The organism is Ancylobacter polymorphus, from assembly GCF_022836935.1.
Lineage (GTDB): Bacteria > Pseudomonadota > Alphaproteobacteria > Rhizobiales > Xanthobacteraceae > Ancylobacter > Ancylobacter polymorphus_A.
The window spans coordinates 1,592,864-1,649,763 of the sequence record NZ_CP083239.1 but is presented as its reverse complement, the minus strand read 5'-3'; the positions used below and the strand labels follow the sequence as shown (position 1 = coordinate 1,649,763).

General features: G+C 68.8%; 50 protein-coding genes (2 of these 50 running past the window's edge). 20 read left to right on the top strand and 30 right to left on the bottom strand.

Features of this window, described 5'->3' with window-relative positions; translation table 11 throughout:
- The 5 genes from K9D25_RS07715 to K9D25_RS07695 form a co-directional block, all read left to right on the top strand.
- Positions 1-492 carry the 3' end of a putative urea ABC transporter substrate-binding protein gene (locus K9D25_RS07715; protein WP_244450275.1) on the top strand. It extends 588 nt beyond the left edge of the window, so the window shows 492 of its 1,080 coding nt (coding positions 589-1,080); its start codon lies beyond the left edge, outside the window; it ends in the stop codon at positions 490-492.
- A 258-nt stretch (positions 493-750) separates the two neighbouring features.
- Positions 751-1,569: an ABC transporter permease gene (locus K9D25_RS07710; protein ID WP_244450274.1), complete on the top strand. Its 819-nt coding sequence runs from the start codon at positions 751-753 to the stop codon at positions 1,567-1,569.
- Positions 1,570-2,418 carry an ABC transporter ATP-binding protein gene (locus K9D25_RS07705; protein ID WP_244450273.1) on the top strand — a complete coding sequence of 283 codons (849 nt, stop codon included), beginning with the start codon at positions 1,570-1,572 and terminating at the stop codon, positions 2,416-2,418.
- 4 nt (positions 2,419-2,422) lie between these two features.
- Positions 2,423-3,736 carry an NtaA/DmoA family FMN-dependent monooxygenase gene (locus K9D25_RS07700; RefSeq protein ID WP_244450272.1) on the top strand — a complete coding sequence of 438 codons (1,314 nt, stop codon included), beginning with the start codon at positions 2,423-2,425 and terminating at the stop codon, positions 3,734-3,736.
- A gap of 74 nt (positions 3,737-3,810) precedes the next feature.
- Positions 3,811-4,353, top strand: coding sequence for a flavin reductase (locus tag K9D25_RS07695; RefSeq protein WP_244450271.1), 543 nt, complete (start codon positions 3,811-3,813; stop codon positions 4,351-4,353).
- 20 nt (positions 4,354-4,373) lie between these two features.
- Here the strand turns inward: K9D25_RS07695 and uraD are convergent, their stop codons facing one another.
- Genes uraD through pucL form a run of 5 tightly spaced genes read right to left on the bottom strand, consistent with a single transcriptional unit; the run spans position 4,374 to position 11,048 of the window.
- On the bottom strand, positions 4,374-5,261 hold the full coding sequence (gene uraD, locus K9D25_RS07690; RefSeq protein WP_244450270.1) for a 2-oxo-4-hydroxy-4-carboxy-5-ureidoimidazoline decarboxylase: 888 nt from the start codon (positions 5,259-5,261) through the stop codon (positions 4,374-4,376).
- Positions 5,258-6,622 (bottom strand): guanine deaminase, encoded by a 1,365-nt coding sequence (gene guaD / locus K9D25_RS07685; protein WP_244450269.1) that lies wholly within the window; start codon positions 6,620-6,622, stop codon positions 5,258-5,260. Before guaD ends, uraD begins: the two co-directional genes overlap by 4 nt.
- Positions 6,619-9,345, bottom strand: coding sequence for a molybdopterin-dependent oxidoreductase (locus K9D25_RS07680; RefSeq protein ID WP_244450268.1), 2,727 nt, complete (start codon positions 9,343-9,345; stop codon positions 6,619-6,621). Before K9D25_RS07680 ends, guaD begins: the two co-directional genes overlap by 4 nt.
- Positions 9,342-10,175, bottom strand: a complete 834-nt coding sequence (locus K9D25_RS07675) for an FAD binding domain-containing protein (protein WP_244450267.1) — start codon at positions 10,173-10,175, stop codon at positions 9,342-9,344. Before K9D25_RS07675 ends, K9D25_RS07680 begins: the two co-directional genes overlap by 4 nt.
- A gap of 33 nt (positions 10,176-10,208) precedes the next feature.
- Positions 10,209-11,048, bottom strand: a complete 840-nt coding sequence (gene pucL / locus K9D25_RS07670) for a factor-independent urate hydroxylase (protein WP_244450266.1) — start codon at positions 11,046-11,048, stop codon at positions 10,209-10,211.
- A gap of 203 nt (positions 11,049-11,251) precedes the next feature.
- Here pucL and K9D25_RS07665 point away from each other — a divergent pair, with 203 nt between their 5' ends.
- From K9D25_RS07665 to K9D25_RS07655, 3 genes are all read left to right on the top strand, one after another.
- Positions 11,252-12,061, top strand: a complete 810-nt coding sequence (locus tag K9D25_RS07665; RefSeq protein ID WP_244450265.1) for an SDR family oxidoreductase — start codon at positions 11,252-11,254, stop codon at positions 12,059-12,061.
- A gap of 151 nt (positions 12,062-12,212) precedes the next feature.
- Positions 12,213-12,857, top strand: coding sequence for a TenA family protein (locus tag K9D25_RS07660; RefSeq protein WP_244450264.1), 645 nt, complete (start codon positions 12,213-12,215; stop codon positions 12,855-12,857).
- Positions 12,858-13,263: 406 nt separating this feature from the next.
- The gene (locus K9D25_RS07655) at positions 13,264-13,728 is read left to right on the top strand and encodes a MucR family transcriptional regulator (protein ID WP_244450263.1); all 465 of its coding nucleotides are present in this window, start codon (positions 13,264-13,266) and stop codon (positions 13,726-13,728) included.
- A gap of 130 nt (positions 13,729-13,858) precedes the next feature.
- Here the strand turns inward: K9D25_RS07655 and K9D25_RS07650 are convergent, their stop codons facing one another.
- The 6 genes from K9D25_RS07650 to K9D25_RS07625 all read right to left on the bottom strand — a co-directional run bounded on the left by K9D25_RS07650 (position 13,859) and on the right by K9D25_RS07625 (position 19,845).
- Positions 13,859-14,620: a glutamine amidotransferase gene (locus K9D25_RS07650; RefSeq protein ID WP_244450262.1), complete on the bottom strand. Its 762-nt coding sequence runs from the start codon at positions 14,618-14,620 to the stop codon at positions 13,859-13,861.
- Positions 14,621-14,745: 125 nt separating this feature from the next.
- Positions 14,746-15,207 (bottom strand): TerB family tellurite resistance protein, encoded by a 462-nt coding sequence (locus K9D25_RS07645; RefSeq protein WP_244450261.1) that lies wholly within the window; start codon positions 15,205-15,207, stop codon positions 14,746-14,748.
- A gap of 245 nt (positions 15,208-15,452) precedes the next feature.
- Positions 15,453-16,181 carry a GntR family transcriptional regulator gene (locus K9D25_RS07640; RefSeq protein ID WP_370874165.1) on the bottom strand — a complete coding sequence of 243 codons (729 nt, stop codon included), beginning with the start codon at positions 16,179-16,181 and terminating at the stop codon, positions 15,453-15,455.
- 332 nt (positions 16,182-16,513) lie between these two features.
- Entirely contained in the window at positions 16,514-18,028 is a 1,515-nt protein-coding gene (locus K9D25_RS07635; RefSeq protein ID WP_244450821.1) for a tripartite tricarboxylate transporter permease, read from the bottom strand.
- A gap of 45 nt (positions 18,029-18,073) precedes the next feature.
- On the bottom strand, positions 18,074-18,574 hold the full coding sequence (locus tag K9D25_RS07630; protein ID WP_244450259.1) for a tripartite tricarboxylate transporter TctB family protein: 501 nt from the start codon (positions 18,572-18,574) through the stop codon (positions 18,074-18,076).
- A gap of 260 nt (positions 18,575-18,834) precedes the next feature.
- Complete coding sequence (locus K9D25_RS07625) at positions 18,835-19,845, bottom strand: Bug family tripartite tricarboxylate transporter substrate binding protein (RefSeq protein ID WP_244450258.1); 1,011 nt, start codon at positions 19,843-19,845, stop codon at positions 18,835-18,837.
- Positions 19,846-20,568: 723 nt separating this feature from the next.
- Here K9D25_RS07625 and zwf point away from each other — a divergent pair.
- From zwf to edd, 3 genes are all read left to right on the top strand, one after another.
- Positions 20,569-22,044 carry a glucose-6-phosphate dehydrogenase gene (zwf, locus tag K9D25_RS07620; protein WP_244450257.1) on the top strand — a complete coding sequence of 492 codons (1,476 nt, stop codon included), beginning with the start codon at positions 20,569-20,571 and terminating at the stop codon, positions 22,042-22,044.
- Between the two features lie 235 nt (positions 22,045-22,279).
- Positions 22,280-22,972 (top strand): 6-phosphogluconolactonase, encoded by a 693-nt coding sequence (gene pgl, locus K9D25_RS07615; protein ID WP_244450256.1) that lies wholly within the window; start codon positions 22,280-22,282, stop codon positions 22,970-22,972.
- 90 nt (positions 22,973-23,062) lie between these two features.
- Positions 23,063-24,901 carry a phosphogluconate dehydratase gene (gene edd / locus K9D25_RS07610; RefSeq protein ID WP_244450255.1) on the top strand — a complete coding sequence of 613 codons (1,839 nt, stop codon included), beginning with the start codon at positions 23,063-23,065 and terminating at the stop codon, positions 24,899-24,901.
- 155 nt (positions 24,902-25,056) lie between these two features.
- On the opposite strand, the gene K9D25_RS07605 is transcribed toward edd, so the two are convergent.
- Positions 25,057-26,142: a DUF2125 domain-containing protein gene (locus K9D25_RS07605; protein WP_244450254.1), complete on the bottom strand. Its 1,086-nt coding sequence runs from the start codon at positions 26,140-26,142 to the stop codon at positions 25,057-25,059.
- Between the two features lie 219 nt (positions 26,143-26,361).
- Between K9D25_RS07605 and K9D25_RS07600 the strand changes: the two genes are divergently transcribed.
- The gene (locus K9D25_RS07600) at positions 26,362-26,919 is read left to right on the top strand and encodes a gamma-glutamylcyclotransferase (RefSeq protein ID WP_244450253.1); all 558 of its coding nucleotides are present in this window, start codon (positions 26,362-26,364) and stop codon (positions 26,917-26,919) included.
- Positions 26,920-27,034: 115 nt separating this feature from the next.
- Here the strand turns inward: K9D25_RS07600 and K9D25_RS07595 are convergent, their stop codons facing one another.
- The 4 genes from K9D25_RS07595 to ftsE all read right to left on the bottom strand — a co-directional run bounded on the left by K9D25_RS07595 (position 27,035) and on the right by ftsE (position 29,817).
- Positions 27,035-27,358: a hypothetical protein gene (locus K9D25_RS07595; protein ID WP_244450252.1), complete on the bottom strand. Its 324-nt coding sequence runs from the start codon at positions 27,356-27,358 to the stop codon at positions 27,035-27,037.
- Between the two features lie 89 nt (positions 27,359-27,447).
- On the bottom strand, positions 27,448-28,134 hold the full coding sequence (locus K9D25_RS07590) for a YdcF family protein (protein ID WP_244450820.1): 687 nt from the start codon (positions 28,132-28,134) through the stop codon (positions 27,448-27,450).
- A gap of 14 nt (positions 28,135-28,148) precedes the next feature.
- Positions 28,149-29,165: a cell division protein FtsX gene (locus K9D25_RS07585; RefSeq protein ID WP_347881469.1), complete on the bottom strand. Its 1,017-nt coding sequence runs from the start codon at positions 29,163-29,165 to the stop codon at positions 28,149-28,151.
- Positions 29,158-29,817 (bottom strand): cell division ATP-binding protein FtsE, encoded by a 660-nt coding sequence (gene ftsE, locus K9D25_RS07580; RefSeq protein WP_244450251.1) that lies wholly within the window; start codon positions 29,815-29,817, stop codon positions 29,158-29,160. The genes K9D25_RS07585 and ftsE overlap by 8 nt, the downstream gene beginning before the upstream one ends.
- A gap of 192 nt (positions 29,818-30,009) precedes the next feature.
- On the opposite strand from ftsE, the gene hpt reads away from it, so the two are divergent.
- On the top strand, positions 30,010-30,597 hold the full coding sequence (gene hpt, locus K9D25_RS07575; protein WP_244450250.1) for a hypoxanthine phosphoribosyltransferase: 588 nt from the start codon (positions 30,010-30,012) through the stop codon (positions 30,595-30,597).
- A gap of 154 nt (positions 30,598-30,751) precedes the next feature.
- Here the strand turns inward: hpt and K9D25_RS07570 are convergent, their stop codons facing one another.
- The 10 genes from K9D25_RS07570 to K9D25_RS07525 all read right to left on the bottom strand — a co-directional run bounded on the left by K9D25_RS07570 (position 30,752) and on the right by K9D25_RS07525 (position 44,263).
- The gene (locus K9D25_RS07570; RefSeq protein ID WP_244450249.1) at positions 30,752-33,580 is read right to left on the bottom strand and encodes a TIGR02302 family protein; all 2,829 of its coding nucleotides are present in this window, start codon (positions 33,578-33,580) and stop codon (positions 30,752-30,754) included.
- Between the two features lie 159 nt (positions 33,581-33,739).
- Positions 33,740-35,008 carry a diaminopimelate decarboxylase gene (gene lysA, locus K9D25_RS07565; RefSeq protein ID WP_244450248.1) on the bottom strand — a complete coding sequence of 423 codons (1,269 nt, stop codon included), beginning with the start codon at positions 35,006-35,008 and terminating at the stop codon, positions 33,740-33,742.
- A gap of 13 nt (positions 35,009-35,021) precedes the next feature.
- Entirely contained in the window at positions 35,022-35,231 is a 210-nt protein-coding gene (lptM, locus tag K9D25_RS07560) for an LPS translocon maturation chaperone LptM (protein ID WP_244450247.1), read from the bottom strand.
- A 95-nt stretch (positions 35,232-35,326) separates the two neighbouring features.
- On the bottom strand, positions 35,327-36,145 hold the full coding sequence (locus K9D25_RS07555; protein ID WP_244450246.1) for an exodeoxyribonuclease III: 819 nt from the start codon (positions 36,143-36,145) through the stop codon (positions 35,327-35,329).
- A gap of 149 nt (positions 36,146-36,294) precedes the next feature.
- Positions 36,295-37,005 carry an outer-membrane lipoprotein carrier protein LolA gene (locus K9D25_RS07550; RefSeq protein ID WP_244450245.1) on the bottom strand — a complete coding sequence of 237 codons (711 nt, stop codon included), beginning with the start codon at positions 37,003-37,005 and terminating at the stop codon, positions 36,295-36,297.
- 168 nt (positions 37,006-37,173) lie between these two features.
- The gene (locus K9D25_RS07545) at positions 37,174-39,822 is read right to left on the bottom strand and encodes a DNA translocase FtsK (RefSeq protein WP_244450244.1); all 2,649 of its coding nucleotides are present in this window, start codon (positions 39,820-39,822) and stop codon (positions 37,174-37,176) included.
- A gap of 47 nt (positions 39,823-39,869) precedes the next feature.
- Entirely contained in the window at positions 39,870-41,132 is a 1,263-nt protein-coding gene (locus K9D25_RS07540; RefSeq protein ID WP_244450243.1) for an aminotransferase class I/II-fold pyridoxal phosphate-dependent enzyme, read from the bottom strand.
- Positions 41,133-41,333: 201 nt separating this feature from the next.
- Entirely contained in the window at positions 41,334-42,695 is a 1,362-nt protein-coding gene (locus K9D25_RS07535) for an ammonium transporter (protein WP_244450242.1), read from the bottom strand.
- A gap of 51 nt (positions 42,696-42,746) precedes the next feature.
- Positions 42,747-43,085, bottom strand: coding sequence for a P-II family nitrogen regulator (locus tag K9D25_RS07530; RefSeq protein ID WP_244450241.1), 339 nt, complete (start codon positions 43,083-43,085; stop codon positions 42,747-42,749).
- A 296-nt stretch (positions 43,086-43,381) separates the two neighbouring features.
- Positions 43,382-44,263 (bottom strand): acyl-CoA thioesterase, encoded by an 882-nt coding sequence (locus K9D25_RS07525; RefSeq protein ID WP_244450240.1) that lies wholly within the window; start codon positions 44,261-44,263, stop codon positions 43,382-43,384.
- A 153-nt stretch (positions 44,264-44,416) separates the two neighbouring features.
- On the opposite strand from K9D25_RS07525, the gene K9D25_RS07520 reads away from it, so the two are divergent.
- Positions 44,417-45,664, top strand: coding sequence for a ubiquinone biosynthesis hydroxylase (locus K9D25_RS07520; RefSeq protein WP_244450239.1), 1,248 nt, complete (start codon positions 44,417-44,419; stop codon positions 45,662-45,664).
- A 64-nt stretch (positions 45,665-45,728) separates the two neighbouring features.
- Here K9D25_RS07520 and K9D25_RS07515 read toward each other — a convergent pair whose 3' ends face one another.
- Entirely contained in the window at positions 45,729-45,965 is a 237-nt protein-coding gene (locus tag K9D25_RS07515) for a Trm112 family protein (protein ID WP_244450818.1), read from the bottom strand.
- Positions 45,966-46,072: 107 nt separating this feature from the next.
- Between K9D25_RS07515 and K9D25_RS07510 the strand changes: the two genes are divergently transcribed.
- Positions 46,073-46,747 carry a GntR family transcriptional regulator gene (locus K9D25_RS07510; protein WP_244450238.1) on the top strand — a complete coding sequence of 225 codons (675 nt, stop codon included), beginning with the start codon at positions 46,073-46,075 and terminating at the stop codon, positions 46,745-46,747.
- Between the two features lie 7 nt (positions 46,748-46,754).
- Here the strand turns inward: K9D25_RS07510 and K9D25_RS07505 are convergent, their stop codons facing one another.
- The gene (locus K9D25_RS07505) at positions 46,755-47,558 is read right to left on the bottom strand and encodes a gamma-glutamyl-gamma-aminobutyrate hydrolase family protein (protein ID WP_244450237.1); all 804 of its coding nucleotides are present in this window, start codon (positions 47,556-47,558) and stop codon (positions 46,755-46,757) included.
- Positions 47,559-47,769: 211 nt separating this feature from the next.
- On the opposite strand from K9D25_RS07505, the gene K9D25_RS07500 reads away from it, so the two are divergent.
- The 5 genes from K9D25_RS07500 (at position 47,770) to K9D25_RS07480 (ending at position 52,717) form a co-directional block, all read left to right on the top strand.
- The gene (locus K9D25_RS07500; RefSeq protein ID WP_244450236.1) at positions 47,770-49,185 is read left to right on the top strand and encodes an MBOAT family O-acyltransferase; all 1,416 of its coding nucleotides are present in this window, start codon (positions 47,770-47,772) and stop codon (positions 49,183-49,185) included.
- A gap of 13 nt (positions 49,186-49,198) precedes the next feature.
- On the top strand, positions 49,199-50,320 hold the full coding sequence (locus tag K9D25_RS07495; protein ID WP_244450235.1) for an alginate O-acetyltransferase AlgX-related protein: 1,122 nt from the start codon (positions 49,199-49,201) through the stop codon (positions 50,318-50,320).
- A 93-nt stretch (positions 50,321-50,413) separates the two neighbouring features.
- Positions 50,414-50,947, top strand: coding sequence for a prolyl-tRNA synthetase associated domain-containing protein (locus K9D25_RS07490; RefSeq protein WP_244450234.1), 534 nt, complete (start codon positions 50,414-50,416; stop codon positions 50,945-50,947).
- Positions 50,948-51,034: 87 nt separating this feature from the next.
- Entirely contained in the window at positions 51,035-51,961 is a 927-nt protein-coding gene (gene trxA, locus K9D25_RS07485; RefSeq protein ID WP_244450233.1) for a thioredoxin, read from the top strand.
- Between the two features lie 78 nt (positions 51,962-52,039).
- Positions 52,040-52,717, top strand: a complete 678-nt coding sequence (locus K9D25_RS07480; RefSeq protein ID WP_244450232.1) for an LON peptidase substrate-binding domain-containing protein — start codon at positions 52,040-52,042, stop codon at positions 52,715-52,717.
- A gap of 375 nt (positions 52,718-53,092) precedes the next feature.
- Here the strand turns inward: K9D25_RS07480 and K9D25_RS07475 are convergent, their stop codons facing one another.
- Positions 53,093-56,293 (bottom strand): efflux RND transporter permease subunit, encoded by a 3,201-nt coding sequence (locus K9D25_RS07475; RefSeq protein WP_244450231.1) that lies wholly within the window; start codon positions 56,291-56,293, stop codon positions 53,093-53,095.
- Positions 56,293-56,900, bottom strand: the 3' portion of a protein-coding gene (locus K9D25_RS07470) for an efflux RND transporter periplasmic adaptor subunit (RefSeq protein ID WP_244450230.1). 655 nt of this gene lie beyond the right edge of the window; 608 of the gene's 1,263 nt are visible here — the last part of the coding sequence; the start codon falls outside the window, past its right edge — the gene reads right to left on this strand; the stop codon is at positions 56,293-56,295. Before K9D25_RS07470 ends, K9D25_RS07475 begins: the two co-directional genes overlap by 1 nt.

Here is a 56,900-nt window from a genome sequence, read left to right as displayed (position 1 = left end):
GATATGCTCAAGGTCTCTGGCACCACGAACCTGTTCGACTCGTCCAAGATCCCCGGCGAGATCATGGACGTGTTCATCGGCAACACCGCCACGCTCAAGGACAATCCGGACTTCGCCAAGGCCGTGGTCGGCGCCTGGTACGAGGCGCTCGGCATCCTCAAGGCCGGCGGCGCGGCGGGCGAGGAAATGCGCGCGGTGATGACCAGCGCGATGGGCACGGATGCCGGCGGCCTGCAGGCCCAGCTCGACACTACCCATTTCTTCTACACGCCCCAGGAGGCCGCCAGTTTCCTGCTTTCGCCCGACAACGCCAAGATCTGGAACAACATCCGCACTTTCTGCTTCCAGCAGGGCCTGTTCGGCCAGGGCGCCACCAGCGTCGATTCCATCGGCATCGAAGTCGCCGACGGCACCGTGCTGGGCGACAAGGCCAACATCAAGATGCGTGTCAATGCCAGCTTCACCAAGGACGCCGCTGACGGGAAGCTGTGACCCAGCGGGCGGCGAGTGCGCCGTCGCCTGTGCCCCGGACGAGTTTGCGCACCGCGCAACGATGATCCGGGGTCCAGGGGAGCCCTCGGCGTAGCCGCCGGATCTTCGCAACGTGCCTGATCCACTGCCACCAGCTTTTGCTGAGAGTTTTGCGCTGGGTCCCGGCTCGGCGCTCCGGCTTCGCCTCCGCTGGGCCGGGACACGACAGATAGCCGTCGCGCCCCGCCCATCCCCCGCCCCGTCACGCGGAAGGCCCCCATGCGCCGCATCATCAACTACGCCCCCCGGCCCGGCGTCCGGCTCATCCTCGCCATCCTGCCCTTCATCATTGTGCTGGCGATCTACATGCTGGGCTCGAATGCGCGCCTCGCCGTGGAGCCGGCCGACAAGCTGATGCCCAGCTTCGCCAGCTTCTGGAACACCATGGTGCGCATGGCGACCACGGTGGACAAGGCGACGAACCAGTATCTCCTGTGGTGGGACACCTGGCTCAGCCTGCAGCGCCTGTTCCTCGGCCTCGGCATTTCCGCCGTGCTCGGCCTGGTGCTCGGCATCATTGTCGGCTTCGTGCCCTATCTGCGCGCCACCTTCGAGCCGTTCTTCGCCGCCTTCTCGCTTATCCCGCCGCTGGCGGTGCTGCCGATCCTGTTCATCCTGTTCGGCCTTGGCGAAGCCTCGAAGATTGTGCTGATCGTCTTCGGCATCGCCCCCTTCATCATCCGCGACGTGATGCTGCGGGTCTCCGCCCTGCCGACCGAACAGATCATCAAGGCGCAGACGCTCGGCGCCTCGACCTGGCAGATGATCTCCGGCGTGGTGCTGCCGCAGGTGATGCCGCGCCTCATCGACTCGGTGCGGCTCTCCCTCGGCGCCGCCTGGCTGTTCGTCATCGCGGCGGAAGCCATCACCTCCGAGGGCGGCCTCGGCTACCGCATCTTCCTGGTGCGCCGCTACCTCGCCATGGATGTGATCCTTCCCTACGTCATCTGGATCACCCTCCTCGCCTTCCTCATGGATTACGCGCTGCGCCGCCTCGCCGTCGCCGCCTATCCCTGGGACCAGATAAAGGCGGCCTGAATGACTACCATCACCTTCGAGAATGTCTGGAAGGAATATGACGAGCGGGTCGTGCTCGAACAGGTCAACCTGTCGCTCGACGACCACGAATTCCTCGTCATCATCGGCCCGTCCGGGGTCGGCAAGACCACGCTGCTGCGCATGCTGCTCTCACAGGAACAGCCGACACGCGGGCGCATCCTGATCGACGGCGAGCCCATCGCCAGCGAGCCGACCGCCGATCGCGGCGTGGTGTTCCAGCGCTATTCCGTGTTCCCGCACCGCACCGTGCTGGGCAATGTGATGATGGGCCCGCAATGGGCCGGCGCGCCCTTCCTTGGCCGCTTCTTCGGCACCCGCCGCAAGGCGCTGGAAGACAAGGCAATGGCGCTGCTCACCCGCGTCGGCCTCGGCGAGCACGCGCATAAATACCCCGCCCAGCTGTCGGGCGGCATGCAGCAGCGTCTCGCTCTGGCGCAGGCGCTGATCATGAAACCGAAAGTGCTGCTGCTCGACGAGCCCTTCGGCGCGCTCGACCCCGGCACCCGCAAATCCATGCACGAGCTGGTAGGCGAGCTCTGGGAAGAGAACCGCATGACCATCGTCATGGTCACGCATGATCTGCCCGAAGCCTTCCTGCTCGGCACCCGCGTCATCGCCGTCGACAAACGGCGCAACGACCCGCAGGCGCCGGAGCGCTTCGGCGCCAGCATCGTCTCCGATTTCGAAGCCAAGTGCCGCAGCGTGCGCGAATCCCGCCTGTTCGAGGCGGAGCGCGCGCGTGTGCGCCTCGCCCTCCTCGCCGCCGCGCCCGCCACCGGGGACGCCCCGGCCGTCCCGGCATTCGAGACCGCTTTAGTGAAGGACTGACACAATGGCCGACAAGCGCTTCCACCTCGCCTGGTTCATGAACTTCACGCCCGACGAATGGCGCGAACCCTTCGGCCAGGGCGGCAACCCGTGGGATGGCCGTTTCTATATCGAGATGGCCCAGGCGATGGAGCGCGCCTGCTTCGATCTGATCATGATCGAGGACAAGCTGATGGTGCCGGAGACCTATGGCGGCTCGCGCGACCTCTCGCTCAAGCACGCCATGATGGTGCCGAAGGCCGACCCCGCCCCGCTGGCGGTGGCCATGGGCATGGCGACCCAGCATCTCGGGGTCGTCGCCACCATGTCCACCATGGCCTACCCGCCCTTCATGCTGGCGCGGCTGTCCTCCACCATCGACAGCCTCACCAAGGGCCGCTTCGGCTGGAACGTCGTCACCTCGGCCGAGGACCTGATGGCGAAGAATTTCGGCATGGACAAGCTGCCTCCGCGTGAGGACCGCTACGCCATGGCCGAGGAATACATGGAAGTCTGCGACAAGCTGTTCAACAGCTGGGAGCCGGACGCCGTGGTGCTGGACCGCAAGAACGGCATTTATGCCGATGGCTCCAAGGTCCACACCATCGACCACAAGGGCAAATATTACCAGGTGCGCGGCCCGCTCAACACCGTGCCCTCGCCGCAGCGCCGCCCGGTCTATCTTCAGGCCGGCGCCTCGCCGCGCGGGCGCGATTTCGCCGCCCGCTATGCCGACGCCATCGTCTCGGTCGCCAATGGGGTCGAGGGCATGAAGGCGTTCCGCGCCGACATCCGCGCCCGCGCCGAAGCCATCGGCCGCAACCCGGACGACATCAAGGTCTTCTTCTGCATCTGCCCCAGCCTCGGCGAGACGGAGGCGGAGGCACGCGCCCGCTATGAGAACGTCACCATGTCGGACAATTTCGTCACCGACGTGCTGATCTCCATCTCCGCCATCACCGAGATCGACTTCTCGAAATATGATCTCGACAAGCCGCTGCCGGAAAAGCTCGTCACCAACGGCGAATCCGGCACGCTCGACAAGTTCCAGCAATGGGGCTCGGGCAAGACGCTGCGCGAGCTCGCAGCCTCGGGCGGCGGCGGCCTCGTCTCCTCCATGGAACTGATCGGCACCCCGGCGCAGGTCGCCGACAAGATGGGCGAGGCGATGGCGGAAGTGGGCGGCGACGGCTTCCTCATCACCACCCCGGTGCTCCGCGTCTCCCGCCGCTACATCACCGAAATCTGCGACGGGCTGGTGCCGGAGCTGCAGGCGCGCGGCCTCGTGCGCACCGAATACAAGCACCAGCTGCTGCGCGACAATCTGCGCGAGTTCTGACCCGCGCGAAGCATAGGGCGCGGATTTCCCGCGCCCGCCGGCGCCGGCGCTGGTCCGGCAGGAAGGAGAAGGGCATGTCCCCCCCGTGCTCGCCGCTCGACGGCGCTCCCGATAACGGCCCGCCGCCGGTGACCCGGCAGGGCTTCCGCAACGCCATGGCCCGCCTCGGCGCGGCGGTGAACATCGTCACGACAGATGGACCGGGTGGGCGCCACGGCTTCACCGCCTCGGCGGTGTGCTCGGTCACCGACAGCCCGCCGACCCTGCTGGTGTGCCTCAACAAGGGTTCCTCCGCCGCCGCTCCGGTGCACGCCAATGGCGTCGTCTGCATCAACACGCTGGCGGCCGGGCACGAGCCGCTGTCCAATCTGTTCGGCGGCCGCACCCCACCGGACGAGCGCTTCGCCAGCGGGAACTGGCGGCCCGCCGTCACCGGCGCGCCGATGCTGGACGGCGCGGTCGTCGCCTTCGACTGCCGCATCGTCCGCACGGTGGAAGTCGGCACCCATGACGTGCTGTTCTGCGAGGTGGTCGGCGTCGCCGAGGGCGGCTCGAATGAGAGCCTCATCTATTACAGCCGCCGCTACCACACCCTCTCCGGCCCCACCGACGACTGAAGCGGGGTCTGGCCCGCCCCTCAGCTGCCGCGATAGGTGGAATAGCTCCACGGCGTCACCACCAGCGGCACATGATAGTGCCCCTCCGGCTCGGCAATGCCGAAGCGGAGCGGCACCGTGTCGAGGAAGGCCGGGCCGGGCAGATCGAGCCCGCGCGCCGCGAAATAGGCGCCGACATGAAACACCAGCTCATAGCGCCCGGCCCGCAGCGGCGCCCCGGAGAGCAGCGGCGAGTCGGTGCGCCCGTCCGCATTGGTCACCGCCTCGGTGAGAAGCGCCCGCGCGCTCGCCCCCACCTCGTACAGCTCCACCCGCACGCCCTGCGCTGGCCCACCTCTATGGGTGTCGAGCACATGGGTGGAAAGGCGGCCGAACACTTTCGGCTGGCCGGGACCCGTCACCCGCTCCACCAGCCGCAGCGCGGTGATATGGCCGATTTCGACCAAGGCGGCGGCGAGTTCCTCCTCGCGCTTGTGCGAAAGGCGCGCCTCGAAGGCGTCGAGCAGCGCGTCGCGGGTCTGCCGCCGCACGCAGATGACGAAGGGAAAGCCGAAGCGGGCGCGATAGGCGGCATTGAGCCGTTCGAAACGGGCGAACTCCTCATCCGACAGCCGGTCGAGCCCCAGCCCCGCCTGTTCCGACACCGAGGCCGGGGCGATGTCGCCGGCCCGCGCCGCCCTACCGGCGAGGTCGGGATGCGCCGCCACGAAGGCGACGCGCTCCGCCTCCGGCCGCGCCCACACGGCCGCCATCAGTGCCTCATGCAGTGCCGAGACGGTGGCGAAGGGCGCATGGGCGAAGGCCGCCTCCGCCACCCAGGGCGCGTGCTCGAAAATGCCGTCCAGCGCGGCGATGAAGCCGTCGCGGTCGAGCGTGTTGAGCGTGTCGAGGGAGACGGGATGCGTCACGGTTGCTCCTCACCATGCGCCGGCCGGAAAGGATCGCCCGGCCGGTCGCGGTCATAGACGGGGCGGCCGGCGACATAGGTGGCGCGCACCGCCCGGTCGTCGCCCAGCGTCATCAGAAGAAACAGCAATTCCTCCATCGATGCGCAATAGCCGGCGCGAAACGCCATGAACGAGGTCGCCTTCGGGTCGAGCACGCAGATATCGGCCTCCATCCCCGGCGCCAGCCGGCCGATCCTGTCGTCCAGCCCCAGCGCCCGTGCCCCGCCCAGCGTGGCGAGATAGAAGCCCTGCACAGCGTCAAGCTTGTGACCGACCATCGCCGCGACCTTATAGGCCTCGTTCAGCGTCTGCAGCTGCGAGAGCGAGGTGCCCCCGCCGACATCGGTGCCGAGCGCCACCTTCACCGGCCGGCGCGGGTCCACGGCCTCGAACAGGCGGAACAGGCCGCTGCCGAGAAACAGGTTGGAGGTCGGGCAATGCGCCAGCGCCGCCCCGGCCTGATGGCAGGTGCAGAAATCGCCCTCATGCAGATGGATGCCATGGCCGAACATGGAGCGCGGCCCCACCAGCCCGGCATGGGCATAGACATCGAGATAGGAGGCGCGGGCGGGGAAAAGCTCGCGCACCCATTCGATCTCGGCCAGGTTCTCGCACAGATGCGTCTGCAGGAAGAGCCCGTCCCTTTTCTTCAGCAGCGCCCCGGCGGCATCGAGCTGGGCGTCGGTCGAGGTCGGCGCGAAGCGCGGCGTGACGCAGTAGAGCGCCCGTCCCCGCCCATGCCAGCGCTCGATCAAGGCGAGGCTTTCATCATAGCCGCGCTGGGCCGTGTCGAGCAGGCCGGCCGGCGCGTGTCGGTCCATCAGAACTTTGCCGGCTATCATTCGCGCATCGAACCGTGCCGCCTCGGTGAAGAACGCGTCCACCGATTGCGGATGCACGGTGCAATACACCATCGCCGTGGTGGTCCCGGCGCGTAGCAATTCGCGCAGGAACAGATGCGCCACCCGCCCGGCATGACCGGCATCGGCAAAGCTCATCTCGGCGGGGAAAGTGTAGGTCTCCAGCCATTCCAGCAATTGCGTGCCGAAGGCCCCGATCACCTGCATCTGCGGGTAATGCACATGAGCGTCGATGAAGCCGGGGACGAGGAGGTGGCCGGGATAATGCTCCACCGCCACGCCCTCGGGCAGCGTGTCACTGAGCTCCGCATAGGGACCGAAGGCGACGATCCGCCCGTGCTCGATGATGATGAGCGCATCATCATGGGTGATGAGGCAACCGCGCGAGGGCTGTTCGAACGGATTGCCCGCCAGCGTCGCCGCCGGCCCGCGCAGGACCCGCGATTGCAGGCTCCCGCTCATGACGCGGCCTCCTTCGCCGCCTGGGCGGGCAGCAGGGCGTAGAGTTCATCGGCCACAAAGGGCGTGGCGCGCAGCCGCACGCCGGTGGCGTCGAAGATCGCATTGGCGAGCGCCGCCGCCACCGGGTTGAACGGGCTCTCGCTCATCGATTTCGCTCCCAGCGGGCCGATGGCGTCAAACGTCTCGGCGAAGAACACCTGCGTGCGCGGCACATCGGCGAAGGCCGGGATATGGTAGCCGCGAAAGCTGGCATTGGTCACCGCACCCGCCTCATCCATTATCAGCCGTTCGTAGAGCGCGGCGCCGATCGCCTGGGCGACGCCGCCCTCCACCTGCCCCCGGCACTGCATCGGGTTCACCACCGTGCCGGCATCCGCCGCATGGACAGAGCGCAGGATGCGGATTTCGCCGCTGCGCCCATGCACCGCGACCTCGAAGCCCTGCACATTGAACGCCACCGAGCGCGGGCTGCCGGAAGCGTCGCCCACCGCCTCCAGCGGCGCCAGCGCGGCGAGGGCGATCCGCCTCTCCCCCGCCACCACCGCCTCACCCTCGATCCGGCACGCCTCGGCCGGCACGCCGAGCCGTGCGGCGGCCGCCGCGCGGATCGTTTCCGCCAGCCTTTCCGCCGCCGCCTGCGTCGCGCTGCCGGCCACCACCGTGCCGGTCGAGCCATAGGCGCCGGTGTCGTGGTCGACATGGGCGGTGTCGGACTGGCGCACGCTTATCTGTTCCGGCCGCGCGCCGAGCAGCGTGGCGGCGATCTGCACATGCACGGTGGTGGTGCCGTTGCCGAATTCCGCCGTGCCGGTGCGCAGCTCATAGGTGCCATCGGGCGTAAGCGTCAGTCGCGTCTGCGCGACATGGCCGCGCGGGGGAATGGTGTCGATCATCGCCGCCGCGACGCCGCGCCCCACTAGCCACTCCGCCCCCAGCCGCGCCGGCGAGGGCTTGGCCAGTTCCGCCTCTACCCGGTCGAGGCACTGGTCGAGCCCATAGCTGCCCATCTCGACATCGTGGTGCGGGGGGCCGGAAGAGACCATCGCATCGCCCGGCCGCACCATGTTCAGCCGGCGCAACTCCACCGGATTGATACCGAGCTTGTGCGCCAGCTCGTCCATGGCCGATTCCACCGCGAAGATGGTCTGGCTCAGCCCATAGCCGCGAAAGGCGCCGCTCGGCAGGGAATTTGTGTAGACCGACCAGCCCTCCACCTGCTTGTTCGGGCACTTATACAGCGCGACGCTCTCGCCCGAGCCGTGAAACAACACGCCCGCCGCATGGTTGCCATAGGCGCCGGTGTCCAGCAGCATCCGCATGGAAAAGGCGGTGAGGCGCCCGTCCCACGTCGCGCCGAGCGTCACCGTCACCTTCATCGGGTGGCGGCTGGTAGAAGCGGCGAACTGCTCGGCGCGGGTATATTCCAGCTTCACCGGCCGCCCGGTCTTCAGCACCGCCAGCGCCACGATGTCCTCGGTGAGCATTTCCTGCTTGCCGCCAAAGCCACCACCCACCCGCGCGGCGAAGACGCGCACGCCCTCGCGCGGCAGGTCATAGAGCGCCGCCAGCGCGTCGCGGGTGAGGAAGGGCGTCTGGGTGGAACTGCGGATCACCAGTCGGCCGTCCGCATCGCGCCAGCCGATGCAGCCATGGGTTTCCAGATGCGCGTGCTGGACGCGCTGGCTCTCATAGGTCGCCTCGTGGATCACATCGGCGGCATCCAGGCCGGCAGCGATATCCCCCACCCCGCCTGCCAGCGCGGCGACGATGTTGCGCGAGGGATCCGCGATGCGGCTGTCCGGCCCCTTGTCCCCATGCACCAGCGGCGCGCCGGGGCGCATCGCCTCCTCCGGGTCGAACACCGCCGGCAGTGGCTCATAATCCACGCGCAGCGCCGCGCATCCCGCCTCCGCCGCCTGTTCGCTCACCGCCACCACGGCGGCCACGCGCTGGCCGATATGGCGCACCACATCGTCGAGCACGCGGGTGTCGTCGGCATCATCGGTGGCGTGGTGGTGCCGGGCGGAAGAGAACAGGCGGGAAGGCGCGTCCTCATGCGTCAGCACCGCCACCACCCCCGGCAGCGCCAGCGCCGCCGCCGTGTCGATGGCGCGGATGCGGGCATGCGGGTGCGGCGAGCGCAGCAGCTTCATGTGCAGCAGCCCCGCCAGTTCGCCCTCCGGCGCCACATCCATCGTGTAGCGCGCGGCGCCGGTGACGATGGCCGGCCCGGCCGGCGCGGCGACGGAACAGCCCACGCGGCCTTGCCGCGCGTCGGCCTCCACCGTCGCAATCCCGGCCACCGCATCGGCGATGGCGGCATAGCCGGTGCAGCGGCAGAGATTGCCCTTGAGCGCGTCCGGCAGTTCCGCCCTCTGGCCCTGGTCGAGCGCGGCTGAGGTCATCACCATGCCGGCGGTACAGAAGCCACACTGGAAGCCCTGCGCCGCGAGAAACGCCTCCTGCATCGGGTGCAGGCCGTCGCCCTCGACTGTGTCCGCCAGCCCCTCGATGGTGGTGACGGCCCGCCCCTCGGCACGGAAGGCCGGGGTGACGCAGCTATGCACCGGCCGCCCATCGAGATGCACCGTGCAGGCGCCGCAATCGCCGGCATCGCAGCCCTTCTTCACCCCGAACCAGCCCAGTTCGCGCAGCAGGGTGCGCAGGCACTGGCCCGGCCGGGCTTCGGTCTCGACGGCACGGCCATTGACAGTCAGCCTCACGCGCGCCCCTCGCCCGGTTCACTCAGTTCGTCGCGGATCTCCTGCGCGAGAAGATGCGTCATGTGGCGGCGCCAGTCCGGCCGCCCGTGCATGTCGTCATAATAGAGCGCCTCCGGGATCGCCGCCGCCAGCCGCGCGGCCAGCTCCGCCGCGCCCGGCAGCGCGGCAAAGGCGATTTCCACCGGCCGCCTTGTGGCGGCCGTCACGGTCAGCGCGAAGGCGCCGTCCGCCGCGCGCGTGCCGATCAGCAGCACGCCGGAGCGGCCGAGCGGGGTCAGCGAGGCGCGACGGAAGGCGGCGCGGCGGCGCAGCGCCCGTGCCGGCAGTTCCACCGCGCGCAGCACTTCCCCGGGCGCCAGCGCCACCTCGCGCGGGCCGCGCACGAGATCGGCGATGCGGGCCCGCCGCTCCGCCCCGTCCGGCCCCCACAGCACGCCCTCGCTTTCCAGCGCGACGGCGAGGGAGATCATCGGCCCGGCCGGCAGGCCGAGGCAGATGTTCCCGCCCACCGTCGCCATGTTCCAGATCTTGAACGAGGCGAGGAAGGAGCGGCAGCATTCGCGGATGAGGAAGGCCGCCCGCCACTCCGCTGGCGGCTCGACGCCGGCGAGTTCGGCGATGGTGCAGGTCGCGGCCACGCTCAGCCCGTCCGCCCCGGCGCGGAAAGGCTCCCACCCGAAGCCGGAGAGATCGACCAGCCGCCGCACCGAAGGTTGCGGCTCCGAGAACAGCCAGGTGCCGCCGCCGAGCACCGCGTCGCCCGCGCCGGCGGCGGGAAGATCCGCCCGTGCGCGCGGGCGCAGCACCTCGGAAACCGTGTTGAGGTCCATCGGCCAATCCCCGCCGCCGCCCTTCCCGCCCGCTCAGCCCCGCCCGACGGTGCAGACGATCTGGCCGTGCGGCTCGTCGGTCGGGGTGAAGACCTGCCCGTCAAAGGCGCGGCCGAAGGGCGAGAGGTCGATGGGGAGGTAATGCTTGTTCGGGCAGGCCATGGAGATCTCGGCCACCTCGGGCACGGCGGCGAGCACCGCCTCGCCCATCTGGTACAGCGTCGCCTGCACGCCGGGGCTGTAGGTGGTGGCGAACACTTTCAGCGCCGCGTCCAGCACCGCCGCATTGGCGGCTTCATAGCTCGCGGGCACGCCGCTCCAGCGCCACTGCGCCTCCATTGCGGTGGCGAACAGCCGGTCGGCGGTCGGCTTCAGCGTCGTCGCCTCGTCGAACCAGTAATCCTCCCAGCCGGACTGCGTGGTCTTGAGGAAGGTGAAGCCCTCGACGCCGGAGGCGAGGCGGCTGTCCTCGCGCGTCGCCTCCAGCCGGACGACGGGCCGGCCATTGCCGTCGAGCACGAAGGCGTGGTCATGCGCCGCACCGTCCACGTCCAGCCGCCGCCATTTTGTCTCATGGGCGGTGATGGAGACGGCGGCGACATGGGGGTAGCGGTCGAGGAAATACTGCGCCAGCACGCCGGCGAACACTTCGTTCTCCGCCCCGACATGGTCGCGGGCAACGATGTTGATGATGTTCTTGATCGAATCGGTGGCGATCACCTGCCGGTTGTCGCCCTGCGTGTAGGCGGCGGCGAAGTCGCCGGTCAGCATCGCCTGCACGGAAAGCTCGCGCACCTCATGGCGGGCGCTGTCGCGCGCAACGCGCATGATGCGTACCCGGCCCTTGCCGTAGCTGTTGGAAATGAGCGGCATCGGCACTGTCCCCCGGCTGCGGATCGGTCGTTCGGAACGATCACTTATGCGAAACCGATGCCAGTCTGGCACCGCGGCGCGCGGCGCGGAAGTCACCCGGACCGGCCGGACCGAAACGCCGCAGCGCGGATCGTCGCGGAAGCGGGTGGCGCCGGTCGGCCGGGCAGGCGAAACTGCGCGCCCCTGCCCAAACCGAGTTCATCATGACTATTTTACCGCCGCCTGCCGCCTCCACACCCGATCGCCTGCCGCGCCCCTTCCGCCTCGACGGGCGGGTCGCGCTGGTGACCGGGGCCGGGCGCGGGCTCGGCTTCGAAATGGCCAAGGCGCTCGCCGCTGCCGGCGCGCAGGTCATCATCAATGGCCGCCATGTTGGGCGGCTGGAGGCGGCGGCGACGGCGCTGGCGGCGGCCACGGGCCGGCCGGTCGGCATCGCCCCGTTCGATATCGCCGACACCGCTGCCGGGCGCGCCGCCATCGCCGCCATCGCGGCGGAACACGGCCGGCTCGACATTCTCGTCAACAATGTCGGCGCGCGCGACCGCCGGCCGCTGAAGGACTTCACCGCCGGTGAAGCCACGGCGCTGATCGCCACCGATCTCGTCGGCCCGATGCTGCTGGCGCGCGAGGCGGCCGAGCACATGGTGGCGCACCGCCATGGCCGGCTGATCACCGTCACCTCCATCGCCGCCCACATCGCCAACCGGCACGACCCGGTCTACACCGCCGCCAAGGCCGGACTCTCCGGGCTGATGCGGGCGCTGGCGGTGGACTACGCCCGCGTCGGCATCACCAGCAACGCCATCGCGCCCGGCATGTTCGCCACCGAAACCAATGCCGGCCTGGTCGCCGACGCCGCCTTCTCCGCCTTCGTCGACACCCGCGTGCCCATCGGGCGCTGGGGTCATCCGCCGGAAATCGGCGCCGCCGCGGTGTTCCTGGCGTCGGATGAGGCCTCCTTCGTCAACGGCCATGTGCTCGTCGTCGATGGCGGGCAGTCGATCCGCATGTGAACGCCACCCTGCCGCCTCACATCTTACCCGCGCGACCCGACATGCTGGGGGGCGTTAAGGATAGTGCCGCTCTTCCTCAGCCAATGATTTCACTTGTCTGCAAAGGGCTCTAGATAAACTCCCGACGACGGACACACGGCGGAGAGGAACGATGAGCTTCAGCGATGAACTTCGGCAGGTGAACGCACAGGACTGGCAGGCCTGTGTCGAGCACCGTTTCGTCCGCGAGATCTTCGCCGGCGCCGTGGCGCCCGATGTCATGCGCCGCTACCTCGCGCAGGACTATCAGTTCATCGACGGTTTCGTCGCTCTGCTTGGCATGGCCATCGCCACCGCCGACCGCTTCGACTCGCGCATCCGCTTCGCCCAGTTCGCGGCCATGATCACCAGCGACGAGAACACCTATTTCCAGCGCGCCTTCGTCGCGCTCGGCGTGCCGGAGGCGGAGCGGGCGCATCCCGTGCTCACCGCACCCACCGCCGGCTTCCAGACCCTGATGAAGGATGCCGCCGCCAGCCGCGGCTATGCAAACTGCCTCGCCGTGCTCACCGTCGCCGAATGGCTCTATTTGAGCTGGGCCGACCGCCCGGGTGAGGCACTGCCACCGGACTTCGTGCATGCGGAATGGATTACTTTGCACAATAATGATGGCTTCCGTGGCTTCGTCACCTGGCTGCGCGGCGAACTCGACCGGGTTGGCGCGGTCATCGACGACGCCGGGCGCGCCGATGCCGCCGCCTTTTTCCGCCGCGCCGTGACGCTGGAGCGGGCTTTCTTCGATCACATCTATGAGTGATTCGAGTAAGTGTGAGCTGTGCCCCGGCCGCTCAGAGATTGTACTTAGCGACCGGCTTCATCAAGAAATTGTGCATGTCGATCCGATTATTTTTAGCCACATTCAGTCATGGCTGACGTCACCCCGTGACGCTGGGGCAGTACAAAGGCACCCTTTTAGTCTTGGCGGCGCGCGTGGCCGGCGCGGGCGAAAAACCTTTTCCGGCGCGCCACTTCGTTCGACTTGGTCAGAAGCCGCCGCAGCGAGGCCGTGAGTCAGTGGAAGCCTCCAAAACAGAAGGCTCGGCCTGGTATTTTTCATTTAGAGCCGAGAAAGCTGCCATACGGACGCCGCTTTGCTTGTCAATTGCTTATTGACGTTTGCCCGTTTGATGTTAAATCGATCTCAGTCTCAATGGAGAAAATAGATGTCTGAGCAGGAAAGCGTGTCGGCTGATTATCTCGGCCTCACTGCGGATGTCGTTGCGGCATTTGTCGGCAACAACTCGGTGCCCGCCGCCGAACTTCCCGACCTGATCGCCAAGGTCCACGGTGCCCTGCTTCGCCTCTCCGCTCCCGCTCCGGCTGTCGTCGAAGAGGTGCTGAAGCCTGCGGTGCCGGTGAAGAAGTCGGTGACGCCGGAATATATCATCTGCCTGGAAGACGGGCTGAAGTTCAAGTCGCTGAAGCGTCATCTGCGCACGAAGTACAACATGACGCCGGAAGAATACCGCGCCAAATGGGGCCTGCCGAACGACTATCCCATGGTCGCCCCCAGCTATGCCGAGGCACGCTCCAATCTGGCCAAGAAGATGGGCCTCGGCCAGCAGCGCAAGAAGCCCGCGCCGGCCCCGGCGGCCAAGCCGCGCGGTCGCGCCAAGAAGGTGGCCTGAGACGCACCGCCAGCGGTTCGCTGGCGGTTTGCGTAAGGTTATAAGAGCGAATGAGAAAAGGCCGCGCGGGCAACCGCGCGGCCTTTTTCGCCTGGCTCCTCGGCGATGCCGCCCGCCGGCGGGCGGCGGCCTAATGGCCGGAAGCGGACGGCGCGTTCTCATCGCCCAGCCAGCGGCCGAGAAACGCCTCCAGCCAGAGCCGGATCCGCGCATCATGCTGCAGGCGGTCGGTGAAATGCGCCCGGCGCGGGCGGGCGCCCGGCAGGTCCAGCCGCTCGCCGCCCTGCACCGTCCAGCGGCACATCATGTGATGCGTCACCTCAGGGTGAAACTGGATGCCGAAGGCGCGGGGGCCGTAGCGGAAGGCCTGGTTGGGAAAGGTCGGGCCCTTCGCCAGCAGTTCCGCACCGCTGGGAAGCTCAAACCCCTCGCTGTGCCAGTGATAGACATGGTCGGGCCAGGCCGGGCCGGGCAAGGTTGACGCGGCCGGCGCGTGCAGCATCCGCGCGCCCGCCTCGGTGGCGCGGATCGGGTAATAGCCGATCTCGACCAGCCCGTCGGGGTGCGGGGCAACCCGCGCTCCAAGCTGCCGCGCCAGCATCTGCGCGCCGAGGCAGATGCCGAGATAGGGCTTGCCCTCGCGCAGCGGCACGCCGATCCAGTCGATCTCGGCCCGCACATAATCATGGCAGTCATTGGCGCTTTGCGGTCCGCCGAATACCACCGCCCCGGCATGACCGGCGAGCGTGGTGGGGAGTTCATCGCCGAGGCAGGGCCGTCTTATGTCGAGCCTGTGCCCGCGCTCGGCCAGAAGGCGCCCGACGCGGCCGGGCGAGGAATGCTCCTGATGGAGCACGATGAGGATGGGAAGCGGGGTTTCTGCGACAGCCATGATCTCGTGCGGCACGAACGGGGCGGAGAGTGCTGGGTCTCCCCGCAAGCAAGGATGACGCCACGATTCGCGCCGCGCCTCAACCCCGCGCTCGCCTGCCACGCGCGAGGAAGCCTAAGCCGGCCTCAGCCCTCGAAGGCGTCGCGCACGCGCTTGCGGATGTCCACCCGGTCGCGGGAGGTGACGTTGAGCAGTTCCGCCGCCCGCCACACCAGATTGTCCTCGAACTCGGTCAGCCCGCCATCGGCATAGGCGACCTCGAACATCATCTCCACCACCCGCCGGCGGCCCTCTTCGTCCATGGCGCGGTTGAGCACGCTGGTGAAAGCGTAAAGGTCCACCGCCTCGGCGTCGCGGGCGATGGCGGCCTCCAGCAGCTTTTCCGCGTCGTCCTCGGACAAGGTGAAGCGGGCGGCGAGCAGGCGGCGCAGCTTGTCCATCTCGTCGGCGCCGATCACGCCGTCAATGGTGACGACATGCACCAGCAGCGCGGCCGCCGCCAGCCGGTAATCGTTCTCGGCAAAGGCGGAGGTCTCGCGACCGCCCCCGGCAATCTCGGCGATGAAATCGGTCAGCGAGCGCAGCATGCCGGACGGCTCCTCCGCAGCAGGTCGGTCGGTTCGTCGATGGGATGGGGTCCTATGGTGGACCTGAAGCGTGGGTAACCCAATCACCGCAAGGGCGCAACGGCCGGTCTGCCGCGCACGACCGAAGGCGCGACGCCGGTGCAGCCGCGCCACACCTCGCCGCCCCCATGCAAAAAAGCCCGGCGGGGTCGAGGAACCCGCCGGGTCGAAGTGTCGGATAGGACGCCGTCGCGGTGGCGCGGCCCCTATTCGAGATAGTCGGCGTAGCGCGCGACGTGGTCGGCGAGGCCGAGGGCGTGGTTGCGCACCAGCACCTCGGCCGCATCGGTGTCGCGCGCTTCCAGCGCCTGGATGATGGCGAGATGGTCCTGGATCGAGCGGTCGGCCCGGTTCTCCTCGCCGATGGTCTTGCGACGGATCATCCGCATATGGGTGAACAGGTTTTCCGCCAGATTGACCAGAATGCCGTTGCCGCCCATGGCGATGATCGTCTGGTGAAACTGGATGTTCACCTCCGAATACTCGTCCAGCTTGGCATGCGGGCCGCCGGCCTCGTCGAAGGAGGCGAACATCTGCCGCAGCCGGCCGATCTCCTCGTCGCTGGCATGGACGGTGATCAGCCGGGCGGCGAGGCTTTCCAGCGCCGCCCAGACCTGGATCATCTCGATGACTTCGCGGCGCGTCTTGCGCACCACATAGATGCCCCGCCGGGGCACGGAATGAACGAACCCCTCGCGTTCCAGCTGGGCCATCGCCTCGCGCACCGGGGTACGGCTGACCCCGAGGCTCTGCGCCAGCTGGCGCTCGTCGAGGCGCACCTCGCCGGCCTGGTCGTAGATGTTGAGCGAGACGATCACCTCCTTCAGCGCGGTATAGGCGCGGTTCTTGAAGGTGGAGGTGTCTTCGAGCGGTGCCACGGAGAGCTTGGCCGCTCCTCCATTGACCCGGCGGATCGTGCTCTCGACGCTCATCATGAGGCTTCCATCCCCTGCCTGCGCCCGGGCGTCGGCCCTGGGCATCGGCGATGAAGCTCCGTATCGGCGTAGATCATTGGCGTTGCCTCCCGTCCCCCCGAAACGTCGGTTCGCGCTTCCATCCGCCGGCCACCTTCTGCTGCGTGGCTCGGGCGCCGGAATATCCCGCGACCGTTGATGGCCCGATTTCCCTCTCCGGGGGCGAGGGATTCGGCGGAAGAGCGATTGGCCCCGCCCTTCGCCTGGGCGCCCGAGGCAGATGACATTGCATCATCTTCTCGTGGCTGAACCCGCCGCACGCTGCCGCGCGGCGGGTCCGTTGCTTACCGGGCTCAGGCCGGCTGGGCGGAGGTGCCGCGCAGCTTGCTGAACGCCAGGCCGATCAGCGGCCACAGGCCGGCGATGAGGCCGAGACCCATGATCGAGGACACCAGCCCGTTCGACCAGAACACCGAGATGGCGCCGCCGGAAGACAGCAGGGCCTGGCGGAAGGCTTCCTCGGCGCTGTCGCCGAGCACGATGGCCAGCACCAGCGGCGCCAGCGGGTAGTTCGTCTTCTTCAGGAGGTAGCCGAGGACGCCAAACACCATCATCATGATCACGTCGAACACGTTGTTGTTCACCGTGTAGGCACCGATGGCGCAGATCACCAGGATCACCGGGGCGATGATCGAGAAGGGGATGCGCAGGATCGAGGCGAACAGCGGCACCGTGGTCAGCACGAGGATCAGGCCGACGATGTTGCCGAGATACATGGAGGCGATGAGGCCCCACACGAATTCGGCCTGCTCGACGAAGAGCATCGGGCCGGGCTGCAGACCCCAGATCAGCAGGCCGCCGAGCAGAACCGCGGCGGTCGGCGAACCGGGAACGCCCAGCGCCAGCATCGGCAGCATGGCGGCGGTACCGGCAGCGTGGGCGGCGGTTTCGGGAGCGACGACGCCCTCGATCTCGCCATTGCCGAAGTTCTTGCCGTTCTTCGACACGCGCTTGGCGATGCCATAGGCCATGAAGGAGGCCGGGGTAGCGCCCGCCGGGGTGATGCCCATCCAGCAGCCGATGATGCAGGAGCGCAGCGAGGTCATCCAGTAGCGCGGAAGCGTCTTCCAGGTCTTCCACACCACCTTCGGGTCGATCTTCGCCGCCTTGCCGCGGAACTCCAGGCCTTCTTCCATCGTCAGCAGGATTTCGCCGATGCCGAAGAGACCGATGACCGCGATGAGGAAGTCGAAGCCGTTGAGCAGTTCGGTGATGCCGAAGGTCAGGCGCAGCTGGCCGGTCACCATGTCGAGGCCGACCGCCGCCAGGGCGAAGCCGATCATCATGGAGACGATGGTCTTGGCCGGCGGTTCCTTACTCATGCCGACGAAGGAGGCGAAGGCGAGGAAGTAGACCGCGAACTTCTCGGCGGGTCCGAACTGGAGCGCGAATTGCGCGACCAGCGGGGCGATCAGCGTGATCATGACGATCGCGAAGAACGCACCGACAAAGGACGAGGTGAACGCCGCCGTCAGCGCTTCGCCGGCCCGCCCCGAACGCGCCATCGGATGGCCGTCGAAGGTTGTGGCCACCGACCAGGGCTCGCCCGGAATGTTGAACAGCACCGAGGTGATGGCGCCGCCGAACAGCGCGCCCCAGTAGATGCAGGTCAACAGGATGATCGCCGAGGTCGGCGACATGGAGAAGGTGAGCGGCAGCAGGATGGCGACGCCATTGGCGCCACCGAGGCCCGGCAGCACGCCGATGATGACACCCAGCAGAATGCCGATGGCCATCAGCAGGATGTTGAACGGATCGGAGGCGATGCCGAACCCGTGGTAGAGGAAGGTGAAATTCTCAGCAATCATGTTCATGGGCGCTATCCCCTTGGGTGGCCTTCTTGTCTGTCCGGATCAGAGACCGAGCATGGCCTCGACCGGCCCCTTCGGGAGCGGGATCAGGAACCACCGTTCGAGCGTGATGTAGAAGAAGGCCGGGACGCCGAAGGCGACGGCCAGGGAGAGCGGCCAGCCATAATGGCCGAGCCAGACCATGAAGAGGACGATGAGCGCCACCGAGGGAATGTAGATTCCGAGGAAGGGCACCAGCGCCACATAGATGCAGGCGGGGATGAGAACCTTGAGCACCTGAACCAGCTGCTGGTTCTCGGCGAAGATCTCGTCCGGGTCTTCGCGCAGGCCCGACACCACATTGATGACGCTGCACACGCAGATGATGAGGCCGACATAGAAGGGGAAGAAGCCGGCCTGCGGACCGTCCGAGCCCCACCCGAAGCCGACGAGGACGCTGCCGTAGAGAACGATGAGGCCGAAGACCAGGGTCAGCAGCGCCGTGCCGACTTCTACGGCGCGTTGCTTGGGCCCCGACTCGGCTCCGTGGTGAGACTGTTCCATCGCGATGTCTCCGAAAATCCGCGCAAAAGCCGGGCCGGCGGGACAAGGCCCGTCGACGGCACACTGGCGCCAGCCCGCTGAATGATTGTTGTTATGTCCCGGCCGGGATGCGGCCCGGCGGAGACGAGGAGCCGTCTCCGCCTTTCCGCCGCGCATGCCGCGATCCGGTCGAGGATCGCGCGGCCGGCCCGTGAGGATCGCTGTTAGGGATCGCCCTTAGAGGGTCGGCCGTGCTCGGGGCTACGCCATCACAAGGCGTATCAGTTGCCGGCGATGAAGCCAGCCGCCGTCATCAGGTCCTTGTGCGTCTTCTCGGACTGGTCGAGCCACGCCTTGAACTCGTCGCCAGCCATGAAGGTCTGGTTGAACGCGCCGTCCTTCATGAGCTGCTGCCACTCGGGGGTCTCGCGCACCTTCTTGAACAGGTCGACGAAGTAGGCCACCTGCTCCTGGCTCACGCCCGGGGGCATGAAGATGCCGCGCAGCATGAGATATTCGACGTCGAGGCCGGCCGACTTGCAGGTCGGGACCGAGGACCAGGACAGATCGCCGAGGATCTTGTCGGTGTAGGGGAGCGGCTTGGAGTCGAACACGCAGAGCGGGCGCACCTTGTCGCCGCGCCACTGGGAGACGGCCTCGATCGGGTTGTTCACGCTCGAATTGATGTGGCCGCCGACCAGCTGCACCGCGACCTCGCCGCCGCCCTTATAGGGGATGTAGGTCATCTTCTTGCCGAGCGCCTTCTCGATGGCGACGGTAATGATCTGGTCTTCCTGCTTGGAGCCGGTGCCGCCCATCTTGAAGGTGTTGTCCGGCGCCGCCTTGATCGCCGCCTCATATTCCTGGGCGGTCTTGTAGGGCTCCTGGGCATTCACCCACAGCACGAATTCGTCGAGCGCCAGCATCGCGACCGGGGTCAGGTCCTTCCAGTTGAAGGGAATGCCGGTGGCGAGCGGGGTGGTGAACAGGTTGGAGAGCGTGATGACGATCTTGTGCGGATTGCCCTTGTTGCTCTTCACGTCGAGGAAGCCCTCGCCGCCGGCGCCGCCCGACTTGTTGATGACGACGAGCTGGGTCGACATCAGGTCGTGCTTGGCGATGATGCCCTGCAGCGTGCGGGCCATCTGGTCGGCGCCACCGCCGGTGCCGGCGGGAACGATGAACTCCACCGGCTTGGTGGGCTCCCAGGCGGCTGCGGCGGGCAGCATGGACAGGGCCGTCATGCCAAGAGCGGTCACGGCGCCGAGGCCGAGAGCATGCAGATGTTTCATTTGGCGTTTCCTTCCCAAAGGGTTTTGGCGAACGGCCGACTCATTGGCTGGTCGGCTCTTTAGTTTGGGTCCCACCGCACACCGTTTGGCGGGGCGAGACCTCGATAGCCGGGGGCGTTGTTGTGTCTCTCCGCCGGATATTCTGTGGAATAACTTGTACCAAGAATAAGCCGAAGCCAAGCGATAATTCTAAAGTTCAATGGTGCATCGCAAGGTCAACTGGCATTACGTATTATGATTATTATGTATTTGGCATACCAACTGTGGCATACGGCATACTTTATAAAGTACGTGCGAATACGTTATTACTCAAACCATTGAACAAAAAGCGCTTTTTATCCGCACCTAAGCACCGTTTCGGCTCATTTCCCTTAAGTCGTCCGTGCCCAAACGGAGGATCAGCGCGAGCCCACCTCCACGCGCACCCTTAGACGCGAATACTTGCCCAGCCGGCTTCCGCCCGATTTCGCCCCGAACTCGCCCACTTTCTCGCCATATTGTTGCGTTGCAACACACTTTCCGCACGGGCGGAAAGGGAGAGCCGCCGCTGAATCGGCTCCACCCCCGCCCCGGCGCCACGACCGCCACAGGGCACCCGCGCCGGTCGCGGCGCGGAATCGTTTTTGCTAGGAGTCGCGTGAAACGACTCCCCGCCCCCAGGGGCACGAGACGGACCGACCCACCTCCCGTCCCACCGCGGGACGCCATGGAGACACAGTCCATATGACCAGCCGCGTAATTCCGGTGGCGCCCTTCACCCTCACCGTCTTCGGGGCGACGGGCGACCTTGCGCGCCGCAAGCTGATTCCCGCCCTGTTTCATCGCGATCTCGACGGGCAGCTTCCCGACGACGCGACCATTATCGGCGTCTCCCGCCGCGCGCTCAGCGACGAGCAGTTCCGCGCCTTCGCCCGGCAGGCGTTGACCGACCACATTCCCGGCAGCGAGCTGGAAGGGCCGGAGGTGGACCGCTTCCTCGCCCGCCTCTCCTATGTCGCCGCCGATGCCGACGCCGACGGGGGCTGGTCGGAACTGGCCCAGCGCGTCGAGGCCTTCCCCGAGCATATCCCGGTCTATTATCTCGCCACCGCCCCGCATCTCTTCGGCCCGATCTGCGAGCGGCTGGGGAAATACGGCCTCGCCGAAAAGGGCCGCGTCGTCATCGAGAAGCCGATCGGCAAGGATCTGAAGTCGGCGGTGGCGCTGAACCAGCAGGTCGGCCGCATCTTCCCGGAAGACCGCGTCTACCGCATCGACCACTATCTCGGAAAGGAGACGGTGCAGAACCTGATGGCGCTGCGCTTCGCCAACGCCCTGTTCGAGCCGCTGTGGAACAACGCGCATATCGACCATGTGCAGATCACGGTCGCCGAAGCGCTGGGTGTGGAGGAGCGCGCCGGCTATTACGACACGGCCGGCGCCATGCGCGACATGGTGCAGAACCATATCCTGCAGTTGCTCTGCCTCGTCGCCATGGAACCGCCCGCCTCGCTCGACGCCGACGCGGTGCGCGACGAGAAGCTCAAGGTTCTGCGCGCGCTCAAACCCATCGACGACCAGAACATGGCCGCCGTCACCGTGCGCGGCCAGTACCGCGCCGGCGCCTCGGCGGGCGGTGCGGTGCCCGGCTATCTGGATGAGCTCGGCTCCTCCACCAGCAGCACCGAGACCTTCGTCGCGGTGAAGGCGGAGGTGGAGAACTGGCGCTGGGCCGGCGTGCCGTTCTATCTGCGCACCGGCAAGCGGCTCGCCTCGCGCGTGTCGGAGATCGTGGTCGGCTTCAAGCCGGTGCCGCATTCGGTGTTCGACGCCAATGTCGGGCCCATCGAATCCAACCGCCTCGTCATCCGCCTGCAGCCGGATGAGGGCGTGAAACTGTGGCTGATGATCAAGGATCCCGGCCCCGGCGGCATCCGCCTCACCCATGTGCCGCTCGACATGAGCTTCGCCAAGGCGTTCAAGGTCCGCAACCCGGACGCCTATGAGCGGCTGATCCTCGATGTGGTGCGCGGCAACCAGACCCTGTTCATGCGCCGCGACGAGGTCGAAGCGGCGTGGAAATGGGTCGATCCGATCCTGGAAGCCTGGCGCAACGCCAAGGAGCCGCCGCGCCCCTATACCGCCGGCACCTGGGGGCCCTCGGCCGCCATCGCCCTCATCGAGCGCGACGGCCGCACGTGGCTTGAAGACGGCGCCTGACCGGCGCCCTTGGCTTGAAGACGGCGCCTGAGCGGCGCCTTTGGCTTGAAGACGGCGCCTGAGCGGCGCCGGCCGTGACCACCGCGCCCCGCCGGGACCCGTGGGCGCTCAACCAGACGTGCGGCGGCCGGCCTCCGGTCGTCGCACAACTGCCCTATACTGAGCGCAGGCGCCTCAGGCGCCGCGATCCGTAGAGGCGCCGGCTGGGGCCGGCACGAGAGGGAGACTGCCGGGCATGCCGGAACTGCACGAGTTGAAGGACAGCGCCGAGGTGGCGCGCGCGGTCGCCGATTTCGCCAGCGCGGCGCTCGCCGCCCGCGTCGCCCGCAGCGGCATGGCCAGCCTCGCCGTCTCCGGCGGGCGTACCCCCACCCGCTTCTTCGAAGAGCTCTCCACCCGCGACCTGCCCTGGGACAAGATCGCCGTCACCCTGGTCGACGAGCGCTGGGTGCGCGAGACCTCCGACCGCTCCAATGCGAGGCTGGTGCGCCAGCATCTGCTCCAGAACAAGGCGGCGGGCGCGAAATTCGTGCCGCTCGCCAATGACGCCCCCACCCCGGAAGAAGGCCTGTTCGCCGTCAACGAGGCGCTGGAAGATATCTCCTGGCCGCTCGCCTGCGCCATTCTCGGCATGGGCGACGATGGCCACACCGCCTCCTTCTTCCCCGGCGGCGACCATCTGAACGAAGCCATCGACCCCGACGCGCCGCTGGGCCTCATCCCGATGCGCGCGCCCGATGCTGGCGAGCCGCGCATCACCCTCACCTTGCCGGTGCTGCTCGCTGCCGACGCGCTTGCTCTGCATATCGAGGGCGAGGCGAAAAAGCCGGTGCTGGAAAAGGCGCTGGGCGAGGGCCCGGCGACCGAGATGCCGATCCGCGCCGTGCTGCGGGCCAAGCCCGCGCTCGACATCTTCTGGTGCCCATAAGGCCGGTACCTGCTTCGGCGGCCCGCCCGGGCCGCCGCCACCGAAGACCGGCCGGACCTGCCGGCCGCCGACGACCCTGAGGAGAGCCGCATGGCCATTGCCATTCCGTCCCATGTGAATGCCCGCATCGGCGAGGTCACCGCGCGCATCGCCACGCGCTCGCGCGACGCCCGTGCGCGCTATCTCGAACGGATCGCAGAGGCCGCCGAGCGTGGGCCGAGCCGGGCGAAGCTCGGCTGCGCCAACCAGGCGCATGGCTTCGCCGCCTGCGGCCCCTCGGACAAGGCCATGCTGCGCGAAGGCACCGGCGCCAATCTCGGCATCGTCACCGCCTATAACGACATGCTCTCCGCCCACCAGCCCTATGAGACCTATCCGGCGCTGATCCGCGCCGCTGCCCGCCGCGCCGGCGGCACGGCGCAGGTGGCCGGCGGCGTGCCCGCCATGTGCGACGGCGTCACCCAGGGCGAGGCCGGCATGGAATTGTCGCTGTTCTCGCGCGACGTGATCGCGCTCTCCACCGCCGTCGCTCTCTCGCACCAGACCTTCGACGCCGCCGTGTTCCTCGGCATCTGCGACAAGATCGTGCCCGGCCTCGTCATTGGTGCGCTGGCCTTCGGCCATCTGCCGGCGGTGTTCATCCCCGCCGGGCCGATGACCTCGGGCCTGCCCAATGACGAGAAGGCGAAGATCCGCCAGCTCTTCGCCGAAGGAAAGGTCGGCCGCGACGCGCTGATGGAGGCGGAAAGCCAGTCCTATCACGGGCCGGGCACCTGCACCTTCTACGGCACCGCCAACACCAACCAGATGATGATGGAGATCATGGGCCTGCATCTGCCCGGCGCCTCCTTCGTCAACCCCAACACGCCTCTGCGCGAGGCACTGACCACGGCGGCGGCAGAACGCGCCATGGCGATGACCGCGCTCGGCAATGATTATGTGCCGGTCGGCCGCATGCTGGACGAGAAGGCCTTCGTCAACGGCATTGTCGGCCTGCACGCCACCGGCGGCTCGACCAACCACACGCTGCACATCGTCGCCATGGCGGCGGCGGGCGGCATCACCCTGACCTGGGACGACTTCTCCGACCTCGCCGAGGTGACGCCGCTGCTCTGCCGCGTCTATCCCAACGGCAAGGCGGATGTGAACCACTTCCACGCCGCCGGCGGCATGGGCTTCGTCATTCGCGAACTGCTCGCCGACGGCAAGCTGCACGCGGATGTGGAAACCGTTTGGGGCGGCGGGCTCGGCGCCTATACGCAGGAGCCGGTGCTGCGCGAGGACGGCACGCTGGGCTGGCGCGAGGGCGCCGAGGCGAGCGGCGACACCGCCGTGCTGCGCGGGGCCGGGGAGCCGTTCCAGCCCACGGGCGGGCTCAAGCTGCTCTCCGGCGAGCTCGGCCGGGCGGTGATCAAGACCTCCGCCATCGCTGCCGAACGCCACATCATCGAAGCGCCGGCGCGGGTCTTCCACAGCCAGGAGGAACTTCAGGCCGCGTTCAAGGCCGGATCGCTCACCGGCGACTTCATCGCCGTGGTGCGCTTCCAGGGTCCGAAGGCCAATGGCATGCCGGAGCTGCACAAGCTGATGCCGCCGCTCGGCGTGCTGCAGGATCGTGGGCACAAGGTCGCGCTCGTCACCGACGGGCGCCTCTCCGGCGCCTCCGGCAAGGTGCCGGCGGCGATCCATGTCACCCCGGAAGCCGCCGATGGCGGCGCCATCGCCCTGATCCGCGATGGCGACCTGATCCGCCTCGACGCGGTGGCCGGCACGCTCACCGTGCTGGTGGAGCCGGAAACATGGGCGGAGCGCGCGCCGGCTCCGGCCAATCTCGCCCCCTCCCATGTCGGCGTCGGGCGCGAACTCTTCGCCGCCTTCCGCGCCTCGGTCGGCACGGCGGATACGGGCGCGAGCATCTTCGCGGTGTGAGGAGCCTCGATCGGGCATCAACGTCATCCTGAGATGCCCGGCCGTCGGCCGGGCCTCGAAGGATGGATAGAAGATGCGCGGAAATCATCCTTCGAGGCCGCCTTCGGCGGCGCCTCAGGATGACGTATGCCCCCGATTGAGGGCGCGGCCCCGCCTCAGTACAGCGGGCCGATCTTGCCCAGCGGCAGCACGCCGAGCATCACCTGCCCGTTGCGGAACACGAAGGGGAAGGAACTCGCCTTCTGCCCATCCACCGTGGTCGGCATGCCCGCCATCATCATGGCCGGCGCGAGGTTGGCGAGGAAATCCGGTAGCAGCCCCGCCGCCGCCATCGCCGCGAACAGGGGCTGCGCCTTCACCACGGCGAGGTCGACTCGCCCGTCCGGGCGATGCTGCGCATCGAGGCCGAGCTCGCCGGAGGCGCTGAGCGCCCCGCCGCCCCCGGTGATGCGGGCGAGTTGCAATTGCACCCGCCCGCCGGCCTGCTGCCACAGCGCTAGGCGCTCGGCGGCGGGCATGGAACGGAAGGGCGGGACCTGCGTCACGCTCGCCTGCATCTCGCCATCGACCGACTTCGCGGCCTGCGCCGCCGCCTGGGCGGCGGCGACGCCGGCGGTGCGGGGCGTGGCGCTCAGCGCCATGCCGCTGGCGCCGGTGAAGCCGAGCGCGATGTCGAGCGTGCCGGCCGCCTCGCCGGGATGGTGGCGCACATGCAGCTCGGCATGGCGGGCGGAGAACACCGTCGTTCCGCCCTCGGCGAGGGAATAATCATTGGCCGAGATCGAGACACGCTCGGCGCGGCCATCACGACCCACGCCGCTCACCTGCAACAGCGACCAGTTGGCGGTGATCTCGCGCCCGCTCGTGCCCTGTGTCAGCACGGAGGGCCCCTCGAACTCGGCGATGATGTGCTGGGGGTTCCATACCTGCGCCACCGCATGGGCGCGGGTCATGCGCGCGGTCCACGGCTCGGGACCGGTGAAGGTGACGGTCGGCGCGTTGCAGATCAGCTCGAAGCGGAAGGGAAAGCCGCCGAATTCGCGGCTGGCGCAGGCCCAGTTCCGCCCTTCCGCCGCCTCGCGGGCGATCCAGGCGTCGATTTCCGCGTCCGCCCGGCCGGCACCCCATTGCCAGACGAAGGACCAGCCAATGCCCAGCAGCACGAGCGCGGCGAAGGGCAGCGCGATCAGCCACCGGCGGCGGGGAGCGGCCGGAGCGGGGCGGGCATCGGATGAGGTCATGGGCGGACTCCAGTGGCAGGCCGGCGCAGGCTCGGACGCCGATACGGCAGGCTTAAGGCGCGAGGGCACTGAGGGTTCCCCGGCGCGGCCCGGTGTGGGTTTAGGTCATGCGCGGCGCTTGCGCCAGAACGCGGAGCCGGGCAAGCAGAAGCGGCGCGCGGCGGTGGCGCCGATTCCCCCCGCTCGCCGTTCGTCGTCAGAGCCTCGCAGGTGCCCGCCATGCCCGCCGCCGGCCACGCCCTCCATGCCTTCGCGCCCGGCGAACCGCTCTGGGTGTTCGGCTATGGCTCGCTGATGTGGAATCCGGGCTTCGCCTATGAGGAGCGCGTGCCCGGCAAGCTCATCGGCGCGCATCGGTCCTTCTGCGTGAAATCGGTGCATTGGCGGGGAACGCCGGAAAAGCCCGGCCTGGTGCTCGGCCTCGACCGCGGCGGCGCCTGCGTCGGCATCGCCTTCCGCGTCGCGGCGGAACAGGCGGAGGCGACGCTCGCCTATCTGCGCGAGCGCGAGCAGGTCACCAACATTTATCGTGAAGCCGTGAGGCGGGTGTGGCTGAAGGATGGGAGCGCCCGCGCCGTGCCGGCGGTGGTGTTCTTGGTCGATCGCGGCCACGCGCAATATGCCGGGCAGATCACGGCCGAGGAGCGGCTCCATCTCATCCGCCAGGGGCACGGCGTGGGCGGGCCGAATGCGGATTACGTCACCGCCACCGCCCGGCATCTGGCCGAACTCGGCATTCGCGACGAGGAGATCAACTGGCTTGTCGCCCGGCTCTAGCGTTTTCGAGCGAAGCGGATGCCGGTTCGCGTGAAGAACACGCGACAAAACAAAGAACTAGATCATTTCACTGTTTCCGTGAAACGGTGAAAGGATCTGCGCCCGGACAGGCCGCTCACATGGGCGCCAGCGTGCCGCTTTCGGCGTCGGGCAGCACGCGCAGGTGGATTTCCTGCGCCCCGGTGGCCATGGCGGCGCTGCGGGCCTTGGCGCCGGCCGGGCCGGCCCACACCGGAATGCGGCGCGTGCCTTCCATCCGTACCGCGATGGCGACGGCGGCGGGGTAGTCCGGCGCCTCCTCCGCGGCATAGACGGAATAGACCTGCCGGCGGCCATCAGTGCCGCGCCAGAGGCGGAAGCGACGCGCCAGCAAACCGCTGGCGCTGAGCGGGCCGGCATCCTCAAGCGAATCAAAGCGGGTGGTGTCGCGTGTCATCATGGGAACAAATCTAGAACATCTGTTTGCGGCGTCAACACTGTCTGTGGAGGAATCCGCGAAGATGCTGAAGGTTCCCTTGACAAGCCCCGTTAAGGGGCTGGTAACCGCCCCGTTTCACGCATTTGCGATGTCACCGCCGGCCAGGCGCGCACCCCGAGCGAGGCGGCGAGGAACTTGACATATTCCACCGCCAGCAACCGCAGACCGGCCAGGGTCGGCCTGCTGTTCTCCTCCGCGCGGCGGGGCACGACGGGATAGGGCACCAGCGTGATGCCGGGCGTGGTGCGGCGCAGTTCCACCAGCGCGCGCGGCATGTGCCAGGCCGAGGTGACGACGAGCAGCGAGCGGAAATGCTGCGCCTTGGCCCATTCGCCGGCCTCGATGGCGTTGCCCTGCGTGTTCAGCGCCGAGCGGCCGAGCTCGACGCAGCATTCCAGCGCCTCGCGCGTCGCCGGCACGGTGCGCACGATCTCACTGAGCGTGGTGTCGGGATGCACGCCGGTGATGAGCAGGCGCTTGCCCCGCCCTTCCAGCAGGAGATTGGTGGCTTCCGCGATGCGCTCGGACCCGCCGGTCAGCACCACGATGCCGTCCGCCGCGCGCCCCGCCTGCGCCTCGCGGCCCTCGATCCCGGCGACGAAGACGACGAAGCCGGCGAGCAGGGCGAGGAGCGCCGCCAGCGGCACGGCGGCAATGATCCACAGCCACGGCCAGCGGCGGGAGCGGCCGGAGCGGCCCGGCAGGGGCGCGCGGGCGGGATCGGAAGGGGAGAGCATGGACACGGCGCGCCCTAGCTGATGCCACGCAGCGTGCGGTAGACGGTCAGCCGCGAGGTCAGCGTCGTCACCAGCGCTACCAGCACCGCCACCCCGACAATGCCGCCATAGCCGCGCGCGTCGATGGTCATCGCGCCGACAAAGGTGTCGACCTGCTGGTCGACGCGCAGCCAGGACGGCACGGTGGAGCCGAGGAAGAACAGCGCCACCGCCGCGCCGCCGCCCACCGCCGCGCCCTTGAGACCGACGGTGAGGAAGTGGCGCTGGAACTCCGACACGATGAAGGTGTCGCGCGCCCCGACGAAATGCAGCACTTCCACCACGAAGCGAGCCGCCTCCACCGCCGCGCGGGTGGCCACCGTCACGCACAGCACGGTGGCGGTGGCGACCAGCGCCAGCACGGCGAGGCCGATCGTCATCGCGGTGCGCGTGGTGGCGGCGAGCCGCTCGGCCCAGAGCCGGTGGTCGTCGAGACTGGCGGAAGGTACCTGCCGCGTCAGCGCCTCGCGCAAGGCGGGCAGGGTCTGCGCATCCGCCGAGGCGGCCAGCGTCACCGTAATGAGCCGCGGCACCGGCAGATTGGCGAGATCGAGCCCGGCGCCCAGCCAGGGCTCCAGCAGACGGGCGGTGGCGGCGGGGTCGAGCGCCTTCGCCTCGGCGATACCCGGCGTCGCCTTGGCGATTTCCACCGCCTTGGCCAGCGCGGCGTCGAGATCGAGCCCGTCGCCCGGCTTGATCTCGATCGTCGCCTCGCGGGCGATGTCGGCGGTCCATTCGGCCGCGACATTGCTCACCGCCGAGACCGCGCCGATGGTGATGCCAGCGAGAAAGGTCATGATGGCGATGACCGCGATCAGCGCCCGCGTCGTCACCGTCGTGCTGGGCACGATGGGGCGCTGCGCCGCCGATTTCGCCGTGGAGGGGCCGGGGCCGGGCCGCGTCGCCCGCTCGGCCTCGGGCGCGGCCGGTGCCCGCAGGCGCCCCGCCACCGCCGCCAGCCGTCCGGATGCCGTGGGTCGTTGCTCAGTCATAGACGGTCAGCCGCCCCTGATTGATGACGAGGCGGCGCGCGTCGAACTGGTCCATCAACCCGATGTCATGGGTCGCGATCAGAACCGAGGTGCCGCTCTTGTGCAGTTCGAGGAACAGGCGCAGCAGACGGCGCGCCAGGCTGGGATCGACATTGCCCGTCGGCTCGTCCGCCAGCAGGATTTCCGGCCGGCTGATCAGCGCGCGGGCGATGGCGGCGCGCTGCTTTTCACCGCCCGAGAGCACCGGGGGCAGCACATGCATGCGCTCGCCCAACCCGACCCAGTGCAGCAGCTCGGTCACTTCCGCACGATAGCTCGCCTCCTCGCGCCCCTGCACGCGCAGCGGCAGCGCCACATTCTCATAGGTGCTGAGGTGGTCGAGCAGGCGGAAATCCTGGAACACGATGCCGATGCGCTGGCGCAGCGCCGCCGTCTCGTCCGGCGCCAGCTTTGCGGCATCGCGCCCGAAAATGGTGATCAGCCCCCGCGTCGGCCGCAGCGAGAGGAACAGCAGGCGCAACAGCGTCGTCTTGCCGGCGCCGGAAGGCCCGGTGAGAAACTGGAAGGAATGCGGGGGAATGCCGAAGGTGACATCCCGCAGAACCTCCGGGCCCATGCCGTAGCGCAGGCCGACATTTTCGAAGCGAACCAAGACTCAATCCTTCGACGGGACATGCCGCCCGCTGATTCTGATGGCGCGACCTCTAACATAGCGTGTGCGCGGCGTCGCAAAAGACAGGCCTCGCGAGCCGGTAATGGGAAACCCGGCTGGACGCGCGAGGACGGCCCGTTCATCCTGCCGGCAAAGCACAGGGTGTGTCACCTGCCGCGCGAGAGGAAGCCGATGACCGAAGAAAATACCGCCGCAACCGCCACCGAAGCCGGGCATCCCTATCACGATGCCCGGATCGAGGTGCTGTTCGACGCCGCCACCATTGCCGAGCGCAACCGCGAGCTGGTCGAGGAGATCGTCGGGGCGGCGCCGGAGAAGCTGGTGGTGATCGCGGTGCTCAAGGGCAGCTTCGTCTTCGCCGCCGATCTCATCCGCTCCATGCACCATGCCGGGCTGGCGCCGGAGGTGGAGTTCATCACCCTGTCGAGCTACCGCGACGCCCGCATCTCCTCCGGCCATGTCACCGTGCTGCGCGACATCGAAACCGATGTGCGCGGGCGCGACGTGCTGCTGATCGACGACATCCTCGAATCCGGCCGGACGCTGGCCTTCGCCAAGGACCTGCTGGCGGCGCGCGGGGCGCGCCGGGTGATGGTGTGCGTGCTGCTGGAAAAGCCGCACAAGCGCGCGGTGCAGATCGAGGCCGATTTCGTCGGCTTCAAATGCCCGGACTATTTCGTCGTCGGCTATGGCATGGATGTCTCCCACGCCTTCCGCCAGCTGCCTTTCATCGGCTACATCCCCGAGGCGGAGAAATAGTGGCGGCGGCACACGCCGGCACGCATGGCCCTACGTCATCCCGGCGGCGGCGAAGCGGAGAGCCGGGCCCGAGCCCGCTTGCGGGGCCCGTCTGCCAGCATCGGCAGCCGATCCCGGATACGGCCTGCGGCCGTTCCGGGATGACGGACCGACCTCAGAAGTCGCGCAGCAGCCGTTCCAGATAATCAAGTTCGAGGCGCGGCCGGTCGGGCTCGCCGAAGCGACGGCGTAGTTCTTCCAGAACGCGGCGGGCGCGCTGCATGTCGATCTCTTCCGGCACCTTCACCGTGTTGTCGTCGCCATAGTCGCGCGAGCGCATCGGCCGGCCCAGCGGGTCGGTGCGCTCGGCGGTCTGGCCGGACGGGCCGCCCGGCCCCTCGCCGCCGGGACCGCCCTGCTGTTGCTGCATCGCCTCGGCCATCTGCTGGGCACCACGGCGCAGCGCCTGCAGCGCCTCGCTCTGGGCGTCCACCGCGCCGGTGCCGTCGCCCTCGCCCAGCGCCTGTTCGGCCTCGCGCATCGCCTGTTCGGCCTGACCGAGACCACCGTCGCCCGGTATGCCCTGACCCTGCCCTTGACCCTGGCCGCGTCCCTGCTGGCCCTGTTGACCCTGCCCCGGCTGGCCCTCGCCGTCCTGGCCCTGCTGCTGGCCTTGCTGACCTTGCCCCTGCTGACCCTCACCTTGCTGGCCCTGCTGGCCCCGGTCGCGCATGGCCTGCTGCATCTTCTCGCGCAGCTGGCGCAGCTGCTCGCGCAACTGCTCCTGATTCTGCTTCAACTCGTTGAACGCTTGGTCCTGCTGGCCCTCGCGCCCTTCCTTGAAGGTGCGGTCGCGCAGCTGCTGCTGGCGGCGGATCATGTCGCCGAGCTGGTCCATGGACTGGGACATCTGGCTCTGCCCCTGCTGCTGGCGCTGCTGCTGTCGCCCGGCCTGCAGGCCGTTCAGCATGTTCTGCAGCTCGCTCAGCATCTGCCTGGCCGCGTCGCGGGCGCCGTTCTTCGCCATGTCCTCGATGCGGTCAAGCATCTTTTGCAGGTCCTGCGGACGGACCGTGCGGGTGTTGGGGTCCATCGGCTGGTTGTCGGCGCGGTTCGGGTTGCGCTGCGCCTCCTCGGCGAGCGCCTTCATGAACTCGTTCATGGCGTCGCGCAGTTCCTGCGTCAGCCGCGCGATCTCCTCCTCGGAGGCGTTGTTCTCCAGCGCGTTCTGCAGGGCCTGCTGGGCGTCGCGCAGCCGCTTCTCGACATCGGAGAGGTCGCCATCCTCGATGCGGACGGCGACTTCCCAGAGATAGTCGACCACGCCGCGCAGATCCTCGTCGCTGCGGGCATTGGCGAGGCGGAAATAGGCGGTGCGCAGGCCCATATACTGCGAGGGTTCAGGCGTGAACACTTCCGGCGCGATGGCGAGCGCGTCGAGCGCCGCCTGCACCCGCTCGCGCTCATTGGCGTCGAGCGCCAGCAGGCGCCGCTCCTCGATCAGCGCCCGCGCCAGCGGGTTGGAGAAACTGCGCTGCGGCAGGGTGAAGCTGCGCGGCTTGGACTGGCCGACATTGCCGGCCTGGTCGCGCGCCACCAGCACCATTTCCACCTTCGTGCCGGCCCAGGGATTCTCGGTGAAGTCCTTGGTGGTCTGCCCGGTCGCCGCGCGGGAGCGCCCGCCGACCAGCGGCAGCGGAAAATTCGGCGCGTCCACCAGCGGACGCGGCGCGGCGGGCGCCGGCGCATTCTTCAACGCGTGCAGCGGCGGGGCCGGCGGCAGGGCGGTGAAGCGCGCCTCGGCGCTGGCGATGCCGTAATCATCCTCGGCCTTGTAGCTCAGCGACAGCGCGTTGTTGCCGGAGGCCTGCGGCTCCTTGGTCAGTTCGATGGTCGGCGGCGCATCCGGCTGGGCGCGGAAATGCCAGGAGACGAAGCGCCCGTCCGGCGCCTCGATGCGGGCGCTGCCATCGGCGGCGATGACGAAGCGCCGCTCGTCACCTGAAGCCGCCGCCGTCGGGGTGGCAGCGGAAGGGGGAGCGGAGGCAGAGGGTGCCGCGCCCGTCGTAGGCACCGGCGCCTCGCCTTCCCGAGGCGCGGCGGCCGCGAGGCCGCCCTGCGTCACCAGCTTTGCATCGGCGAGGCCGATGATGCGCACCACCAGCTCGCTGCCGGCCGGCACGGTCATCGCGCTCGCTTCAAAGGTGCCGCCGGCATCCAGCGGTGCGGCCGCCGTTCCCTGCGCCACTTCCTGCGAGCGCAGGCCCGGCAGCAGGATGGGCGCGCGGCCGGTATAGCCGGGCGGCGTCACCCAGGCGTCCACGCGGTAAGGCTTGGGCGGCACCAGCTCCGCCCAGTCGAAGGCGGAGGCGATACGGCGCAGATGCTCGCCCGGCACCATGAAGAAGGTGGCGATCACGCCCAGCAGCACCAGCGCCCGCAGCGCCCGCCCATCGCGGGCGGCGACGCCCGGCGCGGGCATGCCGACGCGCAGGCTGCCGATCTGCGCCGCCATTCGCGCCAGATGCGCCCGCCACAGCGCGGCGCCGACGGGATCGTCGGGCTTGGAGGCGAGATGGTCGGACAGGGCGGTGGCCGGCCGGTGCGGCAGATGGCTCTCGCGGTCGAGCCGCGACAGCGCCTCGCCGGCGGAGGGCGGGCGGATTCGGAAGGCCGGCACCAGTGCCAGGGCGAACAGGGCGGCGAAGAGAGCGAGGCCGATGATGCGGCCGAGCGGCGGCAGTGCCAGCCACAGGCCGAGCCAGGAGGCGATGAGGAACACGCCGAGCGCCGCCGCGACGGCGACGATGGCCGGCCAGACCCGCTCCCACAGCAGCACGCCGCGCGCGCGCCGCAGCGCCGCGCCCATGCGCTCCTCGGTGGCGCGCAGCTCGGTCGGGCGCTGCTCGCTCGGCCGGGTGTCCGCCCGCGCCCGCTCAGCACGCGGATTCACCTCCGCCGCCGGGCGGCCCTCGCCTTCCGTTCCATCCGGTGTTGCCGTCACGCGGCCGACCTCCGACGCTCTCAGGTCCACACCAGCCCCAAGGTCACCTTAACATGGCGAGGCGGGCGCGCCAGTCCTGCCGCCGGAACGGGCAGGCTCAGCCCATCATCACCTTGTGAGCGGGTGCGGCGGCCCGAGGGACGGAAGGCCCGGCCGGCTTCAGGCCAGCCAGCCGGGAATCCGGTCGAGCGCGATCAGCTCATCCACCTCGACGCGCGGACGCACGACCGCGAATTCCCCGCCCCGCGCCAGCACTTCCGGCACCAGCGCGCGGGTGTTGTAGGTGGAGGCCTGCACCGCACCATAGGCGCCGGCGGTCATGACGGCGATGAGATCGCCCGCCTTCAGCCCCGGCAGGCGCCGCCCCAACGCCAGGAAATCGCCGGATTCGCACACCGGGCCCACGACATCCGCGACCATCTGCCCCTCGCCGGGTACCGCCTGGCGCACGGGCAAGATTTCGTGATGCGCGTCATAGAGCGTCGGGCGGATCAGATCGTTCATCGCCGCGTCGACGATGACGAAGTGCTTGCCCTCGCCTTCCTTCACATAGAGCACGCGGGCGACGAGGATGCCGGCATTGGCCACCAGCATGCGCCCGACCTCGAAGACGAGGCCGAGGCCAAGATTATGCGTGTGCCGCTTGACCAGCGCCGCATAGGCCGACGGCAGCGGCGGCTCCGCCTCGCCGGCGACATAGGGCACGCCGAGCCCGCCGCCGAGATCGAGATGGGTGAGCGGATGGCCCTCGGCCATCAGGTCGCGGGCGAGTTCCACCAGCAGCGCGGTGGCATTGTCGAACGGGCCGAGATCGGTGATCTGGCTGCCGATATGCATGTCGACGCCGGTGATGCGCAGCCCCGGCAGGGCGGCCGCATGGCGATAGACCTCGCGCGCCCGCGACACCGGAATGCCGAACTTGTTGTCGGACTTGCCGGTGGAGATCTTGTGGTGGGTCTTGGCATCCACATCCGGGTTGACGCGGATCGAGATCGGCGCCGCCACCCCGTGGCTCACCGCGACTTCCGAGAGGGTGAGCAATTCCGGCTCACTCTCGACATTGAAGCACATGATGCCGGCATCGAGCGCCGCCGCCATTTCCTCGCGGGTCTTGCCGACACCGGAGAACACGATCTTGTGCGGCTCCACGCCCGCCGCCAGCGCGCGCTTCAATTCGCCGCCCGAGACGATGTCCGCCCCCGCGCCGAGCTTGGCGAAGGTGCGGATCACCGCCTGGTTGGAATTGGCCTTGACCGCGTAGCACAGCGTGGTGCGCATATCGGCGAAGGCGTCGGTGAACACGCGGTGGTGCCGTTCCAGCGTCGCCGTGGAATAGGCATAGAACGGCGTGCCGACCGCGCGGGCGATATCGACAAGGCTCACATCCTCCGCATGGAGGATGCCGTCACGATAGGCGAAATGGTGCATGGCGCTTCGGTGGTCAGAGCAGGCCGTCGAGGATGAAAGGCTGTTTCGGCTTCACCGGGCCGGTATCTTTCGGCACCTTGCCGTCCGGCCCGGGCTGCGCCTGCGGCGAACCGGGCGGCGGCTCCAGCGGGCCTTTCACGCCACAGCCGCCCAGCGCCAGCGCGCCACCGAGCGCGAGCGTGAGAGCGAAGGTGCGGCACAGGCGGGAGAGAGCGCGGGACAAGGAGGCTTCCTCGGCTGGGTCGGATCGGGTTCAGGCGCAACCTATAACGCCGCTTGCGGAAAGGCGAGGCCCGCCGCGCAGGCGCGTCGCCGCCGTCAGGCGTCGAAAGTGGCGATCACGGGCACATGGTCGGAAGGCCGCTCCCAGCCGCGCGCCTCGCGTAGCACGGTGAGTGCGCGCGCGGTCGGCGCCAGCGCCGGGGTCGCCCACACATGGTCGAGCCGGCGGCCGCGATTGGAAGCCGCCCAGTCGGCGGCGCGGTAGCTCCACCAGGTGAAGAGCTTCTCCTGCGGCGGGATGAAATTGCGCATCACATCCACCCAGTTTCCCGCCGCCTGCAGCCGTTCCAGCTTCTCTACCTCGATCGGCGTGTGGCTGACCACGTCGAGAAGCTGCTTGTGGCTCCACACATCCGCTTCCAGCGGCGCGATGTTGAGATCGCCCACCAGCACCGAGCGCGCGGCGGGGTCCTGCGGGTGCAGATGCTCCCAGGCGGTCGCCTCATCGAGGAAGGCGAGCTTGTGGCGGAACTTCTCGTTCACGTCAGGGTCGGGAATATCGCCGCCGGCGGGGATGTAGAAATTATGGATGGTGAGCGGCGCGGAAAGACCGGCCTCGCGGCCAAGCACCACCGAAATGTGCCGCGCATCGCCCATGTCGCAGAAGCCTTGCCGGCTCACCGCCTCGAAGGGCCGCTTCGAGAGGATGGCGACGCCGTGATAGCCCTTCTGTCCGTGAATGGCGGCGTGGGGATAGCCGAACTTTGCCGCCTCCTTCAGTGGAAAGCGGTCATCCGGCGTCTTGGTCTCCTGCAGGCAGATGACATCCGGCTGGTGTTCCTCGGCGAGCTTGGCGACGAGCCCGATGCGCAGGCGCACCGAATTGATGTTCCAGGTGGCGATGGAGAGCGTCAAAGCGAGGAGACCTGTCGAGGGGCGGGAATCGGCGGCGACACTAGAGCATTTTGCCGGGAAGGGGAGTCTGCCGCGCGCGTGTCTGCGTCTCCGCCCCTCATCCCTAGGCTTAAGGGCGCTGTGCGCAGCTCCCCAGTCTGCTGCCCGCCTCAGCGGTTGATGACAAACATCATCGGGTCCGGGCGCTGGGAGGTGTCGAGGTTGGAAACCGCGACCGTGGTGTCGTAGCCCTGCGGGTCGGTGACAGTCCACTGCTTGAGCTGCATGGTCTTGGCGTCGAACATGATCATCAGCCGATAGGTGCCGACCATGGGCTGCTTTTCCTCGATCACCACGGTAGCGAAGATGTCGTCCTGGTAGACGCCGGTGACATTGGCGTTGCGGGCGAGGTTGAAGTTCTCCGACAGCAGGAAGCGCAGCGGCGTCGCCGAGAGCGGGGTGATGTCCTGCGTCTTCAGCTTCTTGTCGCGCACCGCCACCGAGCGCCCGTCCGCCACCAGCTCGATCCGGCTCGGCGCCTCATATTCGAACAGCACCCGGCCGGGCTTGAGGATGTAGAACTGGCCCTGCTGGCGCGTGCCGTCGGGATCGACCTGGACGAAGTCGCCGATCATCGTCTTGAAGCTGTTGAAATAGTCGTTGATGCGCTGGACCGTCTCCGCCGCCGCGCGCTGGTTGGCCACCGCCGCGACCTGGATGCCGGAATCCGCGCCCGCGGCCGGGCCGGCCTGGGCGGTGCGCATCGACGCCGGCTTCTTCGGCGGCACCGGCGCGAAGGGCGGCGGCGGCACCTGCGCCAGGGCGAGGCCCGCCGGCAGGAGCAGCAGGGCGGCGGCGCAGATACGGATCATGGAGCGCATGGGGCACATCTCGCTGGAGCACGTCGGGCGCGGCACAGGGCGCGCGGGCCTCGTGCACATGTCGGTGTCAGGGCTGCGGGTAGCGCGCCGCTGTGGCGATCCTGTGGCCCGGACGCTGCGTCAGCGACGGGGGGAAACACAGGTGCGGGAGCGGCGGCCGTCATCGGCTCAATAGCCCTCCCCGCCGCCTTCGGATAGGATTTCGCGCTTGCCGGCATGGTTGGCCGGGCCGACCAGCCCCTCGCGCTCCATGCGCTCGACCAGCGAGGCGGCGCGGTTATAGCCGATCTGCAGCCGGCGCTGGATATAGGAGGTGGAGCACTTCTTGTCGCGCATCACCACCGCCACCGCCTGGGAATAGAGGTCGCCCCCCTCCTCCGCGCCCATGCCGCTCTTGTCGAACACGGCGCCGTCCTCGCCCTCGCCATCGAGGTCAATCGTCACCTCGTCGAGATAGTCGGGGGCGCCTTGCGCCTTCAGGTGCTCGACGATGCGCTCCACTTCCTGGTCGGAGACGAAGGGGCCGTGGACGCGGGAGATGCGCCCGCCGCCGGCCATGTAGAGCATGTCGCCCTGGCCGAGCAGCTGCTCCGCGCCCATCTCGCCGAGAATGGTGCGGCTGTCGATCTTCGAGGTGACCTGGAAGGAAATGCGGGTCGGGAAATTGGCCTTGATGGTGCCGGTGATGACATCCACGGAGGGGCGTTGCGTCGCCATGATGAGATGGATGCCGGCGGCGCGGGCCATCTGGGCGAGACGCTGGATGGCGCCCTCGATTTCCTTGCCCGCCACCATCATCAAATCGGCCATCTCGTCGACCACCACGACGATATAGGGGATGGGCGAGAGGTCCATTTCCTCGCGCTCATAGATGGCTTCGCCCGTCTCCTTGTCGAAGCCGGTCTGCACGGTGCGCACGATCTGCTCGCCCTTGGCCTGCGCCTCGGCGATGCGGGCGTTGAAGCCGTCAATGCTGCGCACGCCGACCTTCGACATCTTGCGGTAGCGCTCCTCCATCTCGCGCACCGCCCATTTCAGCGCCACCACCGCCTTTTTCGGGTCGGTGACGACGGGGGTGAGCAGATGGGGGATGCCGTCATAGATCGACAGCTCCAGCATCTTCGGGTCGATCATGATCAGCCGGCACTGCTCCGGCCGCATCCGGTAGAGCAGGCTGAGGATCATCGTGTTGATCGCCACCGACTTGCCCGAGCCGGTTGTGCCGGCGACCAGCAGGTGCGGCATGCGGGCGAGATCGACGATGACCGGCTCACCGCCAATGGTCTTCCCCAGCGCGATGGCGAGCTTGTGCGCCGCCTCGCCGAAGTCGCGGGCGACGAGGATCTCGCGCAGCAGCACCTTGTCGCGCTTAGGGTTGGGCAGTTCGATGCCGATGGCGTTCTTGCCGGGGATCACCGCCACGCGGGCGGAAATCGCGCTCATCGAGCGGGCGATGTCGTCAGCAAGGCCGATGACGCGGCTCGACTTGATGCCGGGCGCCGGCTCCAGCTCGTACAGCGTCACGACAGGGCCAGGGCGCGCATTGACGATGGCGCCGCGCACGCCGAAATCGTCGAGCACGCCTTCGAGATCGCGCGCGTTCTGGTCCAGCGCCTCGCGCGAGAGCGCGGGGCCGCCGCGCGGCGGCGGCGGCGACAGCAGGTCGAGCCCCGGCATGGCGTAGCGCCGGCGCTGTTCCTCCAGCGCGGCACGCCCGCCCCGGATCGAGCGCAGCGGCGGCGGGCGCTTGGCGGCGCGCGGCACCGGCGGCGGCGGGGGCGCGGCAAAGGCCTCGTCCAGCGCGTCGGGCAGGTCGTCATCGGCGCTTTCGAAGCCGGCGACATCCTCCTCCTCATCGAACGTCTCGCGCCGGCCGAAGCTCGGCTCGTGCCGGCCGGCGCGCAGGGTTGCGAAATCGTCCTCCTCCGGGCCGCCAAAGCCGACGCTTTCGCGCAGCCGCTCGGCGAGGCCGCGCGCGGGGCGCGGGCGGCGGGCGGCGCCGGGGGCGAAGCGCGCCTTCAGCGACAGCACGCCATGGGTCATCATGCCGAGCAGGAAGGCGAGCCAGCCCGGTTCGTCATCCTCGAAGCTCGCAGGCGCGCGGCGCGGGTCGTCCTGCGCTTCCTCCGGCTCGGCCCGCAGCCCGAACCCGACCGCCAGCGGCAGGGTGAGCGCGGCGCCGATGAGGCAGACAACGCCGACCACGGCGTAATCGGCGCTGGTCAGCCAGCTTGCGCGCAACGCCGCCGGCACGGCGAGCACGAATTCGCCCAGCACGCCGCCGAGCCCGCTCGGCAGCGGCCAGCCGCCGAAGCGCGGCAGGCAGGCGGCGAAGCCGGAGGCGAAGACGATTCCCGCCACCAGCGCGATCAGCCGCGCCCGCAGCCGGCCGGGATGGCGATGGGTCAGCAGCAGCCAGCCCCATATGCCCATGGGCAGCACCACCGCCAGGGCGGCGACGCCGAAAAGCTGCATCATCACATCGGCGAAGATCGCGCCGGGAAGGCTCAGCAGATTGGACGGCGCGGCGGCGCTGGAACGGCTGAGGCTGGGATCGTCGGCCGACCAGGTCGCCAGCGCCAGCAGCATCAGCGCGCACAGGCTCAGCCAGGCAAGGCCGATCAGCTCCGCCGTGCGGCGGGAAAGGGCGCCGCGCACCTCCTCAGGCAGGAAGCCACCCGGCGCGGAGGCGCCGGCCCGGTGCGCCCGTGGGCCAGCCCCGCCCTTGCCGGTGCCCTCCGGCCGGGATCGCGGCCGGGCGGCACGGGACGGAGCGGCCTCCAGCCGAGGCGTCCGCATCGTCGTCTGCGTCCCCATGTCCCGCCCCGTCTCCTTGCCCCGCCTCGCCAAACGCCTCGCCTCGCTCAGGACAGACCGGCCAGAAGGCGCGGCAGCGCCTCCCGCGTCGTCTCAAGGTCCTGCACCAGCGCGATGCGCAGATAGTCGGCGCCGGGATTGCGCCCCTGCGCGTCGCCGCGGCAGAGATAGCCGCCCGGCACGGTGCGCAGCCCCTCGCGCTGCCACAGAAGCCGCGCCGCTTCCTCGCCGGCGCTGTGCCGGCCGGTGCGCAGCCCGGCGACGTTCAGCCAGAGGAAGAAGCCGCCATCCGGCCGCTGATAGTCGAAATGGCCGGTCAGCACCTCATCGGCGATGTCGAACTTCGCCTTGTAGAGGTCGCGGCTCGCCGCCACATGCGCCTCGTCGGCCAGCGCGGCGATGCCGACCCATTGCAGCGGCTCGGGCACTTGCGGCGCGGCGACATTGCGGAAATCGGCGAAGGCCTCGATGAAGCGCGCCTCGCCGGCGCAGAAGCCGCAGCGCAGCCCCGGCAGGCTGGAACGCTTGGACAGCGAATTGAAGGCGACGACCCCGGTGAAATCCGGCCCGGCGACTTCGAGAATGCCGGTGGGCGGCGCCTCGCCCAGCCAGATCTCGGAATAGCACTCGTCGGCAAAAATCATCACCTCATGCGCCCGGCACAGCGCCACCAGCCGCTCCAGATAGGCGCGCGGCGCGATGGTGCCCTGCGGATTGGCCGGGGAGGCGAAATAGAGCGCGACCGAACGGTCGAGCAGTTCCGGGGTCAGCGCGTCGAGGTCCGGCAGCCAGCCGCCATCCGGCGGCAAGGGCAGGTCGACACTGGCGCAGCCGGCGGCTTCCGCCCCGGCGCCATAGGCGGCGTAGAACGGGTTGGGCAGCAGCACGGCGGGCTCGGCCGCGCCGATGCGGGCGCGCTTTTGCGGCGAGAGCAGCCGGCGCGCCATCAGCGCGGCGAAGAACAGCCCCTCGCGCGAGCCGTTGAGCACCAGCACCTCGCGCTCCGGATCGGGCGCGCGGGCCAGCGCGTAGCGGCGGGCGAACCAGTCGGCGGCGGCGCGGCGGAACTCCGGCAGGCCCTTGCCGGCGGGATAGCGGCCGAAGCCGTCGAGATGGCCGGCCAGCACCGCGCCGACGAAACCGGGCATGGCGTGGCGCGGCTCCCCGACCGCCAGGCTCAGCGCCGGCTTTCCCGGGGCGAGATCGGCGAGCAGCTCGGTCAGCCGCACGAAGGGCGAGCGCGCCGCCGGCCCCGGATCGGGGACAGTGGCCGGCGTCGCGGCGGCAGCGGGGGAGAGGGCATCAGGCACGGGATCGGTCTCGCCTCGGCCACGGAATGCGGCCTCTGCCGGCACAATAGCCCGGCTGCGGTAAAGGCGTTCTTAACCATGCGCGCGCAAAGCGCCGGGCCGCCGGCAAAGAAAAGGCCCCGGCAGTGCCGGGGCCTTGCGCAATCGAGAGACGGGAAACGGCGCGCGGAACGCGCCGCCCGGCGGAGCCGGAGGCTCCGATCAGCTGTGATAGGCGCGCTCGCCGTGCTCGACGATGTCGAGACCCTCGCGCTCCTTCTCCACCGACGGACGCAGCCCGATGAGGACGTTGACCACGTAGTAGAGGATCGCCGAGACGATGCCGCCCCACACGAGGGTCACCGCCACCGCCTGGAACTGCACCCACACCTGGTGGCCCATCGCGTAATCGGCGATGCCGGGGCCGCCGAGCGCCGGGGCGACGACGATGCCGGTGCCGATGGCGCCGACGATGCCGCCCACGCCATGGACGCCGAACACGTCGAGGCTATCGTCATAGCCGAGCGCGTTCTTCACCGTGGTGCAGAAGAAGAAGCAGATGATGGCGGCGACGAAGCCGAGCACGATCGCGCCGAGCGGGCCGGAAAGGCCGGCGGCCGGGGTGATGGCGACGAGGCCGGCGACCATGCCGGAGATGGCGCCGAGCATGGAGGGCTTGCCCTTGGCCAGCCACTCGATGAGCGTCCAGCCGACGATCGCGCCGGCGGTGGCGACGAAGGTGTTGATCACGGCGAGCGTGGTGCCGGCATTGGCTTCAAGGTTGGAGCCGGCGTTGAAGCCGAACCAGCCCACCCACAGGACGCTGGCGCCGACCATGGCGAAGGGCAGCGAGTGGGGAGGCATCAGCTCCTTGCCGTAGCCGGTGCGCTTGCCGATGATGATGCAGCCGACGAGGCCCGCAATACCGGCATTGATGTGCACCACGGTGCCGCCGGCGAAGTCGAGCGCGCCCATGGCGAACAGGTAGCCTTCCGAGAACCACACCATGTGGGCGATCGGGTAGTAGACGAAGGTCACCCAGAGGATGCTGAACAGCACGATGGCCGAGAACTTCATGCGCTCGGCGAAGGCGCCGATGATCAGCGCGGGGGTGATGGCCGAGAAGGTCATCTGGAACACGATGAAGATGTATTCCGGAATCTTCACGCCCTTGGAGAAGGTGTCGGCCAGGCTTTCCGTGGTGACGCCGGCGAGGAAGGCCTTCTCGAAGCCGCCGATGAAGGCGTTGCCGGAGGTGAAGGCGAGCGAGTAGCCGTAGAACACCCAGAGCAGCATCATCACGGCGGCGATGACGGTGACCTGCATGAGGACCGAGAGCATGTTCTTGGCGCGCACGAGGCCGCCATAGAACAGGGCGAGGCCCGGCACGGTCATGAACAGAACGAGGATGGAGGAGACCATCATCCAGGTGATGTCGCCCTTGTCCACGGTGACCGCGGCGGCGACCTCGGCGGTGGCTTCCGCGCCGGCGGCCGGGTTGTCCTGGGCGAAAGCGGCGGCCGCGAACAGCGCCGTCGTCGCCAGCGCAGGCAGGCCCGCGCGTATCCAATTCTTGGTCGTCATGGGTTCAATGCTCCGTCGCAATCGGAAAATATCGGGATCGGTGACGCAGGCTCAGAGGGCGTCGGCGTCGGTTTCGCCGGTGCGGATGCGCACGGCCTGATCGATCGCGTAGACGAAGATCTTGCCGTCGCCGATCTGGCCGGTCTTGGCCGAGGTGGTAATCGCGTCGATGACCTTGGAAACATGATCGGACGCCACGGCGACCTCGATCTTGAGCTTGGGCAGGAAGCTCACTGCGTATTCCGCGCCGCGATAGATCTCGGTGTGGCCCTTCTGACGGCCATATCCCTTGACCTCCGTAACGGTCAGTCCGTGCACACCAATGCCAGTGAGCGCATCCCGGACTTCCTCAAGCTTGAAGGGCTTGATGATAGCCATGACGATCTTCATGGGTTCTGTCCCCGCTTGGCCCCGAACCGCTGGCGGGGTTCTGGGCGTTTCATGTCGGACTCGCCGAGGTTGTTTTCCGCAACCTGCCGATCCAGCCGGCGAGAGAGAATCAATTCGCGTGCCAACCGTTGCGGATCAACGCTTCCGGTGGAAATGCCGCCGGCCGGCGCCGGCCGATGCCGCGTCGGTGGCCACCGCCCTGCCCGCACGCGACGCCGCCGGATTGCTCAATTCTTGATCGGGGCAGTGACCCTTCCCGAGTCACCGCCCCACATTCGCCATCAGTCGGCTAATTTTTAGGCAGATGCCTGTGCGGCAGGCGCCCGCACCGGCCGGATCAGCCCTTCCTGCGCCACCGAAGCGACCAGGCGCCCGGCGCGGTCATAGATCAGCCCGCGCGCCAAGCCGCGCGCGCCGGCGGCGCTGGGGCTGTCCTGGGCATAGAGCAGCCAGTCATCGGCGCGGAAGGGACGGTGCAGCCACAGCGCGTGGTCGAGGCTGGCGACCTGCAGGTTCTCGCCGAGCACGCTGGTGCCGTGCAGCGTCGTCGTCGCTTCCAGGAGCGTCATGTCCGAGGCATAGGCGAGCACGGCTTGGTGCAGCCCTTCCGCGTCGGGCAGCGGGCCCGTGGTGCGGAACCACACCGCCCGGCGCGGCGCGACGCGCTTTTCCCCGAGCCCCACCGGCTTTAATTCGATCGGGCGCGGGCGGCGCCAATAGGCCAGCACGGGCGCCGGCAGGGTAGCGATTACCTCGGCCGGCAGTTCGCCGATGCCCGGCACCTCCTCCGGCGGCGGCACCGCCATGTCGAGGTCGAGCTGGTGTTCCAGCCCCGGCTCCTGGCGATGGAACGAGACCGACATGATGAAGATCGGCCGTCCGTGCTGGATCGCCACCGCCCGCCGCGTGGCGAAGCTGCGCCCGTCGCGCACCCGCTCCACATCGTAGATGATCGGCACCTTCGGATCGCCGGCGAGCAGGAAATAGGCGTGCATGGAATGGGCGGCGAGCCCTTCCACCGTGCGCTGCGCGGCCACCAGCGCCTGCGCCAGCACCTGCCCGCCAAAGACGCGGGTGCGGAACGGCCAGGATTCCGGCGGGTTGAGACCACGGAAGAGATTGTCCTCCAGCCGCTCCAGATCGAGCAGGGCGACGAGTTCGGCGGCGCTTTGGGTCATGGGCGGGCTTCTCCTCATCGCGACGGAACGGCAGGCAGGGCGGAATGGGACAAGACGGGGGCGGCACCCCGGCGCATTGTCCGGGGTGTCTAGCTAAGGCATAGGAGGGAGCGCGCACAATGCGCGGATGGTCGAGAGCGGAGGCGGCGCGCCATGCAACGGGACCAGAGTCAACAGGACCAGCGATATGATGCCGTGATGGCCGGCGGCGGGCTTGCCGGGCTCACCCTCGCGCTCGCGCTGCGGCAGGGGCTGGGAGACAGTGCCCGCCTCGCCGTCGCCGACCCGGCCTTCGCCGCGCCGCAGCCAGCCAGCACGGATCTGCGCGCCTCCGCCATCGCCGCCGGCGCCCGCCGCCTGTTCGAGGCGCTCGGCGTGTGGGAGCGGGTGGAAGCGCAGGCCCAGCCGATCCTCGCGATGGAGATCACGGATTCCAAGCTCGGCGATGCCGCCCGGCCGGTGTTCCTCTCCTTCGACGGCGAGGTGGAGCCGGGCGAACCCTTCGCCCATATGCTGCCCAATGCCGTGCTGCAGGACGCGATGACGGAGCTCGCCCGCGAACGCGGCGTCGCGCTGCTGCCCACCCGCATCGCCGGCTTCACCCCCGGCCCGGCCCGCACCGCGCTGCGGCTCGCCGATGGCGCGGAGGCCACCAGTTCCCTGCTCGCCGCCTGCGATGGCGGTCGCTCCAAGCTGCGGGCGCTGGCCGGCATCGGCGTCACGGGCTGGTCCTATCACCAGTCCGCCATCGTGATGACGGTCGGCCATGAGCGCCCGCACGAAGGCAAGGCGATCGAGCATTTCCTGCCTGCCGGCCCCTTCGCCATGCTGCCCCTCACCGGCAATCGCTGCTCCATCGTCTGGACCGAGGCGACCGACACCGCCGCGCGCCTGCTGAAGCTGCCGCGCGTGCTGCTGCTGGACGAGCTGGAACAGCGCTTCGGGCTGGAGCTGGGCGAGATCGAGATCCTCGACGAGCCGAAGGCGTTCCCGCTCGGCTTCCAGATGGCGCGTTCCTTCATCGGCGAGCGGCTCGCTCTGGTGGGCGATGCCGCCCACACCATCCATCCCATCGCCGGCCAGGGCATCAATATGGGGCTGCGCGACGTGGCGGCGCTGGCGGAAGCCGCGACCGACGCCGCCCGGCTCGGCCTCGACATCGGCGGGCCGGACGTTCTGGAGCGCTACCAGCGCTGGCGGCGCTTCGACACGCTGGCCATGGGCGTGGCGACCGATGGGCTGAACCGGCTGTTCGGCCTGCGCTCGGACGCGGTGCGGCTCGCGCGCGATGTCGGCCTCGGGCTGGTGGAGCGCCTGCCGGCGCTGAAGGGCTTCTTCATCCGCGACGCCGCCGGCATTGGCGGGCGCGCCCCGCGCCTTTTGCGCGGGGAAGCGCTATAGAGCGTTTTCGAGCGAAGTGGATACCGGTTCGCGTGAAGAAAACGCGACAAAAGAAAGAATGCGATCAGCGCGCCGCCTCTTCCTCGGTCAGCTGCCGCGCCTCGTCGGCCAGCAGGATCGGGATGCCGTCGCGAATCGGGTAGGCGAGACGCGCGGCGCGCGACACGAGTTCTTGCGCCGTGCGGTCATAGTCGAGCGGCCCCTTGGTGACCGGGCAGACCAGCAGTTCCAGCAGTTTCGGGTCGATCTCGTAGCCCGCGCGCGGGGAAACGGCGGCAGGACTGTTGGATTGCGCGGCCATGGGCAGGAATCTCCCGATCTTCGGCAGGATCACGAACGTATTCCGGCTATATAACGCAGCAAGCTGACATTCTCACGTCGCCACCTTCCCCGAAGTGCCACGGACCGATGGAATCTTCCCCGCTCGATCTCGCCCTGGAACCCCGTCTCGACGGCGATACGCTGCAGCAATGGGTGTTTCGGCGCCTGCGCCGTTCGGTCATGGCTGGCCGCTTTCCGCCCGGCAAGGCGGTGACGATCCGCGGGCTGGCGGACGAACTCGGCGTGTCCTCCATGCCGGTGCGCGAGGCGCTGCGGCGGCTGGTGGCCGAGCGCGCGCTGGTGCTGCTCGACAATCGCCGCGTGCGCGTGCCGGAAATGACCGCGCGCCGCTTCGAGGAGCTGATGATGGCGCGCACGCTGCTGGAGACCGAGGCGGCGGCCCGCGCGCTCGCGGTCGCGGACAGCGCCTTCATCGCAAGGCTCGACGCGCTCAACGCCGAATCCGACGCGGCGGTGGCCGCCGCCGATACCGAGGCGATGATCGAGACCAATCTCGCCTTCCACGGCGCGCTTTATGGCGGGCGGGCGGACAATGTGCTGCTGCCGCTGATCGAATCGGTGTGGCTGCAGATCGGCCCGTTCATGCGCATGGCGCTGGCGGACCTCGAGACGCACTACCCCGTCGACCGCCACGCCGAAGCGCTGGCCGCGCTGCGCGCCCGGGATGAGGCGGCGCTGCGCCGCGCCATCGAGGCCGATATTCGCGACGGCATCGGCCATCTGCTGGCGCAGCTGGGGTAGAGAGGCCTCAGCCCGTCGCCTTCAGCCGGCCGCCGCCGCGCCGGCGCTCGGCGGCGAGGCGTGCGGCGGCACCGAAGGCGGTGAAGATGCCGCTGGAGAGCCTGTCCTCCCAGAAGCGCCATTCCGGGTGCCACTGGATCGCCATGTTGAAGCCCGGCGAATCCGGCACGCGGAAGGCCTCGATGGTGCCGTCCCCGGCCGTCGCCTCCACCGCCACGCCTGGCGCCAGCGTCGCCACGCCCTGGCCGTGCAGCGAGTTCACCCGCCACGTCGTGTCGCCGGCAAGGCTCGCCAGCAGGCCGCCTTCGGTCAGCGCGACCCCATGGGCGGGCGAGTACTGGCCTTCGATGTCGAGACTGGAATCCTCGCGATGGTCGAAGCGGCCGGGCTGTTCATAGAGCTTCTGGAACAGCGTGCCGCCGAGCGCGACGTTCATTTCCTGGAACCCGCGGCACACGCCGAACAGCGGCACGCCGCGTTCCAGCGCCGCACGGATCAGCGGCAGCGAGATGTCGTCGCGGTGCGGATCGGCCGGCAGCGGCGGGTCGTGCGGCAGGTCGCCATAATGATGAGGGCCGACATTGGACGGGCTGCCGGGCAGGAACAGCGCGTCGACGGCGGCGAGAATCTCGTCGACCACGATCCGCTCCGGCGCCATGGCGGAATCCACCGCCGAGATGGTGCCGGGAATGAGCACCGGCATCGCCTGGGCGCCGCGCGCCACCGCATAGATATACTTCTCGGTGACGCCATGGACGACATGCCCGTCCCTGGCCTTCACATCGCTGATCACACCGATAACCGGACGCATAATCTCTCCTGCGCTCACTGCCGCTGATGTGGCGCGCGCGCCCGGCGGCTGTCAACGGCGGGCGCACGCAGCCCCGTCCCGCACGGCGCGCGGCCCTGCCGCTTGCGCCGGATCGCCGCTGCCGCGCCGCGCTCCCTACCCAAATGTTTCCGGCGAAGAATCTTCGTGTATGAAGGGCCACCCCCTCGTCCGCAGGCGCCGCCGGAAGCCCATGGTTTTTTCGTCCGTCACCTTTCTCTACTATTTCCTGCCGGCGTTCCTGATCTACTATTTCGCGACGCCGGGGCTGCGCGCGCGCAATCTCGTGCTGCTCGCCTTCTCGCTGGTGTTCTACGCCTGGGGCGGGCTCGCCAATGTGGTGGTGCTGGCGGTCTCCATCGTCGCCAATTACAGCCTCGCTTTGCTGATCGACACCCGCACCGGGCCATGGCGCCTGCGGATGCTGGGGCTGGCGGTGGCACTCAATCTCGCCGGCCTCATCGCCTTCAAATATGCCGGCTTCCTCGCCGAGAACCTCAACCACCTGCTGCCCGACGCCGCCCAGCTTCCGGTGGTGCATCTGCCGCTGCCGCTCGGCATCTCCTTCTTCACCTTCCACGCCATTTCCTATCTCGTCGACATCTACCGCGGGAAGGCGCGGGCCAATGGCCGCTTCGAGGAGATCGCGGTCTACATCACCATGTTCCCGCAGTTGGTGGCCGGCCCGATCGTGCGCTACTCCACCATCGCCCACCGCATCCGCGCGCGGCGCACCACGCTGGGGCGGGTGTCGGCGGGGCTGCGCATCTTCGTCATCGGCCTGTCCTGGAAGGTGCTGATCGCCGACGAGGTGGCGCCACTGGTGAGCGTGGTGTTCGACAACACCACCGCGCCCAATCTCGGCGAGGCGTGGATCGGCGTCTGCGCCTATGCGCTGCAGATCTATTTCGACTTCGGCGGCTATTCCAACATGGCGATCGGCCTCGCGCTGGCCATGGGGCTGAAATTCCCGCGCAATTTCAACCTTCCCTATGGCGCGCTTTCGATCACCGATTTCTGGCGCCGCTGGCATATGAGCCTGTCGAGCTGGTTCCGGGACTATGTCTACATCCCGCTCGGCGGCAACCGGCACGGCCATGTGCACACGGCCCTGAATCTCTGGACCGTGTTCCTGCTCTGCGGCCTGTGGCACGGGGCGAGCTGGACCTTCGTCATCTGGGGCGTGCATCACGGCACCTTCCTGGTGCTGGAGCGCACCCGCCTCGGCGCCGCCCTGCGCGCCGCGCCGCGTGTGGTCGGCCATGCCTATGTGCTCCTCGTCGTGCTCACTGGCTGGGTCTGGTTCCGGGCGGAGAGCCTGCCGCAGGCGATGGACCTGTTCGCCGGCCTCGCCGGGCTGAACGGGGTGGGCCCGCTGTCGATCAATCTGCTGGCCGATCTGCAGCCGGTAACGATCGTCATCATGGTGCTGGCCTGGCCGCTCGCCATGTTCGGCCTGCCGCAGCCCGGAGCCAAGCGGCTGCCGCCGCATCTGCGCCGCGCCCTGTACGGGCTGGCCGACAGCGTCGTGGTGGCGGCGCTGTTCGTGCTGTGCATCCTGTCCGTGGGGGCGGCGACCTATTCGCCCTTCCTGTATTTCCGGTTCTGAGGGGAGCGCGCCCATGCCCTTGCTCATGGCCTTCCGCCGCTGGTGGGCGGTGATCTTCGTGGCGCTGCTGTCGCTGCCGACCATCGGCCTGCTGCTTCCCGCCATGCCCGGCCCGATGCGCACCGTACTGGCCCCGGAAGCGCGCTGGTGGGAACACGCCTCCGAGCGGCTCGACCCCTATATCAACAATGCTTTCGGCTTTCGCGGCCCGGTGCTCGCCGCGCATCGCCGCTATCTGCGCTTCATCGGCTCCCCGCCCGGCACCCGCGTGGTCGACGGCACGGATGGCAGCCTGTTCCTGCGCGACGAGAACGCGCTGGAACAGTCGATCGGCCAGCTGGTGCGGCTGCAGGGCGTGGAGAGGCTCGCCATCCTCGCCGAGGAATTGCAGCAGAAAATGACGGCCAGCGGCGGCACCTTCGTGCTGACGCTGCCGCCCAACGCCGCCACCGCCCGCTTCGACAAGCTGCCGGAGTATATCCGCGCCCAGCGCCACCAGCCGAACGAATATGACCTCGTCGCCGCGCGGATGAAGCGCGACGGCATCACCTTCGTCGATCTGCGCCCCATCGTCGATGAAAGCGCGGCCAGCGGCCCGCTCTATTACCGCTACGATACGCACTGGAACGCGCTGGGGGGACTGCTGGCCTTCAACGCGGTCATGGACGCGGCGGGCCGGCCGGACCTCGCCATCGCGCCGTCACTGGCGTTCAGCGGCACAAAGCGGCGACCGGGGGGCGACCTCCTGCGGGTCGCCGGCGTCCCCGACCGCGAGCCGGCGGATGTGGACTATGTGTGGAAACCGCCGGTGGGCGGGCCGCACAAGACAACGCCGCTCGACGGCATTGTCGGCCCGCCGCCGCGCGGCACCGAGAATTACGGCTTCAACGCCTACGCCACCGGCCACCCCGGCCCGCGCATCATGGTGATCGGCGATTCCTTCACTCAAGGCTTCTGGTCCAACCCGCTGGCCTACCGCGCCTCGGCGGTGGTCTGGATCCACCATAATGCCTGCGAGTTCGACCGCGGCGTCATCGACCGCTTCAAGCCGGACATCCTGATCTATGCGCCGACGGAGCGCTTCCTCACCTGCAAGAACTGGAGCCGGACGCCCCTGCCGGCAGGGGGCGGCTGAGCCCCCCGCCCTGCCCCCAACCCTGCCTCCGCCTTGCTCCCCCGCCCCGCGCCGCCCTAAAACGCCCTCGTCTCTCTCCGCCGGATCCGCCCCATGCCCCTTTCCCGCGACGATCTCCTCGCCCGGCTCGCCGAGCTCGGGATTCCCACCACCACGGTCGAGCATCCGCCGCTGTTCACGGTGGAGGATTCGCAGGCGCTGCGCGGCGACATTCCCGGCGGGCACACCAAGAACCTGTTCCTCAAGGACAAGAAGGGGAACCTGTTCCTCGTCGTGGTCGAGGAGGAGACGCGGGTCGATCTCAAGAACCTGCACGTGCCGCTCGGCGCGGCGAGCAAGCTCTCCTTCGGCAGCGCCGAGCTTCTGGAAGAGGTGCTGGGGGTGAAGCCCGGCGCCGTCACCGCCTTCGGCCCGGTCAACGATGTCGAGGGCCGCGTCGCCGTGGTGCTCGACGCCGAGCTGATGGCGCATGAGACGGTGAACTGCCACCCGCTGGTGAACACCGCCACCACCACCATCGCCAGCGCCGACCTCATCCGCTTCCTGCGCGCCACCGGCCATGAGCCGCGCGTGCTGGCGGTGCCCCGGCGCAGCGAGGCGGAGCAGCCGGCCACCACCGAGAGCTGATCGCCCCGTTGCATTCGCGGCGCGGCAGACCATTTTAGACGCCGAGCACGAGACCTGTAGGCACCTGCCCTATTGCGAGGACGACCCATGTTGCTGAACCAGCCCTCCTCTCCCGCCGCTCCGGGCGGCGCGCCGGCCGGCGACGATGTGGTGATCGACGTCACCACCAAGAGCTTCATGAAGGATGTGGTCGAGGAATCCCGCCGCCGCCCGGTGCTGGTGGATTTCTGGGCCCCCTGGTGCGGCCCCTGCCGCCAGCTCACCCCGATCATCGAAAAGGTGGTGCGCGCCGCCAAGGGCAAGGTCCGCCTCGCCAAGATGAACACGGACGAGCACCCCGCCGTCGCCCAGCAGCTCGGCATCCAGTCGCTGCCCACCGTCTATGCCTTCGTCAACGGCCAGCCGGTCGACGGCTTCATGGGGGCGCAGCCCGAAGCGCAGATCAAGGCGATCGTCGACAAGCTGATCGCGGCCTCGGGTGGCGGCAACGACATCGCCGACATTCTCGCCAGCGGCGAGGCGGCGCTCGCCGAGGGCGACCTCGCCGGCGCGGCGGAGATCTTCGCCGCCGTGCTGGGCGAGGAGCCGGAAAACCTCGCCGCCATCGCCGGCCTCGCCCGCACCGAGCTGGCCGCCGGCAATCTCGAACAGGCCAAGGCCACGCTCGCCCTCGCACCTGCCAGCGCCGCCAACGACGCCGCGCTCACCGCCGTGCGCGCCGCCATCGAGCTGGAAGAAGCCGCGAGCGCGCTGGGCGATGTGAAGGAACTGGAGGCGAAGGTCGCCGCCAATCCGCTCGATCATCAGGCCCGCTTCGATCTCGCCGTGGCGCTCAGCGCCCGTGGCAAGCGCGAGGAGGCGGTGGACCATCTGCTCGCCATCGTCCGCAAGGACCGCGCCTGGAACGAGGACGGCGCCCGCAAGCAGCTGGTGCAGTTCTTCGAGGCCTGGGGACCGACGGACGAGCACACGCTCGCCGGCCGCCGCCGCCTGTCCTCGCTGCTCTTCGCCTGACGCCGGCGGGGGCGTCCCCCGTCCCGGCCGGGATGCGGCACCGGCCTTTCGGGGCCGACACATCGCGCAAGGAACGCCATGGCGATCAACAAGCCCTATGCCGGCCCCTCCGAGCTGGCGCCCATCATCCCGCTCTTCCCGCTGGAGGGGGCGCTGCTTCTGCCGCGCTGCCAATTGCCGCTCAACGTGTTCGAGCCGCGCTATGTCGCGATGATCGACGCGGCGCTGGCCAGCCACCGGCTGATCGGCATCATCCAGACCGCGCCGCAGCAGCCGGCCCTCACCGTGCCGGGCGCGCCAGATATTGTCGGCGTGGGCTGTGTCGGCCGCATCACCGAGATCGCCGAGAGCGGCGACGGCCGCTACCTGCTCAATCTCAGCGGCATCGCCCGGTTCAAAGTGGTTGCGGAAGTCGATTCCGGCACGCCGTTCCGCCAGGCCAAGGTCGATTACGAACCCTATCGCGACGACTTCACCCCCAATGCCGGCACCGAGGCGGTGGACCGCGCCACGCTGCTGCGCACGCTGGCGGATTATCTCGACGCCAACCAGCTGGAAGCGGACTGGAAGAGCATCAAGGACGCGCCGAATGAGGCGCTGGTGAATGCGCTCGCCATGATGGCCCCGTTCGGCCCGCGCGAGAAGCAGGCGCTGCTGGAAGCCCCCACCCTCGCCTCCCGCGCCGAGATGCTGATCGCCGTCACCCAGATGACCATGGCCCGTACCGGCGGCGAAGGCGACGGCACGCTGCAATAGCGGCAGGCGCCTTCTCCTCACGCGCGCTCTCGTCGGTAGCCGCACCCTCGTTTGTTACCTCATGGCCGGGCTTGCCCCAGCCTTCCTGCCGGCGCGAAGCGCAGACGCTGGGTCCCCGGGTCAAGCCCGGGGATGAGGGTTCCCGGAGGCCCGGCCCGCCCGTTTCCCGGACAAGGTGCGCGCAGCGCACCGCCGATCCGGGACCCAGCGCAAAACCCTAGGCCGATCCCACTCCGCCTTCCCCTGGCGTGAAGCGCGTCGCGCGCCCGCCCTCATGGCCGGGCTTGACCGGGCCACCCAGACGTTCGCACCCGGCCGCAGAGAGACGGCTGGGTCCCCGGGCCAAGCCCGGGGATCAGGGCAATCGGACGCCCCCTACTCCGCCGCCAGCGGCGGGCGGGGGGTGGAATGCGGGCCGGCGTCCACCGCGTGCAGCCCCGCGCGGGCCACCGGCGCGCCGGCGTGCTCGTCCGGCTCGTCGCGGGCGCCGATGAAGCGGCCGAAGATGCGCGCCATCAGGTGGCCGAGATCGTCCATCAGCGTGAACACGGCCGGCACGAAGATCAGCGACAGCAGGGTCGAGGCCAGCAGGCCGCCAATCACCGCAATCGCCATGGGCGAGCGGAAATCGCCGCCCTCGCCCAGTCCGAGCGCCGAGGGCATCATGCCCGCCGCCATGGCGATGGTGGTCATGATGATGGGCTGCGCGCGCTTGCGTCCGGCCTCGATCAGCGCCGTGGTCCGGTCGGCGCCCGCATGCACGGACTCGATGGCGAAATCCACCAGCAGGATCGCGTTCTTGGTGACGATGCCCATCAGCATCAGGAAGCCGATCACCACCGGCAGCGTCATCGCGTTGTTGGTGAGCAGCAGGGCGATGAAGGCGCCGCCCACCGACAGCGGCAGCGCGATCAGGATGGTGATCGGCTGCAGCACATTGGCGAACAGCAGCACCAGCACCGCCAGCACCATCATCACGCCCGCCATCATCGCGGTGGCGAAGCCGCCGAACACCTCGCCCATGATCTCGGCGTCGCCGGATTCCTTGAGCACGATGCTCGACGGCATGTTCTTGGCCGCCGGAAGGGCATAGACCTCCGCCAGCGCCTCGCCGAGCTGGGTATTGCCGGCAAGGTCGGCCTCGATCGCCACGCGCCGCGCGCGGTCATAGCGGTCGAGGCTGGACGGGCCGGTGCCGAAGGAGATGTCGGCGACCGAGAGCAGCGGCACCGAGGCGCCGGCGGCGGTGCGTACCTTCAGCGTCTCGAAGGTGGAGAGGTCGCCGCGCGCCCGCTCGTCGAGTTGCACCCGGATCGGCACCTGGCGGTCGCCGGCGGAGAATTTGGCGAGGTTCTGCGACACATCGCCGAGCGTGGCGATGCGCACGGTCTGGGCGATGTCCGACACCGAGACGCCGAGCGCCGCCGCTTCAGCGAGCTTGGGCACCACGCGCAGTTCCGGCCGCTCCAGCGCCGCCGAGGTCTGCACATTGGACAGGCCCTTCACCTTCTCGCGAATCTCGCGTTCCAGTTCCAGCGCCTTCGCCTCCACCTCGGCCCCGTCCGAGCCGGAGAGGATGATGGTGAATTCGCGCCCGCCCGGGCCGGCGCCGCCGGAGGCGCCGAAATTGAAGCGCAGGTCGGGAATGCGGGCGATCTCGTCACGCAGCCGCATCTCGAACTGCTTCTGCGTCGCCGTGCGCTCAGAGCGCGGCACCAGATTGACGATGATCGTCGCCTTGCGCACCTCGCCGCCGCCGCTGGCCGGCCCGTCGGTGGAGCCGGAGCCGGCGGTGGCGAACACGCTCGCCACTTCCGGCTGCGCCTTCAGCGTGTCGGTCACCTCGTCCACCACGCGCCGCGTCGCTTCCAGCGTCGCCCCCGGCGGCAGTTCCAGCGCCAGAACCGAGCGGGACACGTCGGAATTGGGGATGAAGCCGGAGGGCAGCAGGGTGGACAGCCACATCGAGCCGATGAACAGCAGGATGCCGGCCGTCACCGTGAGGAAGCGGTGGCGGATGGAGCGGTGCAGCAGCCCGACATAGGCGCGCATCAGCCAGCTGTCCGGCTTTTCCCGGTGGCCGTGGTCGCGCATGAAATAGGCCGCGAGCATGGGGGTGAGCAGGCGCGCCACCAGGAGCGAGAACAGCACCGCCACCGCCACCGTGATGCCGAACTGGCGGAAATACTGGCCGGCAATGCCGCCCATGAAGCTGACGGGCAGGAACACCGCGACGATGGTAAGCGTGGTCGCCACCACGGCGAGGCCGATCTCGTCGGCGGCGTCGATCGCCGCGCGGTAGGCGGATTTGCCCATGCGCATATGGCGCACGATGTTCTCGATCTCGACGATGGCGTCGTCGACCAGGATGCCGGTCACCAGCGTGACGGCGAGCAGGCTCACGCCGTTGAGCGAGAAGCCGAGCAGGTCCATCACCCAGAAGGTGGGCAGGATGGAGAGCGGGATCGCCGTCGCGGTGATGATGGTGGCGCGCCAATCGCGCAGGAACACCATGACGACGATCACCGCCAGCACGGCACCTTCCATCAGCGTGTGCATGGCCGAGGTATAGTCGGCCTCGGTGTATTTCACCGTGGTGTCGATCAGGGTGATGTCGACTTCCGGGTGGCGCTTTTCGAGGTCGAGCAGCGCCTTTTCCGCGTTCTCGGCCACGACCACGTCGGAGAAGCCCTTGGCGCGGTAGATGCCGAAGGCGACCACCGGCTTGCCGTCGAGCCGGGCGAAGATGCGCGGTTCGGCGGCACCGTCGGTCACGGTGGCGAGGTCGGCGAGGCGCACATAGCGCGTGCCGCCGCCGCCGGTGGCGGGCAGCGAGATGCGGGTCTCGGCGAGATCCTCAATCGTGCTGGCGCCGCCCAGCGTGCGCACGGACTGTTCCTGCGTGCCGATCTCGCCGCGCCCGCCGGCAAGGTCGACATTGGTGGCGGCGAGCTCGCGGTTCACATCCGCCGCCGTCACGCCGAGCGCGGCCAGCTTGTCGGGGTCGAGCGAGATGCGGATCTCGCGATCAACGCCGCCTTCGCGCTTCACCTGCGCCACGCCGCGCACGCCCTGCAGCGCGCGCACCAGCGTGTCGTCGACGAACCAGGACAGTTCTTCCGGCGTCATCGCCGGGGCGGAGGCGGCATAGGTGACGATGGCCATGCCTTCGACATCGACGCGCTGGACCAGCGGCTCCTCAATGTCCTGCGGCATGTCCGTGCGCACCTTGGTCACCGCGTCGCGCACATCGTTCACCGCGCGGTCGACCTGCGTTTCCAGCTGGAACTCGACGACGGTGAGCGAGGTGCCCTCGGTGATGGTGGAGGAGATGTGCTTCACCCCCTGCACGCCGGCGATCGAGGTCTCGACCACCTTGGTCACCTGCGTTTCCAGTTCGCTGGGCGCAGCGCCGGGCTGGGTGATGGTGACGGAGACGATCGGCACGTCGATATTCGGCATGCGGGTGATCGGCAGCCGGTCGAAGGTGTACAGGCCGATCGCGGTCAACACCACGAACAGCACGATGGAGGGTACCGGCTTGCGGATCGCCCAGGCGGAAACGTTGAGAGCCATCACACACCGCCCTTCGCGGGAGCATCGGCCAGCGGCACCGGGCTCACCCGGTCGCCGTCGCGCAGGAAGCCGCCGGCGCGGGCGACAACGCTCTCACCCTCGCGGACCCCGTCGGTGATTTCGAGATAACCGTCGCCCTTGAGCCCGATCGTCACCGGACGGTGCCGCACCGTGTCGCCCTCCACCACCAGCACGAAGGCGCCTTCCGGGGCGAACTGCACTGCCGATTGCGGCAGGGCGACGCCGTCATGGCGGGCGATCTCGATGACGCCGCGCCCATAGGCGCCGGGGCGCAGGCGCGCATCGTCCGGCAGCGCCACGGCGACACGAGCGAGGCGGGTGGCCGGATCGACCTTGGCGCCGACCAGCCGCACGGTTCCTTCCAGCGGCGTGTCGAAGCCGGCCGGCGTCACCGCCACTTTGAGGCCGGGCGCCACCCGCGGCAGGGCGGATTCCGGCACTTCGGCATCGAGGTCGATGGCGCCGTCCTTGACGATGCGGAACAGCGGCTCGCTATTGGCGGAAAGCACGATGGCGCCGATGCGGGCGGAGCGCGACGAGACGATGCCGGCGAGCGGCGCCTTGATCTCGGTACGGGCGAGCCGCA

Coding starts and splice junctions, on each gene's coding strand:
- K9D25_RS07710 (WP_244450274.1), top strand. CDS start 751: ATGCGCCGCATCATCAACTACGCCCCCCGGCCCGGCGTCCGGCTCATC.
- K9D25_RS07705 (WP_244450273.1), top strand. CDS start 1,570: ATGACTACCATCACCTTCGAGAATGTCTGGAAGGAATATGACGAGCGG.
- K9D25_RS07700 (WP_244450272.1), top strand. CDS start 2,423: ATGGCCGACAAGCGCTTCCACCTCGCCTGGTTCATGAACTTCACGCCC.
- K9D25_RS07695 (WP_244450271.1), top strand. CDS start 3,811: ATGTCCCCCCCGTGCTCGCCGCTCGACGGCGCTCCCGATAACGGCCCG.
- guaD (WP_244450269.1), bottom strand. CDS start 6,622: ATGAGCGGGAGCCTGCAATCGCGGGTCCTGCGCGGGCCGGCGGCGACG.
- K9D25_RS07675 (WP_244450267.1), bottom strand. CDS start 10,175: ATGGACCTCAACACGGTTTCCGAGGTGCTGCGCCCGCGCGCACGGGCG.
- pucL (WP_244450266.1), bottom strand. CDS start 11,048: ATGCCGCTCATTTCCAACAGCTACGGCAAGGGCCGGGTACGCATCATG.
- K9D25_RS07665 (WP_244450265.1), top strand. CDS start 11,252: ATGACTATTTTACCGCCGCCTGCCGCCTCCACACCCGATCGCCTGCCG.
- K9D25_RS07660 (WP_244450264.1), top strand. CDS start 12,213: ATGAGCTTCAGCGATGAACTTCGGCAGGTGAACGCACAGGACTGGCAG.
- K9D25_RS07655 (WP_244450263.1), top strand. CDS start 13,264: ATGTCTGAGCAGGAAAGCGTGTCGGCTGATTATCTCGGCCTCACTGCG.
- K9D25_RS07650 (WP_244450262.1), bottom strand. CDS start 14,620: ATGGCTGTCGCAGAAACCCCGCTTCCCATCCTCATCGTGCTCCATCAG.
- K9D25_RS07645 (WP_244450261.1), bottom strand. CDS start 15,207: ATGCTGCGCTCGCTGACCGATTTCATCGCCGAGATTGCCGGGGGCGGT.
- K9D25_RS07640 (WP_370874165.1), bottom strand. CDS start 16,181: ATGATGAGCGTCGAGAGCACGATCCGCCGGGTCAATGGAGGAGCGGCC.
- K9D25_RS07635 (WP_244450821.1), bottom strand. CDS start 18,028: ATGATTGCTGAGAATTTCACCTTCCTCTACCACGGGTTCGGCATCGCC.
- K9D25_RS07630 (WP_244450259.1), bottom strand. CDS start 18,574: ATGGAACAGTCTCACCACGGAGCCGAGTCGGGGCCCAAGCAACGCGCC.
- K9D25_RS07625 (WP_244450258.1), bottom strand. CDS start 19,845: ATGAAACATCTGCATGCTCTCGGCCTCGGCGCCGTGACCGCTCTTGGC.
- zwf (WP_244450257.1), top strand. CDS start 20,569: ATGACCAGCCGCGTAATTCCGGTGGCGCCCTTCACCCTCACCGTCTTC.
- pgl (WP_244450256.1), top strand. CDS start 22,280: ATGCCGGAACTGCACGAGTTGAAGGACAGCGCCGAGGTGGCGCGCGCG.
- edd (WP_244450255.1), top strand. CDS start 23,063: ATGGCCATTGCCATTCCGTCCCATGTGAATGCCCGCATCGGCGAGGTC.
- K9D25_RS07605 (WP_244450254.1), bottom strand. CDS start 26,142: ATGACCTCATCCGATGCCCGCCCCGCTCCGGCCGCTCCCCGCCGCCGG.
- K9D25_RS07600 (WP_244450253.1), top strand. CDS start 26,362: ATGCCCGCCGCCGGCCACGCCCTCCATGCCTTCGCGCCCGGCGAACCG.
- K9D25_RS07595 (WP_244450252.1), bottom strand. CDS start 27,358: ATGATGACACGCGACACCACCCGCTTTGATTCGCTTGAGGATGCCGGC.
- K9D25_RS07590 (WP_244450820.1), bottom strand. CDS start 28,134: ATGCTCTCCCCTTCCGATCCCGCCCGCGCGCCCCTGCCGGGCCGCTCC.
- K9D25_RS07585 (WP_347881469.1), bottom strand. CDS start 29,165: ATGACTGAGCAACGACCCACGGCATCCGGACGGCTGGCGGCGGTGGCG.
- hpt (WP_244450250.1), top strand. CDS start 30,010: ATGACCGAAGAAAATACCGCCGCAACCGCCACCGAAGCCGGGCATCCC.
- lysA (WP_244450248.1), bottom strand. CDS start 35,008: ATGCACCATTTCGCCTATCGTGACGGCATCCTCCATGCGGAGGATGTG.
- K9D25_RS07550 (WP_244450245.1), bottom strand. CDS start 37,005: ATGCGCTCCATGATCCGTATCTGCGCCGCCGCCCTGCTGCTCCTGCCG.
- K9D25_RS07545 (WP_244450244.1), bottom strand. CDS start 39,822: ATGGGGACGCAGACGACGATGCGGACGCCTCGGCTGGAGGCCGCTCCG.
- K9D25_RS07535 (WP_244450242.1), bottom strand. CDS start 42,695: ATGACGACCAAGAATTGGATACGCGCGGGCCTGCCTGCGCTGGCGACG.
- K9D25_RS07530 (WP_244450241.1), bottom strand. CDS start 43,085: ATGAAGATCGTCATGGCTATCATCAAGCCCTTCAAGCTTGAGGAAGTC.
- K9D25_RS07525 (WP_244450240.1), bottom strand. CDS start 44,263: ATGACCCAAAGCGCCGCCGAACTCGTCGCCCTGCTCGATCTGGAGCGG.
- K9D25_RS07520 (WP_244450239.1), top strand. CDS start 44,417: ATGCAACGGGACCAGAGTCAACAGGACCAGCGATATGATGCCGTGATG.
- K9D25_RS07515 (WP_244450818.1), bottom strand. CDS start 45,965: ATGGCCGCGCAATCCAACAGTCCTGCCGCCGTTTCCCCGCGCGCGGGC.
- K9D25_RS07510 (WP_244450238.1), top strand. CDS start 46,073: ATGGAATCTTCCCCGCTCGATCTCGCCCTGGAACCCCGTCTCGACGGC.
- K9D25_RS07505 (WP_244450237.1), bottom strand. CDS start 47,558: ATGCGTCCGGTTATCGGTGTGATCAGCGATGTGAAGGCCAGGGACGGG.
- K9D25_RS07500 (WP_244450236.1), top strand. CDS start 47,770: ATGGTTTTTTCGTCCGTCACCTTTCTCTACTATTTCCTGCCGGCGTTC.
- K9D25_RS07495 (WP_244450235.1), top strand. CDS start 49,199: ATGCCCTTGCTCATGGCCTTCCGCCGCTGGTGGGCGGTGATCTTCGTG.
- K9D25_RS07490 (WP_244450234.1), top strand. CDS start 50,414: ATGCCCCTTTCCCGCGACGATCTCCTCGCCCGGCTCGCCGAGCTCGGG.
- trxA (WP_244450233.1), top strand. CDS start 51,035: ATGTTGCTGAACCAGCCCTCCTCTCCCGCCGCTCCGGGCGGCGCGCCG.
- K9D25_RS07480 (WP_244450232.1), top strand. CDS start 52,040: ATGGCGATCAACAAGCCCTATGCCGGCCCCTCCGAGCTGGCGCCCATC.
- K9D25_RS07475 (WP_244450231.1), bottom strand. CDS start 56,293: ATGGCTCTCAACGTTTCCGCCTGGGCGATCCGCAAGCCGGTACCCTCC.